This is a genomic window from Paenibacillus spiritus (assembly GCF_008710135.1).
Taxonomy (GTDB): Bacteria; Bacillota; Bacilli; order Paenibacillales; family Paenibacillaceae; genus Paenibacillus_AQ; species Paenibacillus_AQ glufosinatiresistens.
Genome location: NZ_VYKK01000016.1, coordinates 1 through 56,536, shown reverse-complemented (window position 1 = coordinate 56,536; position 56,536 = coordinate 1). Strand labels below are relative to the sequence as shown.

General features: G+C 57.9%; 61 protein-coding genes and 1 riboswitch (1 of these 62 cut by a window edge). Of the genes, 3 read left to right on the top strand and 58 right to left on the bottom strand.

The features are described 5' to 3' along the window. The 34 genes from greA to pth form a co-directional block, all read right to left on the bottom strand. Positions 1–82, bottom strand: the 5' portion of a protein-coding gene (gene greA / locus F4V43_RS12985) for a transcription elongation factor GreA (RefSeq protein WP_150458680.1). 398 nt of this gene lie to the left of the window's left edge; 82 of the gene's 480 nt are visible here — the first part of the coding sequence; its start codon is at positions 80–82; its stop codon lies beyond the left edge, outside the window. 197 nt (positions 83–279) lie between these two features. Next, entirely contained in the window at positions 280–1,278 is a 999-nt protein-coding gene (gene dusB / locus F4V43_RS12980) for a tRNA dihydrouridine synthase DusB (protein WP_150458679.1), read from the bottom strand. A gap of 16 nt (positions 1,279–1,294) precedes the next feature. Next, complete coding sequence (locus tag F4V43_RS12975) at positions 1,295–1,507, bottom strand: helix-turn-helix domain-containing protein (protein WP_150458678.1); 213 nt, start codon at positions 1,505–1,507, stop codon at positions 1,295–1,297. After that, complete coding sequence (gene folK / locus F4V43_RS12970) at positions 1,483–2,007, bottom strand: 2-amino-4-hydroxy-6-hydroxymethyldihydropteridine diphosphokinase (RefSeq protein ID WP_150458685.1); 525 nt, start codon at positions 2,005–2,007, stop codon at positions 1,483–1,485. The genes F4V43_RS12975 and folK overlap by 25 nt, the downstream gene beginning before the upstream one ends. After that, positions 2,007–2,378, bottom strand: coding sequence for a dihydroneopterin aldolase (gene folB, locus F4V43_RS12965; protein WP_150458677.1), 372 nt, complete (start codon positions 2,376–2,378; stop codon positions 2,007–2,009). Before folB ends, folK begins: the two co-directional genes overlap by 1 nt. A 37-nt stretch (positions 2,379–2,415) precedes the next feature. Continuing rightward, positions 2,416–3,270 carry a dihydropteroate synthase gene (folP, locus tag F4V43_RS12960; RefSeq protein ID WP_150458676.1) on the bottom strand — a complete coding sequence of 285 codons (855 nt, stop codon included), beginning with the start codon at positions 3,268–3,270 and terminating at the stop codon, positions 2,416–2,418. Continuing rightward, the gene (locus tag F4V43_RS12955; protein WP_150458675.1) at positions 3,267–4,133 is read right to left on the bottom strand and encodes an aminotransferase class IV; all 867 of its coding nucleotides are present in this window, start codon (positions 4,131–4,133) and stop codon (positions 3,267–3,269) included. The genes folP and F4V43_RS12955 overlap by 4 nt, the downstream gene beginning before the upstream one ends. Continuing rightward, positions 4,130–4,711: an aminodeoxychorismate/anthranilate synthase component II gene (pabA, locus tag F4V43_RS12950; protein WP_150458674.1), complete on the bottom strand. Its 582-nt coding sequence runs from the start codon at positions 4,709–4,711 to the stop codon at positions 4,130–4,132. The genes F4V43_RS12955 and pabA overlap by 4 nt, the downstream gene beginning before the upstream one ends. A gap of 286 nt (positions 4,712–4,997) precedes the next feature. Beyond that, positions 4,998–5,960, bottom strand: coding sequence for a cysteine synthase A (gene cysK / locus F4V43_RS12945; RefSeq protein ID WP_150458673.1), 963 nt, complete (start codon positions 5,958–5,960; stop codon positions 4,998–5,000). Positions 5,961–6,059: 99 nt separating this feature from the next. Beyond that, the gene (locus F4V43_RS12940; protein WP_150458672.1) at positions 6,060–6,995 is read right to left on the bottom strand and encodes a SurA N-terminal domain-containing protein; all 936 of its coding nucleotides are present in this window, start codon (positions 6,993–6,995) and stop codon (positions 6,060–6,062) included. A gap of 18 nt (positions 6,996–7,013) precedes the next feature. Then, positions 7,014–7,898 carry an Hsp33 family molecular chaperone HslO gene (gene hslO / locus F4V43_RS12935; RefSeq protein ID WP_150458671.1) on the bottom strand — a complete coding sequence of 295 codons (885 nt, stop codon included), beginning with the start codon at positions 7,896–7,898 and terminating at the stop codon, positions 7,014–7,016. Between the two features lie 43 nt (positions 7,899–7,941). Beyond that, positions 7,942–8,709, bottom strand: a complete 768-nt coding sequence (locus tag F4V43_RS12930) for a type III pantothenate kinase (protein WP_150458670.1) — start codon at positions 8,707–8,709, stop codon at positions 7,942–7,944. Continuing rightward, positions 8,706–9,581, bottom strand: coding sequence for a carboxylating nicotinate-nucleotide diphosphorylase (gene nadC / locus F4V43_RS12925; RefSeq protein WP_150458669.1), 876 nt, complete (start codon positions 9,579–9,581; stop codon positions 8,706–8,708). Before nadC ends, F4V43_RS12930 begins: the two co-directional genes overlap by 4 nt. Then, entirely contained in the window at positions 9,578–11,188 is a 1,611-nt protein-coding gene (nadB, locus tag F4V43_RS12920) for an L-aspartate oxidase (protein ID WP_150458668.1), read from the bottom strand. The genes nadC and nadB overlap by 4 nt, the downstream gene beginning before the upstream one ends. Before the next feature lie 39 nt (positions 11,189–11,227). Further along, positions 11,228–12,166 (bottom strand): quinolinate synthase NadA, encoded by a 939-nt coding sequence (gene nadA / locus F4V43_RS12915; protein ID WP_150458667.1) that lies wholly within the window; start codon positions 12,164–12,166, stop codon positions 11,228–11,230. Between the two features lie 320 nt (positions 12,167–12,486). Beyond that, positions 12,487–14,541, bottom strand: coding sequence for an ATP-dependent zinc metalloprotease FtsH (ftsH, locus tag F4V43_RS12910; protein WP_150458666.1), 2,055 nt, complete (start codon positions 14,539–14,541; stop codon positions 12,487–12,489). Positions 14,542–14,648: 107 nt separating this feature from the next. After that, positions 14,649–15,188: a hypoxanthine phosphoribosyltransferase gene (gene hpt, locus F4V43_RS12905; RefSeq protein WP_150458665.1), complete on the bottom strand. Its 540-nt coding sequence runs from the start codon at positions 15,186–15,188 to the stop codon at positions 14,649–14,651. Positions 15,189–15,227: 39 nt separating this feature from the next. Next, a complete protein-coding gene (gene tilS, locus F4V43_RS12900) occupies positions 15,228–16,682 on the bottom strand; it encodes a tRNA lysidine(34) synthetase TilS (protein WP_150458664.1) in 1,455 nt (484 codons plus the stop codon). A gap of 52 nt (positions 16,683–16,734) precedes the next feature. Next, a complete protein-coding gene (locus F4V43_RS12895) occupies positions 16,735–17,688 on the bottom strand; it encodes a serine/threonine protein kinase (RefSeq protein ID WP_150458663.1) in 954 nt (317 codons plus the stop codon). Continuing rightward, a complete protein-coding gene (locus tag F4V43_RS12890) occupies positions 17,672–18,415 on the bottom strand; it encodes a hypothetical protein (protein ID WP_150458684.1) in 744 nt (247 codons plus the stop codon). The genes F4V43_RS12895 and F4V43_RS12890 overlap by 17 nt, the downstream gene beginning before the upstream one ends. Before the next feature lie 90 nt (positions 18,416–18,505). Next, complete coding sequence (spoIIE, locus tag F4V43_RS12885; protein WP_150458662.1) at positions 18,506–21,013, bottom strand: stage II sporulation protein E; 2,508 nt, start codon at positions 21,011–21,013, stop codon at positions 18,506–18,508. A gap of 453 nt (positions 21,014–21,466) precedes the next feature. Continuing rightward, complete coding sequence (locus tag F4V43_RS12880; RefSeq protein WP_150458661.1) at positions 21,467–21,958, bottom strand: S1 domain-containing RNA-binding protein; 492 nt, start codon at positions 21,956–21,958, stop codon at positions 21,467–21,469. Positions 21,959–22,058: 100 nt separating this feature from the next. Then, entirely contained in the window at positions 22,059–22,403 is a 345-nt protein-coding gene (locus F4V43_RS12875) for an FtsB family cell division protein (RefSeq protein WP_150458660.1), read from the bottom strand. Between the two features lie 62 nt (positions 22,404–22,465). Then, positions 22,466–23,047 carry a spore cortex biosynthesis protein YabQ gene (gene yabQ / locus F4V43_RS12870; RefSeq protein ID WP_150458659.1) on the bottom strand — a complete coding sequence of 194 codons (582 nt, stop codon included), beginning with the start codon at positions 23,045–23,047 and terminating at the stop codon, positions 22,466–22,468. Beyond that, complete coding sequence (gene yabP / locus F4V43_RS12865) at positions 23,044–23,328, bottom strand: sporulation protein YabP (protein ID WP_150458658.1); 285 nt, start codon at positions 23,326–23,328, stop codon at positions 23,044–23,046. Before yabP ends, yabQ begins: the two co-directional genes overlap by 4 nt. Positions 23,329–23,720: 392 nt before the next feature. Further along, positions 23,721–23,999 (bottom strand): RNA-binding S4 domain-containing protein, encoded by a 279-nt coding sequence (locus F4V43_RS12860; RefSeq protein WP_150458657.1) that lies wholly within the window; start codon positions 23,997–23,999, stop codon positions 23,721–23,723. Further along, positions 23,999–24,271 carry an HU family DNA-binding protein gene (locus F4V43_RS12855; RefSeq protein ID WP_150458656.1) on the bottom strand — a complete coding sequence of 91 codons (273 nt, stop codon included), beginning with the start codon at positions 24,269–24,271 and terminating at the stop codon, positions 23,999–24,001. The genes F4V43_RS12860 and F4V43_RS12855 overlap by 1 nt, the downstream gene beginning before the upstream one ends. Before the next feature lie 155 nt (positions 24,272–24,426). After that, a complete protein-coding gene (gene mazG / locus F4V43_RS12850; protein WP_150458655.1) occupies positions 24,427–25,920 on the bottom strand; it encodes a nucleoside triphosphate pyrophosphohydrolase in 1,494 nt (497 codons plus the stop codon). A 67-nt stretch (positions 25,921–25,987) separates the two neighbouring features. Then, positions 25,988–27,736, bottom strand: coding sequence for a polysaccharide biosynthesis protein (locus F4V43_RS12845; RefSeq protein ID WP_150458654.1), 1,749 nt, complete (start codon positions 27,734–27,736; stop codon positions 25,988–25,990). A 140-nt stretch (positions 27,737–27,876) separates the two neighbouring features. After that, positions 27,877–28,419, bottom strand: coding sequence for a stage V sporulation protein T (gene spoVT, locus F4V43_RS12840; protein WP_150458653.1), 543 nt, complete (start codon positions 28,417–28,419; stop codon positions 27,877–27,879). A 242-nt stretch (positions 28,420–28,661) separates the two neighbouring features. Then, a complete protein-coding gene (locus F4V43_RS12835) occupies positions 28,662–29,708 on the bottom strand; it encodes a peptidylprolyl isomerase (protein WP_223879883.1) in 1,047 nt (348 codons plus the stop codon). Next, positions 29,692–33,216, bottom strand: coding sequence for a transcription-repair coupling factor (gene mfd, locus F4V43_RS12830; RefSeq protein WP_150458652.1), 3,525 nt, complete (start codon positions 33,214–33,216; stop codon positions 29,692–29,694). The genes F4V43_RS12835 and mfd overlap by 17 nt, the downstream gene beginning before the upstream one ends. Before the next feature lie 137 nt (positions 33,217–33,353). Then, positions 33,354–33,584: an anti-sigma-F factor Fin family protein gene (locus F4V43_RS12825; RefSeq protein ID WP_150458651.1), complete on the bottom strand. Its 231-nt coding sequence runs from the start codon at positions 33,582–33,584 to the stop codon at positions 33,354–33,356. Positions 33,585–33,663: 79 nt separating this feature from the next. Then, positions 33,664–34,224: an aminoacyl-tRNA hydrolase gene (pth, locus tag F4V43_RS12820; protein ID WP_150458650.1), complete on the bottom strand. Its 561-nt coding sequence runs from the start codon at positions 34,222–34,224 to the stop codon at positions 33,664–33,666. 88 nt (positions 34,225–34,312) lie between these two features. Between pth and F4V43_RS12815 the strand changes: the two genes are divergently transcribed. Next, entirely contained in the window at positions 34,313–34,510 is a 198-nt protein-coding gene (locus F4V43_RS12815) for a hypothetical protein (protein WP_150458649.1), read from the top strand. A gap of 104 nt (positions 34,511–34,614) precedes the next feature. Here the strand turns inward: F4V43_RS12815 and F4V43_RS12810 are convergent, their stop codons facing one another. The 13 genes from F4V43_RS12810 to F4V43_RS12750 form a co-directional block, all read right to left on the bottom strand. After that, positions 34,615–35,568 carry a ribose-phosphate diphosphokinase gene (locus F4V43_RS12810; RefSeq protein WP_150458648.1) on the bottom strand — a complete coding sequence of 318 codons (954 nt, stop codon included), beginning with the start codon at positions 35,566–35,568 and terminating at the stop codon, positions 34,615–34,617. 76 nt (positions 35,569–35,644) lie between these two features. After that, the gene (glmU, locus tag F4V43_RS12805) at positions 35,645–37,054 is read right to left on the bottom strand and encodes a bifunctional UDP-N-acetylglucosamine diphosphorylase/glucosamine-1-phosphate N-acetyltransferase GlmU (RefSeq protein WP_150458647.1); all 1,410 of its coding nucleotides are present in this window, start codon (positions 37,052–37,054) and stop codon (positions 35,645–35,647) included. Positions 37,055–37,166: 112 nt separating this feature from the next. Continuing rightward, positions 37,167–37,451 (bottom strand): septation regulator SpoVG, encoded by a 285-nt coding sequence (gene spoVG, locus F4V43_RS12800; protein WP_006207419.1) that lies wholly within the window; start codon positions 37,449–37,451, stop codon positions 37,167–37,169. A 180-nt stretch (positions 37,452–37,631) separates the two neighbouring features. After that, positions 37,632–38,468 (bottom strand): pur operon repressor, encoded by an 837-nt coding sequence (gene purR, locus F4V43_RS12795; protein WP_150458646.1) that lies wholly within the window; start codon positions 38,466–38,468, stop codon positions 37,632–37,634. A gap of 82 nt (positions 38,469–38,550) precedes the next feature. Then, positions 38,551–39,405, bottom strand: a complete 855-nt coding sequence (ispE, locus tag F4V43_RS12790; protein ID WP_150458645.1) for a 4-(cytidine 5'-diphospho)-2-C-methyl-D-erythritol kinase — start codon at positions 39,403–39,405, stop codon at positions 38,551–38,553. Between the two features lie 154 nt (positions 39,406–39,559). After that, positions 39,560–39,736, bottom strand: a complete 177-nt coding sequence (locus tag F4V43_RS12785) for a small, acid-soluble spore protein, alpha/beta type (RefSeq protein ID WP_150458644.1) — start codon at positions 39,734–39,736, stop codon at positions 39,560–39,562. Positions 39,737–39,861: 125 nt separating this feature from the next. Further along, positions 39,862–40,110, bottom strand: a complete 249-nt coding sequence (gene veg / locus F4V43_RS12780; RefSeq protein WP_150458682.1) for a biofilm formation stimulator Veg — start codon at positions 40,108–40,110, stop codon at positions 39,862–39,864. A 185-nt stretch (positions 40,111–40,295) separates the two neighbouring features. Next, positions 40,296–41,195: a sporulation peptidase YabG gene (gene yabG / locus F4V43_RS12775; RefSeq protein WP_150458643.1), complete on the bottom strand. Its 900-nt coding sequence runs from the start codon at positions 41,193–41,195 to the stop codon at positions 40,296–40,298. A 73-nt stretch (positions 41,196–41,268) separates the two neighbouring features. Then, positions 41,269–42,153 (bottom strand): 16S rRNA (adenine(1518)-N(6)/adenine(1519)-N(6))-dimethyltransferase RsmA, encoded by an 885-nt coding sequence (gene rsmA, locus F4V43_RS12770; RefSeq protein WP_150458642.1) that lies wholly within the window; start codon positions 42,151–42,153, stop codon positions 41,269–41,271. Further along, complete coding sequence (gene rnmV / locus F4V43_RS12765) at positions 42,150–42,716, bottom strand: ribonuclease M5 (RefSeq protein ID WP_150458681.1); 567 nt, start codon at positions 42,714–42,716, stop codon at positions 42,150–42,152. Before rnmV ends, rsmA begins: the two co-directional genes overlap by 4 nt. Positions 42,717–42,907: 191 nt before the next feature. Further along, positions 42,908–44,074: a 3D domain-containing protein gene (locus F4V43_RS12760; RefSeq protein WP_150458641.1), complete on the bottom strand. Its 1,167-nt coding sequence runs from the start codon at positions 44,072–44,074 to the stop codon at positions 42,908–42,910. A 266-nt stretch (positions 44,075–44,340) separates the two neighbouring features. Beyond that, positions 44,341–44,574, bottom strand: a riboswitch (cyclic di-AMP (ydaO/yuaA leader). A gap of 170 nt (positions 44,575–44,744) precedes the next feature. Beyond that, the gene (locus F4V43_RS12755) at positions 44,745–45,536 is read right to left on the bottom strand and encodes a TatD family hydrolase (RefSeq protein WP_150458640.1); all 792 of its coding nucleotides are present in this window, start codon (positions 45,534–45,536) and stop codon (positions 44,745–44,747) included. A gap of 24 nt (positions 45,537–45,560) precedes the next feature. Then, a complete protein-coding gene (locus F4V43_RS12750; RefSeq protein ID WP_150458639.1) occupies positions 45,561–46,847 on the bottom strand; it encodes an HD domain-containing protein in 1,287 nt (428 codons plus the stop codon). Positions 46,848–47,125: 278 nt separating this feature from the next. On the opposite strand from F4V43_RS12750, the gene F4V43_RS12745 reads away from it, so the two are divergent. Continuing rightward, positions 47,126–47,380: an AbrB/MazE/SpoVT family DNA-binding domain-containing protein gene (locus F4V43_RS12745; RefSeq protein WP_025332575.1), complete on the top strand. Its 255-nt coding sequence runs from the start codon at positions 47,126–47,128 to the stop codon at positions 47,378–47,380. A 102-nt stretch (positions 47,381–47,482) separates the two neighbouring features. Here F4V43_RS12745 and rsmI read toward each other — a convergent pair whose 3' ends face one another. From rsmI to F4V43_RS12695, 10 genes are all read right to left on the bottom strand, one after another. Next, positions 47,483–48,373 (bottom strand): 16S rRNA (cytidine(1402)-2'-O)-methyltransferase, encoded by an 891-nt coding sequence (gene rsmI / locus F4V43_RS12740; protein WP_150458638.1) that lies wholly within the window; start codon positions 48,371–48,373, stop codon positions 47,483–47,485. Then, the gene (locus tag F4V43_RS12735) at positions 48,370–49,137 is read right to left on the bottom strand and encodes a tRNA1(Val) (adenine(37)-N6)-methyltransferase (protein ID WP_150458637.1); all 768 of its coding nucleotides are present in this window, start codon (positions 49,135–49,137) and stop codon (positions 48,370–48,372) included. The genes rsmI and F4V43_RS12735 overlap by 4 nt, the downstream gene beginning before the upstream one ends. Positions 49,138–49,193: 56 nt before the next feature. Beyond that, the gene (locus tag F4V43_RS12730; RefSeq protein ID WP_150458636.1) at positions 49,194–49,571 is read right to left on the bottom strand and encodes an initiation-control protein YabA; all 378 of its coding nucleotides are present in this window, start codon (positions 49,569–49,571) and stop codon (positions 49,194–49,196) included. A 28-nt stretch (positions 49,572–49,599) separates the two neighbouring features. Further along, positions 49,600–50,400 (bottom strand): stage 0 sporulation family protein, encoded by an 801-nt coding sequence (locus F4V43_RS12725; protein WP_150458635.1) that lies wholly within the window; start codon positions 50,398–50,400, stop codon positions 49,600–49,602. A 130-nt stretch (positions 50,401–50,530) separates the two neighbouring features. Beyond that, positions 50,531–51,508, bottom strand: a complete 978-nt coding sequence (gene holB / locus F4V43_RS12720; protein WP_150458634.1) for a DNA polymerase III subunit delta' — start codon at positions 51,506–51,508, stop codon at positions 50,531–50,533. Positions 51,509–51,531: 23 nt separating this feature from the next. Further along, the gene (locus tag F4V43_RS12715; RefSeq protein ID WP_150458633.1) at positions 51,532–51,975 is read right to left on the bottom strand and encodes a YaaR family protein; all 444 of its coding nucleotides are present in this window, start codon (positions 51,973–51,975) and stop codon (positions 51,532–51,534) included. A gap of 106 nt (positions 51,976–52,081) precedes the next feature. Further along, on the bottom strand, positions 52,082–52,411 hold the full coding sequence (locus F4V43_RS12710; protein WP_150458632.1) for a cyclic-di-AMP receptor: 330 nt from the start codon (positions 52,409–52,411) through the stop codon (positions 52,082–52,084). 69 nt (positions 52,412–52,480) lie between these two features. Further along, on the bottom strand, positions 52,481–53,122 hold the full coding sequence (gene tmk / locus F4V43_RS12705; RefSeq protein WP_150458631.1) for a dTMP kinase: 642 nt from the start codon (positions 53,120–53,122) through the stop codon (positions 52,481–52,483). A gap of 9 nt (positions 53,123–53,131) precedes the next feature. Then, positions 53,132–54,712 carry an aminotransferase class I/II-fold pyridoxal phosphate-dependent enzyme gene (locus F4V43_RS12700; RefSeq protein ID WP_150458630.1) on the bottom strand — a complete coding sequence of 527 codons (1,581 nt, stop codon included), beginning with the start codon at positions 54,710–54,712 and terminating at the stop codon, positions 53,132–53,134. A gap of 143 nt (positions 54,713–54,855) precedes the next feature. After that, positions 54,856–55,041, bottom strand: a complete 186-nt coding sequence (locus F4V43_RS12695; RefSeq protein ID WP_150458629.1) for a sigma factor G inhibitor Gin — start codon at positions 55,039–55,041, stop codon at positions 54,856–54,858. A gap of 202 nt (positions 55,042–55,243) precedes the next feature. On the opposite strand from F4V43_RS12695, the gene F4V43_RS12690 reads away from it, so the two are divergent. Next, positions 55,244–55,777: a hypothetical protein gene (locus F4V43_RS12690; RefSeq protein WP_223879881.1), complete on the top strand. Its 534-nt coding sequence runs from the start codon at positions 55,244–55,246 to the stop codon at positions 55,775–55,777. A 69-nt stretch (positions 55,778–55,846) separates the two neighbouring features. On the opposite strand, the gene F4V43_RS12685 is transcribed toward F4V43_RS12690, so the two are convergent. Beyond that, positions 55,847–56,278 carry a hypothetical protein gene (locus tag F4V43_RS12685; RefSeq protein WP_150458627.1) on the bottom strand — a complete coding sequence of 144 codons (432 nt, stop codon included), beginning with the start codon at positions 56,276–56,278 and terminating at the stop codon, positions 55,847–55,849. Positions 56,279–56,536 lie beyond the last annotated feature (258 nt).

The window sequence follows — 56,536 nt, the reverse complement described above, 5'->3', positions numbered from 1 at the left end:
GCTTGACCGACTTAAGGTTCTCCAGCTCTTCTTCCAGACGCTTCAACCCGTCCGGGGTAAGAATAACTTCTTTATCGCTCATCTAACCGATTCTCCTGTCGTCTGCATAATGAAAAACACCATAACTATATGCGTATCCGGGGGGATCAGAACCCTCTTCCTGCGCTCTTGTATCGTATCTTCAAATTTATACTGTGAAATTATATGGGAACCGTTACAAAATGTCAATGACAGGGTGTAAAGCGTTCCCGCATCCACGGCAGCAGCAGATAAGGTCGGTCAGACGGCGGATAATCCGGATTCTTCATAGGTGGCGTACTCGACAAAATCACTCAAAATCCGCACCATTTCGTCGCGCTTCGTCTCTTCCATAATCAGGTCTTTGACGCGGGCAGCGCCTTTCAGACCTTTCAGGTACCAGGCCAAATGCTTGCGCATTTCTCGCACGGCGACCGCTTCTCCCTTGAGCGCGATCAGCCGGTCCATATGCAGAATGGCAACCTCGATCTTCTCCTGCGGCGACGGGTCGGGCAAAAGCTCGCCGGTGCTCAGATACTGCACCGTCCGGTACAGCATCCACGGATTGCCGAGCGCTCCCCGGCCAATCATAACGCCGTCGCAGCCGGTCTGATCCAGCATCGCCCGGGCATCCTGCGGCGTCTGCACATCACCGTTGCCGATGACCGGAATCGATACGGCCTCCTTGGCCTGGCGGATGTAGCTCCAGTCAGCATGGCCCGTGTAGAGCTGTTCCCGCGTGCGTCCGTGCACGCTGATGGCCTGGCCCCCGGCCCGTTCCACGGCGCGGGCATTCTCGACCACATAGATATGCTCGCTGTCCCAGCCGATCCGCATCTTGACGGTAACCGGCTTCTCGACGGCGTCGACAACGGCCGACACCATTTCGTAGATTTTGCCGGGGTCCAGCAGCCAGCGGGCACCGGCATCGCATTTGGTTACCTTAGGCACCGGGCATCCCATATTAATGTCAATAATGTCGGCGTTGGTCTCTTTGTCCACGACCTTGGCCGCCTCGACCAGCGACTGGCGGTCGCCGCCAAAGATTTGCAGACTGAGCGGCTTCTCCCGGTCGTCGACGAACAGCATTTCCCGGGTTCGCTTGTTGCCGTGCATGATCGCTTTGTCGCTGACCATCTCGGCGCACACCAGACCGGTGCCGAACTCCTTGGCGATCAGGCGGAACGCCGGATTGCAGACGCCCGCCATGGGAGCCAGCACCACCTGATTCTTCAATTCAATATCGCCGATTCTCAGCATTGGGGTTCCCTTCCTTCTAGTTGGACGACCTATCGGACAGTTCTTCCGCACTTATATCCAATACAGTCGCAATTTTATTTAAAATTTGTTCTTCAAGGCGCCGGTTGCCCCGCTCTACAGCGCCAAGCAGCGCCAGAGAAATACCGGCCCGATCGGCCAGCTCCTGTTGGGTATATCCCTTCAGCTTGCGGAATGAACGAACCCTCAGCCCCACACGCTTGGTGTCCACAGTTCCATTCCATCCTTTCCGTCTAGCCCTTGCAATGCTCCCTGCACCAGGGCGCGCAGGCCGGTGGAATCGTCCTCGGGTACAATGTCCGCCAGCGGTACCATAACAAAGGCCCGTTCCCACATCCGCGGGTGCGGCAGCGACAACAGCGGCGTGTTCATGCGCCGCCCTTCCATCCACAGCAGGTCCAGATCGAGTGTTCGCGGACCATTGACAATCTGACGAACCCGGCCGAGCCGGTTCTCTGTTCTCAGCAGGGTCTTCAGCAGTTCTTCCGGCCCCAGCGAGGTCCGCAGGGCGGCCGCCATATTGAGGAAGCGGGGCTGGTCCAGGTAGCCGACGGGTTCGGTCTCATAGACCCCCGATGCCCGCAGCACGGTTAGACCCTCTTCGGCATCGAGCAGAGCCAGTGCCTCGCGCAGGGTCCCCAACCGGTCGCCCAAATTGGCCCCTAAAGCAATATAAGCCTCTGACGGCTCAGAGGTGGACAATGACTTCATCATGATTCTCGCTTTCTCGTTCTCCGCAGTTCTACGGTAACGCCTTCGAAATGAATGTCGAACGGCGGATGCGGCTTGGTCACTCCGACCAGGACCGCAGCAACTTCAGTATACGTGTCCAGCAGTACGGATGCAATACGTTCGCCCAGCGCCTCGATCAGCTTAAAGGACTCGTTCTCTACGATCGACCGGACCCGCTCATGAATTTCGGCGTAATTGATCGTCAGCTCCAATTGATCGGTCCGGCCGGCCGGAGCCAAATCCAGATCGAGTTCCAGGTCTACATAGAAGCGCTGGCCCAGACGGCGCTCCTCTTCAAATACGCCGTGACGGCCGTAGTATTCCATGCGGTGCAGCTTCATTTTATCCAAGTTAAGTCGGCTCCCTTCCTGCTGTTCCCCTGTCTCTTCAGTGAATCTCCGGCCGGCCGGCATACAGCATCGCGTCGCACATGGCCACCGTCCGTTTCATCTGCCGCACATCATGAACGCGCACAATCTGGCAGCCTTGGGCAATGCCGAAGGCCACGGTGGCAGCCGTTCCCTCCACGACATCATCTGCCGGAAGGTCCAGGACGGTGCGGATGAACTTTTTGCGGGAAGTGCCCAGCAGCATCGGATAACCGAGCGCTCCCAGCGCGTCCAGCTTCATCATGGCCTGCAGATTCTCGTCATAATTCTTGGCAAAGCCGATACCGGGGTCCAGAATGATGCGGTCGGGTTGAACCCCCGCGTCCAGCGCAAGCGTTATACTCTCAGCCAGATCCGTCTTCATATCGGTCTCCAGATCGGTATAGTTCCGGTCCTTGCGGTTATGCGTCAAAATAATCGGGCAGCCCGCCTCGGCGGCCACCCGCGCCATCCCTTCGTCGGCCTTACAGCCCCATACATCGTTGATGATATGGGCCCCCGCCGCCAGCGCCTGCCGGGCGACTTCCGCTTTGTACGTATCCACCGACAGCGGAAGATGCGGAGCCGCCCGGTGAATACGCTCCACAACCGGGATAACCCGCCTTAATTCCTCTTCCAAATCCACCGGCTCATGCCCCGGACGTGTCGATTCGCCGCCGATGTCAATGATATCCGCTCCTTCTCCCGCCAGCCGAAGCGCCTGCTCCACCGCCAGATCGGGATGGTCCCACAGTCCGCCGTCCGAGAAGGAATCGGGGGTTACATTCAGTATTCCCATAATGAGGGTCCGCGTTCCCAGCTTAATCCGGGCCTGCCCCATTCTATAATCGCGTGCATATAGGTTCGGTCTCATGGCTTCTCTCCCGTCTCAAGGTTGTATCTTCGCTGCAGTTCAAGCGTGATGGGCCCGGGTGCGCCCCGGCCGATTGCCTTCCGTGTGCCGCCTGTCCATACGCCGGTAACCGGCGTAATTCCCTGCACCGACCCGGTTATGAACATCTCCTGTGCCATCAGCAAACATCCGGCATCATATAATCCGGTCTCTGCCTCGATCCCGGCCTGCCCGGCCAGCTCCAGCACCATTTCCCGGGTAATGCCCGGTAGGATGCCGGCGGATACATCCGGCGTATAGAGCTTCCCCTCCCGGACCCAGAACACATTGCTGACCACTCCCTCCGCCACATGGCCGCCTTGGGTAAGCATCAGCCCTTCGGCTCCGGAAGAGGAGGCGGGATGGAGATTCAGTTCCCTTTTGCCGAGAATGCTGTTCATATAATGAAGGCTTTTGCGTCGGACAGGGGCCTCGGGGGTATTGCGCACCGTATGAAGCAGCACGGCGTCCCGCACCGGGACCGCCGGCGGGAGCGCCTTGGCGAACAGCACCCGGTTGGGATTACGGTAATCGCCGGAAGGCAGGCCGAGCAGATCCTCACCGGCGGTCACGGTATACCGGATATAGGCCTCCTCCAAGCCGTTGGCAGCCATGAGGCTCGCGATCCATTCTGCCAGTTGCCCGGCACCTCCCTGGTACGGAATTCCCAACTCGCGGCAGCCCGCCTCCAGACGCTTCAGATGGCGCTCCAGCAGAAAAGGCTTGCCCTTATAGGTGCGGAACGTCTCGAACAAGCCCATCCCGTACAAAAAGCCGTGATCCCTGACGGACACCACGGCCTCTTCAGCGGCGCAGACCGCGCCGTTCAAGCCTATAAAATTCATGCCGGCTCTCCGGCCGTACGCTTCAGGAAATTGCGCAGCATCGTATGCCCGTGATCGGTAACAATTGACTCCGGATGGAACTGAACGCCTTCGATCGGATATTCCTTGTGGCGCAGCCCCATGATTTCGCCTTCCGCCGTCTCTGCGGTAATCTCCAGGCAATCCGGCAGGCTCTCCCGCTCGACGATCAGCGAATGATAGCGGGTAGCCGTGAACGGCGATTCCATCCCTTCAAAAACGGACTCGCCGCGGTGAAGAATCGGCGAAGTCTTGCCGTGCATCAGCCTTGGGGCCCGGATGACCTTCCCGCCAAAAGCCTGTCCGATCGCCTGGTGGCCCAAGCAGACGCCGAAGATCGGAATCCGGCCTTTGAAATGCCGGATCAGATCGAGACTGATGCCGGCCTCAGTCGGCGTACACGGTCCCGGCGAGATCAGAATATGATCCGGTGCGAGCCGCTCGATCTCCTCCAGAGTGATCTCGTCGTTGCGGAACACCTTGACCTCCTGATTCAACTCGCCCAAATACTGCACGAGATTATAGGTAAATGAATCGTAGTTGTCGATGACCAGGATCATGCGCTTATCTCTCCTTCTTGTCCGCCGCTTAAGCATTTGTCCGTATACCCCTATTAAATTCCATAACGCTGCTGCAGTCAATCCAGTCCGGCGGAATCCGGTTTGCCTGTCAGTATACGGCATGGGACATGCTTTTGGGAACCCCGCGCAGCAATTTCCTTCCCATGCCATTCCCAAGCCTTTCCCATGCCTCCCCAAGCAAAAGCCCCTGCCGCCCATTGGCGGTCAGGGGCTTGCAAGCCGTTCGGCAGCCGGAGATCCGGCCGCCACGGCGATAGCAGCAGTCTTAAGCTTCGAAGTTATACAGCGGCGTGCTGAGGTAGCGTTCGCCGTTGCTTGGAACGATGGCGACCACACGCTTGCCGGCGCCCAGTTCCTTGGCGACCTTAATCGCGGCAAAGATGGCAGCGCCGGAGGAAATACCGGACAGAATGCCCTCTTCCTTGGCGACGCGGCGAGCCGTCTCAAAGGCCTCGTCATTCTCGACATGAATAATCTCGTCGTAGACATTCTGGTTGAGAATATCCGGGATGAAGTTGGCGCCGATCCCCTGAATCTTGTGCGGGCCCGGCTTGCCGCCGGCCAGAATCGGCGAGGCTGCCGGTTCTACCGCATAGATCTTGATGTCCGGATAGTTCTCCTTCAGCACTTCACCCGCACCGGTGATGGTGCCGCCCGTTCCGATCCCGGCTACGAATGCATCCAGCTTGCCGTCCAGCGATTCAATCGCTTCTACAATTTCCGGTCCGGTGGTCTCCCGGTGAATCTTCAGGTTCGCCGGATTCTTGAACTGTTCGGCGATGAAATAGTCCGGGTTCTCCGCCAGAATCTGCTCCGCTTTCTTAACCGCACCGTTCATGCCTTCCGATCCCGGCGTCAGCACCAGCTCGGCGCCGTAAGCGCGCAGCAGGTTGCGGCGCTCAAGGCTCATCGTCTCAGGCATAACGATGATCACCTTGTAGCCCTTGGCCGCGGCTACCAGAGCGAGTCCGATTCCCGTATTCCCGGAGGTGGCTTCCACAATGGTGGCGCCCGGCTTCAGGCGGCCCGCCTTCTCTGCTTCTTCCACGATGCTGATCGCGATACGGTCCTTGACGCTGGAGCCGGGGTTCTGGTATTCCAGCTTCACATAAACTTCGGCAGCGCCTTCCGGCACCACACGGTTCAGGCGAACCAGTGGCGTGCCCCCGATCAGTTCCGTTACGCTGTTGACCACCTTGGCTGAAGACGAGCGTGTTACGTTGGACATAATCAAAAACCTCCTTGAAGGAATATGGGATCGTCTAACCGCTAACCTGCCGACGCTATTTCCGACTAAATCGGTAGGTTTTACTTTACCCTCATCTTATCAATCCTGATCGTCCTTGTCAACCGTCAGATCGGCACCGTACTTCTTCCTCAGCTCCGCTTCTGCATCGGCCAGCGCCGGCGCCTGTTCAAGCGCCAGTTCCTGACGAATCTGCCGGCGAATCTCCTCGTCCCCGAGCGTCTTCGGAACGGTGATATGATCGGTGCGGATGACCGCGAACCCGTCGTCCAGCGCCAGCGGACCCGCCATATCTCCGGGGTTCAGCGTCAGCGCTGTCTTCAGCAATTCCTTGGGCCAGAACGGGTCGTCCTCTTCAATCGTGCCCATTCGGCCGCCGTTCTGTCTGCTGTCCGGGTCGGTCGATAATTCCCGGGCCAGCGTCTCGAAATCCTCTCCCCGGTCGAGCCGGTTCAACACGTCTTCGGCGGCTGCATAATCATCCAGCTTAATCAGACTCAGCTCGATCTGCCACTTCGGCCGGAACCGGTCCGCATTCTCCTGGAGATAATCCTCAATCTCCTGATCCGACACCACGATACCGGATGTTGCAACGGCCTGAAGCAGAAGCCGATAGCGGGTATCGGACCGAACTTCCTCCCGGGTCAGGCCCAGCTCACTTTTCATCTGCTGATAATACTGCTCTTCGGAGCCATATCCGGCCGCCGTCTGCCGCAGTTCCTGATCCACCTCTGCCTCGGATACTTCTACTCCCAGACGCTGTGCCTCCTGCTCGACTGCAATCCGGTTAACCATAGACAGCAGCACCTCGCTGCCATACCTGCGCCGAAGCTCATTCTGCCACTCCGCCTGCGTGATCCCGGTCCCGGCGACCCGGGCAACCACCTGGTTCCCGCCGCCGTCCGGCTCCTTCTGTCCGCTTCGCATCCACTCCCGGCCGAGCAGCGCTCCCAGCAGCAGCGCAACGACGGACAGGGCTGCCACCGCCTTGCGGAGCGCCCGTTCCTGTCTAGTCATTTCCCCGCACTCCCGATTTTACGATTTGGCTTGGTCCAGAATGTGCTGAAGCTGGCTCTTGTCGAATGTATAGGCTTCATTGCAAAAATGACAGACGACCTCCGCCTGCTGATCCTCCTCGATCAGCCGCTCCAGCTCATGCCGGCCCAGACTGATCAGCGTCTGCTCGACGCGCTCGCGGGAACACTGGCACACGAAGGAGATGGGCATCTCATCCAGCACCTCCGCATCCGGGCAGATGCGGCGCAGCATTTCCTCCGGCTCCAGTCCGGCATCCAGCAGGGACGTGACCGACGGCATCGCGGAGATCGCCTTCTCGATGGTGCCGATTTCATCATCGCTGAGCCCCGGAAGGAGCTGGATGATGAATCCGCCCGCCACCTGAACCCGGTTGTTCGGATTGACCAGCACGCCGAGTCCGACCGCCGAAGGCGTCTGCTCCGAAGCGGCAAAATAATACGTGAAGTCTTCCCCGAGCTCTCCCGAGACAATCGGAATGCTGCCCCGGTACGGCTCTTTCAGACCCAGGTCTTTAATGACATGGATGAATCCTTCTGTTCCGACCGCTCCGGCCACATCCAGCTTGCCCTTCGCGTTGGCCGGCAGGTGAACATGCGGGTTCTGAATCATCCCGCGCACTTCGCCCCGGGCATTGGACTCGGCGGTAATCTGCCCGACCGGTCCATCCCCTTTTACCTGAATATTCAGCTCTTCCCGGCCCTTCAGCATCGCGCCCATCATGGCAGCGGCCGTGACCGTGCGTCCCAGGGCGGCGGTAGCCGTCGGATACGTATCGTGGCGGCGCTGCAGTTCGTTGACGAGGCCGGTTGTACGTACGGCAAACGCACGGACTCTGCCTTGCATGGCGGTTCCGCGCACCAGCCGGTCGCTAGTATTGTTCATGGGTGCATGCTCCTTTTGTTAATAAAATATCGTGGTTCTGCCTTTATTGATTGCGTTCATAAATAAGGCGCAAGCCTTCCAGCGTCAGCATCGGATTGATCTCGTCGATACAGTCCGTCTCGTCCGCTATCAGCGGGGCCAAGCCGCCGGTGGCAATCACCTTCAGATCAGGCGCCTTCATCTCGGTCTTGATTCGTTTGACGATCCCTTCCACCTGTCCTGCATATCCGTAAATGATACCGGCCTGCATCGCATGAACCGTGTTGCGGCCGATGACCTTCTTCGGCTTCTCGAGCTCAATGCGCGGAAGCTTGGAGGCGCGCTGGTAGAGCGCTTCCGTCGCAATCCCGATCCCGGGGACAATCGCTCCGCCCAAATAGTTGGCTGAGGCGTCAATGCAGTCGAACGTAGTGGCTGTGCCAAAATCGACCACGACCAGCGGACATTGATACCGCTCGACAGCGGCTACCGCATTCACAATCCGGTCGGCTCCGACCTCGCGCGGGTTCTCATAACGCAAATTAAGGCCGGTCTTGATGCCTGGCCCCACAACAAGCGGTTCAATTCCGATATATTTGACGCACATATCGACGAACACCTGGACAATGGGCGGCACAACCGAGGAAATAATGACGCCCTCTACTTCTTTAACGGAAAGGCCGGACATCTGAAACAAATTATGAATCCGGATGCCGTATTCATCGGCGGTGGACTGCCGATCCGTACTCAGCCGGAAGTGATGAAGCAGCTCCTGCCGGCGGTAGACGCCGAGTACAATATTCGTATTTCCGATATCGACAACCAGCATCATGCCGGAGCCCCTCCCTTCTTCGCGTTCAGATCCAGGCTGATGTCCAGACTGTTGAACGAGTAGGTCAGACGGCCGACGGAAATAATGTCCACACCCGATTCGGCGATCGAGCGCACCGTCTCCAGCGACACATTGCCGGACGCTTCCGTCTTGACCCTGGGGGCTGCGGCCTTGATCCGGGCGACCGCTTCACTCATCAGGGCGGGCGGCATATTGTCCAGCATAATAATGTCGGCTCCGGCCTCCAGCGCTTCCTGGACTTGATCCAGATTCTCGGTCTCCACCTCAATCGTCATCGTATGCGGAATATTCGCGCGGGCCCGGCTTACCGCCTGGGCAATGCCGCCCGCGCCCTTGATATGGTTATCCTTAATCATGACAGCGTCATACAGGCCGAACCGGTGATTGCCTCCGCCTCCGATACGGACCGCGTATTTCTCAAGCATCCGGTGCCCGGGAGTGGTCTTGCGGGTATCGACAAGCCGGGTCGGCAGTCCTTCGAGCGCCTGAACGAACATTTGGGTTCGCGTAGCGATACCCGAGAGCCGCTGCATGAGATTCAGCGCCAGCCGCTCTCCCGTCAGGATGGCATGGGTGCTGCCCTCCACCTCGGCGATGACCGTTCCCTTGGCAATAGACTGTCCATCTTGAACATGGGCCGTGAACGACAGGCCCGGATCGACGATCTCAAAGACCAGCTCGGCGATCGGCACGCCGCAGATTACCCCGGCCTCTTTGGCATGAATAATGCCCTTGGACTGATGGCCGACCGGTATTGTCGTCCGCGTCGTCACATCGCCGGAACCGACATCCTCCTGGAGCCAACCTCTTATGGACTGAACCAATTCTTCATTATATCCGTTAAACATCATGCTTCGTTCTCCTCCACTATACCCAGCTCCCGAATCTGGAGCAGGTGCTTCCGCCAGCACACATCGTCCCGTTGGGCAAAGTCTTCACGGTAATGAGCCCCGCGGCTCTCCTGGCGGGCCAATGCAGACTCCGTGATGAGCAGGCTGCAGGTCAGCATATTGGCGAACTCCAGATCTTCCGGCGTTGTCAGCCGGGAAGCAAAGATCGGAAGCTGCCGTTTCAGCTCTTCCAGCCCCTTCGTCAGCGTCTCTTCGCTGCGCCGCAGACCGACTTGGCGCACCATGACCTTCTGCAGCTTGAGCCGCCGTTCCACTACCGCCTGGGATGGATGCTCGCTGCGGCCTTCATCGCAGCCAGCACTCGGCAGCACTTCTCCGAGACCGGGAAGACTGCGGATGCGGTCTACAATCCGGCGGCCGTATACAATGGCTTCGGACAGCGAATTGCTGGCCAGCCGGTTCGCGCCGTGTACACCCGTCGAAGAGACCTCTCCGCAGGCGAACAGACGCGGGATGCTGCTCTCGCCGTTCAGATCGGTCTTGATCCCGCCCATCATATAATGCGCAGCCGGAGCCACCGGAATCCAGTCTGTCGTAATATCGAGTCCATAGCCGATGCAGGTCCCGTATATGGTCGGGAACCGGTGCTTCACTTTCTCGGCCGATTCGTGGGTAATATCCAAATACACAAACGTCGATTTGGTCGCTTCCATCTCGTCAATAATCGCCCGGGCCACAATGTCGCGCGGAGCCAGCTCCAGCAGCTCATGATAGCGTTCCATGAACCGCTCGCCGTGGATGTTGCGCAGAACGGCGCCCTCCCCCCGAACCGCCTCAGAGATCAGAAAGCGGGGAGCGCCCGGATAACTCAGCGCCGTCGGGTGGAATTGGATAAATTCCATATCGCGGATATGCGCGCCGGCGCGGTAGGCAATCGCTACCCCGTCTCCGGTCGCCACCTCCGGATTGGTCGTATACCGGTAGAGCTGGCCGGCCCCGCCGGAACACAGAATCGTCGCATCGCCTTGAAGAAACAGCCGGCTTCCGTTCGGCCGCTGAACCAGTGCGCCGCGGCATTCGCCGTCTTCGGTAATCAGGTCGATGACATAGTGATCGTCCCAGACTTCAATCCGGTCATGGTTCGCAATCTGCTCCGACAACGCGCGCACAATCTCGTAGCCGGTGGCGTCGCCGTTAGCATGCAGAATCCGGCGGTGACTGTGCGCCCCCTCCTGAGTCAACGCCAGTACGCCGTCTTCCTTATCGAACTTGGTCCCGAGCCGAATCAGCTCCTGCACGCCCTCGGGCCCTTCGTTTACCAGTACCTCGACCGCTTCCCGCGAACACAGCCCGGCACCGGCCATCAAGGTATCCTGCAAATGAAACTCCGGCGAGTCATCCTCGGCGATTACGGCGGCGATGCCGCCCTGGGCATACCGCGTATTGCTCTCCATCAGCGATTTCTTGGTCAGCATCACGACCTTGCGGTCCTCGGCGGCACGGATGGCCGTGAACAGGCCGGCAATGCCCGATCCGATAATGATGCAGTCCGTGCGGACCACCGGCAGTTCCCGAAGATCAAAATCAACCAAATATTGTGGAATCATGAGACCGTTTCACCTGTTTCAACGAAAGAGTAGCGCATGCTACTTGACTTGTAGCATGCGCTCTAAGGAGATTCTGGCCTTGTCGGCGATGGCCTGAGGCACATAAATCTGCGGCTTCATGGTCTCCAGACATTTGACCAGCTTTTTGAGATTGTTGACCTTCATGTTCGGGCAGACCAGGAATTTGCTTGCAAAATGGAAGCTCTTGTCCGGACTGTCCTTGCGGAGCTGATAACCGGTCCCGTCCTCGGTTCCGACGATGAATTCCTTCCGGTCCGACCGGCGGCAGTAATCAATGATTGCGGTTGTGCTTCCGACAAAATCGCCCAGGGCGACCACTTCCGGCCGGCATTCCGGATGAACGACAAATTCCGCTTCCGGGTACTTGGCCTTCATCTCATAGACATCCTTGACCGTCAGCATATCATGCGTGTTGCAATAGCCTTCCCAAATAATCATCTTCTTGCCGGTCTTCTCCTGAACGTAGCGGCCCAGATTCTTGTCCGGTACCCAGATGATCTCTTCGGCATCCAGGGATTCGATTACCCGAACGGCATTGGCCGAGGTGCAGCAAATATCGGTCTCCGCCTTAATCTCTGCCGACGAGTTGATGTACGTAACCACCTTGGCGTTCGGATGCTGCGCCTTCAGCTTGCGCAATCCGTCCACATTGACCATATCGGCCATCGGGCAGCCGGCACGTTCGTCCGGGATCAGGACGGTCTTGTTCGGCGCCAGAATCTTGGCGCTCTCTCCCATAAAATGAACCCCGCAAAAGACGATGGTCTCGGCGTCCGTCTCGGCCGCCTTCTGAGCCAGCAGGAACGAGTCGCCCCGGAAATCGGCAACCTCCTGAATCTCATCGCGCTGATAATAATGCGCCAGAATAATGGCATTGCGTTCCTTCTTCAGCTGTTCGAGCCGCTCGCGCAGTTCCCGGTTCTGCTCCTGCTTGTGCTCCAGCGCCAGAGCTTCCAATTCTCGTATCCCCCTTATGTCTCACGGCCGACAGCCATGCTCTATGCCGCACACCCATGATCGTGAAATGAGTAACATAATCGCGCGCTGCATAGTCTCCGGCAATCACCGACGATTCCGCTTCCCGGAATCTTCATATTCAGTCATTGTTAATCACTAATGTACACAACGGATTCTGCTGTGTCAATGAAAGCGGACGGGGAGTTACAGCAAATTTTAAGTATCAGAAGAAGAAGTCCGAGGCTGCCAAAATAAAAGAGACGGCCCCGCCGCAAGTAGCCTTGCGGTCGTAACCGTCTCTTGAATAATGAGCAGCGCCCTTAGCTCAACGGGCCGCCGCTGCCATTGCCGTTGCCGTCATTGCTTCCGCCATCCTGCGGGCGGGTCGGAATGTCCTTCGTCACATCGCCGCCCGGCGTTGACAGCGGTTCTTCCGATTTGCCCTGGATGCGCACGCGCACATCGCCGACGTTGTCGATGACGGGTTCACCTGTCTCCGGAGCCGTCTCGGCGGAGGCCTCATCCGGCTTGCCGTCTTCGGACAAGTAGCCCTGCTCGATCAGTTCACGGATCTGGTCGAGTTCGAGCGTCTCCTTCTCGAGCAGCGTGTTGGCAATCAGGTGCATCTCATTGGCATGCTCTTCGAGCAGCTTGCGGCAGCGTTCATAGCAATCATTGATGAAACGCTGCATTTCCTGATCAATCTCGTAGGCGATCGAATCGCTGTAGTTCTGCTCGTGGCCGATATCGCGGCCCAGGAATACCTGGCCCTGGCTGGTGCCGAACTGCATTGGTCCGAGCTTCTCGCTCATTCCGTACTCCATAATCATGGAGCGGACAATCCGCGTCGCCTGCTGGAAGTCGCTGTAAGCGCCGGTGCCGATCTCGCCGATGAACATTTCTTCGGCGACCCGGCCGCCGAGGAGGCCTGTCACTTTATCCAGCAATTCCTGCTTCGTTACCAGCATGCGGTCTTCCTTCGGCAGCATGATCACATATCCGCCGGCACGGCCGCGCGGGATGATCGTTACCTTGTGGACCATATCGGCATTCTCCAGGTAATAACCTGCGATCGTATGACCCGCTTCGTGGTAAGCCACGATGCGTTTCTCCCGGTCGCTGATTACCCGGCTCCGCTTCTCGGTGCCGACGATCACACGGTCGATGGCCTCGTCGACTTCACGCATGGTAATATCCTTGCGGTTCCGTCTGGCGGCCAAGAGAGCCGCTTCATTCAGGAGGTTCTCCAGATCCGCGCCGGTGAAGCCGGTTGTGCGCTTGGCGATGACGTCAAGCTTCACATCCTTGGTCAGCGGCTTGTTGCGGGAGTGAACCTTCAGCACCGCTTCGCGTCCCTTGACGTCCGGACGGTCTACCGTAATCTGACGGTCGAAGCGTCCCGGACGGAGCAGGGCGGGGTCGAGAATATCGGCACGGTTCGTCGCCGCTACGATAATAATGCCTTCGTTGCCACCGAAGCCGTCCATCTCAACGAGGAGCTGGTTCAGCGTTTGTTCGCGTTCATCGTGACCGCCGCCAAGTCCGGCGCCGCGCTGGCGGCCGACGGCGTCGATCTCGTCGATAAAGATAATGCAAGGCGCGTTCTTCTTGGCGTTCTCGAAGAGGTCGCGGACGCGGGATGCGCCGACCCCGACGAACATTTCCACGAAGTCCGAACCGGAAATGCTGAAGAAGGGAACGCCTGCCTCGCCGGCAACAGCGCGGGCAAGCAAGGTTTTACCGGTACCCGGAGGGCCTACGAGCAGAACGCCCTTCGGAATGCGCGCGCCCACGGCAGCAAATTTGCGGGGGTCTTTGAGGAACTCAACCACTTCCACAAGCTCCTGCTTCTCTTCGTCGGCCCCGGCAACATCCTCGAACGTGACCCGCTTCTTCTCTTCATTGTAGAGGCGGGCTTTGCTCTTGCCGAAATTCATGACCTTGCCGCCGCCGCCCTGCGCCTGGTTGAACAGGAAGAAGAACAGAATGAACATGATTACGAGCGGAATAATGGAGGAGAGGAACGTCAACCAGATGCTGTCGCCTTCCATCTTCTTCTGGGAATATTCCACGCCGTTCGCCTCGCTGGCGTCAACCAGCTCATTGAGAGCCGTATCAGTAGGAGGAATGTAGGTAGAGAAGTTCTCGGATTTGGCCCCTTCGGGCTTCTCCTTGTATTTGCCGGTTACCTGGAAGGCACCGTTCTCCGCCTGTACGGTCAAGGTCTTAACGTTGTTGTTCTTGATCTCCTGGCGAAGTTGGTCGTATCTAGGGAAATCGGCGGCTTCATTTCCGTTGCTGACAAACTGGACGATGCCCACCACGACTAAAAATAAAATCAAATAAAAACCAGAATTTCGGATGAACCGATTCATCCCCTACCTCCTCTCACAACACTTAAGTTATTGTACCATAGCCTGTCGGAGCACCTCAAATAGAGGAACTTCGGGAAAATGAGCCGGACATCCGGTCTGTCAATAGGCTATTTGGAGTAAATTTCCGGCTTCAGCACCCCGATGTAAGGGAGGTTCCGGTATTTCTCGGCGTAGTCCAAGCCATAGCCGACGATGAACTCGTCGGGAATGACGAAGCCGGTATAATCGGCTTCCAGCTTAACGGTGCGTCCCGCCGGCTTGTCGAACAGGGTAACAACTTCAATTGAAGCCGTTCCGCGGGCTTGCAGCAGCTCGATCAGATAACTCAGCGTCAGTCCGCTGTCGATGATGTCCTCGACGATCAGAACATCCCGGCCGCTGACCGGCACGTCGAGATCCTTGATGATCTTCACTACGCCGGACGACTTGGTCTCGGCTCCGTAGCTGGAGACGGCCATGAAATCCATCTCTACCGGTACTGTAATGACTTTAACCAGATCGGCCATAAAAATAAACGCGCCTTTCAGCACGCAAATGACAAGGGGAGTCCGCCCCTCGTATTTGGCACTGAGCTCGGCGCCCAGTTGCTTGATCCGTTCCTGGATCTCCTCTTCGCTGATCAGCACTTCCTGAATGTCATTCTGCAACTTGCGTACCTCCTAAGGTAATCTTATGCTTGCAATCCGTCACTCCTGTCGGAGCGCGTCCGGCGCATCATTCCCTTCCTCCAGAGACAGAAAAAGGACCGCTGCCGTGTGCCGGCCAACGGCGGCGTGAGCCGATCGCCGGACGCCGGGAATCCAGAGAATCTGGCCCAGTGCGTCGCAGACAATCGGAATGCGATGGCGTTCGGAAGAAGGTATTTTATCATCAATGTAAATATCTTTAACCTTTTTGCTTCCGTTTAATCCCATGATTCGCATGGTATCTCCAGGCAGGCGTGACCGAACGGTCAGGGGAAATGCCAGACCCTCCAGATCAAACCCCGCCGTCAGGCGGTTGCCTTCAACCTTCCGAGATGCCCAATCTTCCCTCTGCAGCACCGCAGCTGCGAGACTTCGGCCGATCTCCGGAATTTCCAGCCGGGACACAGGCATCTCCATCTCGTATGTATAGCTGGTCTGCTTCCCGGAGGGAGCAGATGTGAAGACGATCGTATCGTACTGCCGCTTACAGGTTACCCCGCCGCCCAGATCCAGATTCCAGACTGTCGGACGGGCCTGCAGCGCCCCTCGTCGGACCGCTTCAATCTTGGGAAAATCCACCGCCGACGTGTCCGCCGACAGATAATTTAATATTAGTTTAATCAAACGCCGTTGTAAAGCGGACGCCTCGCCGGCAAATGCATGCCGGTCGAACGATATCCGTTCTCCTTCCCTGCGCGCGATCTTCAAGTACAGCTTCTCGGCGCTTGCTTCCATATAATCGTCTTCGGCTGCTGCGATCTCGGCCAGCTGGTTAAGCGACTGTCCAAGCCTCGGGCTGTACTTCTCCAGGAAGGGCAGAATCTCCAGCCGTACCGCATTGCGGACATACAGGCTCTGAAGATTGCTGGCATCCTCGGCAAAAGGAAACCCCTGCTCGCGGCAGACTCCGACCAGCTCCGCCTTCTGTATACGGAGAAGAGGCCGCAGCAGTTCCACTTTTTTGTACGGACGTCTCCACCGCATTCCCGCGAGACCGGTCGGACCGCTTCCCCGCAAAAGCCGCAGCAGCACCGTCTCCGCCTGGTCGTCGGCATGATGGCCAAGCGCGATGCCCGTGGCCCCGTGCCGTGCGGCCGCTTCCGCCAGAAAGGCATACCGCAGCTCCCGGGCGGTCCCCTCCGGTCCAAGACCGCTCTCTGCCAGATGGGCCGGCACATGAAGCTCTGCCGTCTCCAGCGGAAGTCCCAGCTCGTCCGCCATCTTGCGGACCAGCTCGGCTTCCGCTCTGGATTCTTCCCGAAATCCGTGATCGGCATGCGCGCAAATCAGGCTCAGAGGGAGCGAATGCAGGGAAATATGGCGAAGGACATGCAAAAGAGCCACAGAATCCGGCCCTCCGGATACTGCGACCACAATCCGGTCGTTCGCCTTCCACAGCCCATGCTCGCCCGCCGCTTCCTCTACGGCCCGCACCAGCCGGTTCCACTGCTCCATATCGGCCCATCCTCTCCGCCTGCACCCATAGCTTAAGATCTATCATACCGCGTCAGAACCCGGCCATCCAGTACAGAGTGGCAGCCAGCACCAGAAGCGACAGCACAAAGGCGCCGACCAGCCAGCCCGGCGTTGCAACCCGGTCGTGGCGCATCGCCTCTCTCCCGGCGCGATACACCCGGGTCTTCCAAGCTTCTCTGGCCTCGCGGGAACTCGGAAATCCGCCCTTCAGCGCAAGCTTGAGCCATGAGGACAGACCGCGGTCCGGTAGCCGGACGGCCAGCTTCAGCAAATCATCGACGCTCCTGGTCTGGGGAAGTCCGGCCGCCGCCGTCTTCAATCCCTGCTCATCAAGCAGCCGCAGACACAGCACCGCAAAGGCAAACAGATCATAGCCCTCGTCGGCGCTGCGGCTTCCGGCGTTCCAGAAGCCGCGGTCATGCCATTCCGTGAACTGTTTCACGCTCCGCCCCTTGGGGCCCGCCCCGCCGTAATCGATCAGCTCGGCTTCGCCATAGTCGGAGACAACGATATTCTCCGGCTTCAGATCCCCGAAGACAAATCCGCATTCGTGCAGCGTGCACAGCCGGTCGAGCAGCTTCAGTCCGATCAGCCCCAGCCAGCTTCGCCCTTTGCGTCTCAAAAAAACATGCGGCGGCGAACCCTGTACATACCGCATGACATAGAAAGGAAACCCGCCCTCCTGGTCATCGTCGGCTTCCAGCAAATAAGCCGGGCGGGAAGGCTTCTTCGCCCGGCCTCCGCGATGTTCGCGCGACTTCTCCCGCGACTGAAGCGACGTCAGGACATTGATCTCGGATTGCAGATCCAGCGTATCGTATCCGATCTTCAGCGCATACTTCTCCCGCCGGCCCTCGCGGTGCACCAAATATACGATTCCGTTGGCCCCCTTGCCGAGCAGCCGGTCCACGATATAGCGATTGCCGCGCCACTTGCCGACAATCGCCGTTCCCGGCGCCCAGGAGGGGCTAGACGAGATAGCCACCCGATCTTCGTTCCCCTTCCTCGTAATCCCCTGCAGCCCTTCGATCCATTGGTGCATCCAGTGTACCATAACCGAAATGCCGAAGCACCCGGAAGATCGCCGGACCGGTCGGCGTTGCCCCCCTCATCCGCAGCCGGCCGAACAGGGAGCGAAGCTCCGACTTATCCGAGGTAAAGTCCTTATCGAGCGCTGCTTCTTCCCCGGCCGAACCGGGAAAATGAAAGACCGCAATCTCGCTAAGGCCGCCCCGCGCCTCCAGACTGAGCGCCAGATCGCGGATCGCCTCCTCGACGGCGGCCAGCTTCGGCTTCATGCTGGCGCTGGCGTCGATCAGCAGCGCGATACGGAGGGGAGCCGTCTCGCTCAGGTCGTCGACGACCTGAACCATCTCGGCGCGTTTTCCCGGGGGAAGCTCCTCGATCGAGGAATCTCCCAGCACCCTCCGCACCTCCCGGTTGACGGCCTGATGAATCGTCTCCACCACCGTCTTGCGAGTCATCATCTGCATCGTTCCCGCCAGTTGGGGCGTGCCGACGATCCGGCTCAGACCGCCGCCCGCCCTGGCGATGTCTTCAATCTCCCGGCTGCCCAGCTCGCCGATGGTCCCGTAATCAATCACCCCGATCACATTGACTGTAACGCCTTCCTGAAGCGCATGCGCCGCCGCCATCACCGGACTTTCCCCTACATTGGAGCATCCGTCGGTAATCAGCAAAATTTGATTCAGCATCCTCTTCCCCGCCTTTCCATTCTCTCTTCCTAGCATTTCCGCTGCCGAGAGATTTCAAACGCGGTGAAAGACCAAACAGAGAAAAGGTCAGCTGACCGTCCGCGGCCGTTCCATCCGCGACAGGCCAGGCATATGCAGCGTCGACCATTCCGGTTGATAATGGTCAAGCCGGCTGACCAGAATCGTCATATCATCATGGATCTCGCCGCCCGAATAGCGGATGACTTTCTCCAGCAGGCAATCGGCGATCTCTTGCGGATCGCTGCTGTCTATCTCCTGAATCAGCCGCTTCATCCAGATTTCCTTGTTGACGGCATACCCCGGCGCATCGTAGATGCCGTCGGTCATCAGGATGAGCAGATCGCCCGGATGAAGCTGCAGCGTAATCAGCTCGATTTCGATTTCCTGAATAATGCCGATGGGCAGATTGCTCCCGCTGACCGGGATCACCTCGCTCCCCCGCTTGATGAAGCTCGGAGCGGATGCAATCTTCATGAATGTGGTCTGAGCCGAGTATTGATCAATCAACGCCATGTCCACCGTGGCATAGAATTCATCCGGGGAGCGGAGCAGCAGAATCGAGTTGACCGACTTCACCGCCAGCTTCTCGTCCATTCCCGATTGCAGCAGCTTCTCCAGCATGCCCAGCGCAGCGCTGCTCTCCATGCGCGCCCGCTCTCCGTTCCCCATGCCGTCGCTGACCGAGATGGCAAACGTTCCGTTGCCCAGCTCGACGGTGCTGAAGCTGTCGCCAGAAAGAATATCCCCGTCTTTGGCCGCGCCGGCGATTCCGGTGGTGACTTCGTACGCTTTGGCCGACCCGAATACGACGGTGGACAGGCCCTGACGGCTATGAACGGCCGTCTCGCTCACCACTGCGATATTCTCGCCCAGGATGTCGGAGAGCAGCGGGGCAATCATTTTCCGGCATTCATCGAATCCCCGGTTGTAGGCATGGACCACCTCGATCTCGACCCGCCCCGGGTCCAGGCTAAGAATGTCTATCCCGTGAATCGACAGGCCGAGCCGCTCCAGCGCCTCGCGGATCTGCGCCTCCTGCCGGTACATCGCCTGCCCTTCGCGCTTGATCTCCCGGGCCAGATCCTCCATTACCTGCGACACGCCCGACAGCTGCTCGGCCACGAATTGGCGGCTGTCGTATATTTGCCGCTTCCAGCGCATATCATGCTGATAGAGGCTGTACTGGTTCTTCATCACCTCCAGCACCTCGCCCGTCCTGCCGCAGTGGCGGCTCCATTCGCCGGGCAGCTCGGACGCCGAAATCTCCGGCTTCTCTTCGACCTTGGTCATCATATCCGTCATATATTTATAAGTCTGATAAAATTTATGGTCCCAGCATTGGCCCCGCCGGCTGCATCCCGAGCAGAGCCCCTCGGTGACCGCGTTCATAAAATGCTCCATCTCCCGTTCGGTCGCTCCGGCTCCGGCCGCGTTCGGAATCTGTCCGAAGCTGCTGGAGAGCTGGCGGAAGACCTGGGAGAACTGCGTTACCCGCTCGGCGGTCAGATCGCGGACTCTTCGCGCATACTCATGCTGGGAACGGCTGTGATCGGCCGTACCCGGTACATACCGGGCAATCAGCCGGGTGATCGCCTTCGGCGTAGCCAGGAACAGCGCAATCGCCGCGCAGGTCTCCCAGGTGGAAGCCAGCATATCGCCCGGACCGGTAAAATAAACCGAGAGAATGCTCGAGCCGAGCAGCATCCCGAAGGCGACCGCCGCCTTCTTCCCGCTCTGGAGCATCCCGGCCAGCATCCCCGAGAAGGCAAGCAGGCTCATCTGGTAGATGGCTCCGATATCCGCCAGACTGAGAATCAGCCCGGTCACGACGCCGACCGAAGCTCCCAGAGGCGCACCGCCGGCCATGGCGAACAGCAGAATCAAATAACGGGACATGATATGCTCCAGCGACAAGCCGGCCACCGACCAGCCGACCAGCCCCGTCATCACGGAGGCCAGCATAATAATCAGGCAGAGAATCTCCTCGCTCTGAAGAGCGCGGCTCTTCTGGCGGTAGATCAGCACCGGGATAGCCTGAAGGAAGACGAGGGTCAGCACAAACGACAGCAGGGAGTTCAGCGCCGTCATCATCAGCGGATACCAGGAGATGGAGGGCCCGATTACCGCCTGGAACAGTCCGACCATGAACGAGGCGACGAATACCATGAGGGGCGTATACGACAGTTCCACCCGCTGAAACGCCTCCAGTCCCCGGTGAAGAAGAACGAGCAGGGCGAGTTCGGCGGCGATGGACAGAACGCCCGGGAACGGCGTGAAGGCGCTGCCGATAAGAATGGCGGCGGCTACCGGCACGGCGGAGTCGCGCCGCATGAACAGGACAACGGCGAAGAAAGCGGCGGCGAAGGGCGACAGCTCGTCCAGAATCATCGCGCGGCCCAGCAGCAGGCCCATCACCGTCAGCAGAAGTGTCCATTTCCGCGTAATCAGCAGATTGTACATTCGGCTGTTCCGTATCCGGCCGGACATCCCCGGCTGTACCGGCTCCGATTGCTCCTCGCTCTGCTCCGCTCTTGTCCATTCCGGAAATTGGATCACATTGCTCTTTCCCATCATTTTCCCAAGCACCACCCGTCTAAAGATTTGTGTTGCCATTATAAGACGGGCTTCGGTGGAAAGTTTGTCAGAACAAGAGGGCCGCTCCCATGAAATTTCCGACAAAAACGCCCGGGCACGGAGTAGGGCGTGCGCCGGGGGCGATCCCTTGGCGGGCGGCCCGTTGAGCCTTGCCGGCCTGTGCCTGTTCCCCGGCTGTTCGCTCCCTCCAGGCCCAAGCATTCGCCAGCGGATGCCCCCGGCTTAGCGGGGATCGGACGGGATGCTGTCGCAAATTTTAAGAAGTCCGACAAAAAGGGACGACTCGGGAGAGCGGTGAGTCTTTCGAACGGGACCGGTCGATGCGCAGATGCCCGCTGCCCGAAGACAGGCAGGGGAAGGGGAGCGCGGGCCGGGAAATAAGGACATAAAAAAACCGCGGGAGCTGGCGCTCCTGCGGTTATGTTATGGATTTCAGACGCGCTTGGCCCCTCGGCCTCCGCGTTTGCCTTCAGTGTTCTTCTTGAGCGAAGACATGCGCTCTTCGCTGTCCTTGAGAAAACGGGACATTTTATCCTCGAATGAGGGCTTTCCGGCAGCCGGTTTGAAAGGACGTCCTCCCCGTTCACGGTTGTAGCCGCCGCCTCCTCCGCCGCCACCGCCGAAACGGTCGCCGCCTCCGGGACGATCGAATCTTGGCGCTCTAGGCGGGCGAGCCTCGGACGCGGGCTTATCGACAGCCTGCTTGATGGAAAGTCCGATCTTGCCGTCTTTGTCCACATTGATCACCTTAACGGTCACTACATCATTGATCTTCAGATGATCGTTGACATCCTTGACGTAATTATCGGCGATTTCCGAGATATGAACAAGACCTGTGACACCTCCTGACAGATCCACAAATGCTCCGAAATGCGTGATGCCTGTCACCTTGCCTTCTAACTTGGTGCCCACTTCAATTGCCATAGAATAAAATGATCCTCCCTTAAAAATATGCCTGCGGTGATTTGATTATACAGGAAAGAGCAGGGCAAGGCAACAGAGTCAACTGCCCGTTTTGACCGTATTATTGCCCGTTATCTTCCACGCGAATCGGCACTTCGCCGGGCTTGTACATATTGTAGCGCTTGCGGGCAAGTTCGCCGATATACTCATTGTCGCCCAGGCGCGATACCTCGTACTTCAACTGATTCAGGGATTGGTCGGCCCCGGCCTTGGCTTCCTGCTTGCGGGCAAGCGCTCCGCTCTTGTCCGAGATGGCGGCGCTCTGCGCCACAAAGATATAGCCGGCCCAGGCAAAGAACAGCACGACTGTCGTCATCCACATGATCTTGCGTCTTCTCACTCCGGCCGTCTTGGCCGGAGGACGACTTGAGCTGACGGTTTCTTCGGTTGTGGCAAATCGGTTCATGCCGCTTCCACCCTCACTTTCAAGTTGCTTCGTCTATGTACCCTTAAGCGGCGCCCGGAGCCTCATTCCTTCGGCTCCGGCGGGTCCTTCGGCTTCCTGGAGAATCGGTTCCGGACGGAAGCAATCCAGGGAAGCGCTGCCAACCGCTCAGCGGCCGGCTTCAGATACCGCACCGGCAGTACCCACAGCGGCCGGGTCAGCCGCAGAAGGAATCGAAGCATGCCGCGAAGCACCCGCAGGACAAGCTTCAGCGTCCCGTACAGCACCCGCCACAATCCGAGCAGGGGCGTTCCGATCAGCACGGCCAACAGCTTGGCCAACATGCGGCCGCATCGCTGCACGGCCTGAATTAACATTACCACAAATCGCCGAATCGTAACACTGAAGATTAGAAAATAGAGCCAGGCGCCCAGAAATAATCCCAGGAGCGCATAGAAGCGAAGCTGCCCCTGATTGCCGGCATAGAGAAGCCGGAAGACCAGAAGCGCTGCTCCCGCCCAGTATACGAGATCCAGCACGGCGTTCATCCAGGCGGGAAAGCGCAGCTTCCACGACAGTACCCGGTAACTGTCGTAGGCCAGTCCCAGCAGAATGCCGGCGAGGGCCATCAGGAGAAGCGTCGTCCATTGGACGGACAGATTCATTTGAACAGCTTGCCCAGAAGGCCCTTGGACTTGGTCTGGCTGCCGGGATCAAAATAGACGAGCGACTGCACGTTGCCTTCCAACGAGAGCTGCCCGTTCTCCAGACTGAGATGCTTGATATGCAGATGAGTTCCCCGTATCGTCAGTCCCCCGAGCTCCGTCCGGAGCAGAAATTCCTCGCTGTCAAAGCTCTCCACGTTCTGTATCCCCGTCAGGTCAAGCTGCTTGCGGCTGCGCAGCTGCAGATCATGCTGCTTGGCCGGTCTGCCGGAATCCATCATGAATCATGCCCCCCTTTCTTCTCGTTCTAATCTATGGCGGGCTTGTCGAGGTTAGAACAGAACGGGAACGGCGAATCCGCGTCGGCGAGCTTGAAGGCTGACGGAGCTGAGGCGAGCGACTTATCCAAAGCTGAGGAGAACGACTCATCCAAGCCTGTGCAAGGAGAGGCGGCCGACGGGGAAGCGGCTCTTCAGCGGATTGCCACAGCTCGTGGCAGCCCGTGTCAGTCTCAAGGCAGCGCCTTCCGCCGTGCTGAAGTTCTGAATGACAACAACCCCGCCGTCTGCTCTCCCGAGCGGACAACGGGGTTGTTCCGTGTAAGAACGCTATGCGGTTTCACCCGGCTAGGCTTCTCTGTACCGGCCGGTTCCGGCAAGCCGCGTGCGGCTGCTTACCAGTCCAGACCGGTGCTCTTGGGCAGCGGTTCTTCCCGAAGCAGTGTGTACATACCGGCCGCTTCATCCTTGCGGGTCGTCTCGACCAGCTTCTCTACACGGACGGTCACCAGCTTCTGGCCGAACTGCACCGTAATCTCGTCGCCGATCTTCACGGTGCTGCTGGGCTTCGATTCCTTGCCGTTGATCAGCACCCGGCCCTGCTCGGACACGTCTTTGGCCACGGTGCGGCGCTTGATCAGGCGGCTGACCTTCAGAAATTTATCCAGCCGCATTAGTTCACGGCTTCTTTAAGCTTGTTGCCGGCTTTGAATGCCGGAACCGTGGATTCCGGAATTTCAATGGTATCGCCGGTCTGCGGATTGCGTCCTGTCCGTCCGGAACGCTTGCGGGTCTCGAAGGTGCCGAACCCGATGAGCTGCACTTTGTCGCCTTGGGCGAGCGCGCCGCTGATTTCGTCGAGGAAACCGTTCAGCACAACCTCTACGTCCTTCTTGGACAGACTGTGCTTCTCGGAAATGCTGTTGATCAAATCGGTCTTGTTCATCGTTACACGTTCCTCCCGGTATTCGTGAAATTCAGAAACGGTGCGGATAGCCTGGGAGCCGGCACGCGCTTCATGCTTGTTGATATTCTGGATGGGCTTTCAAATTCCTGCCGCCTGCTGTCGATTTATTCAAAAAGGAGGCGAAAGGCCCCCCTCTAGCCTTCCTCCCGCTTCGCCTCCTGCCAGAGGGTCTCCATCTCCTCCAGGTTGCTGTCCTGCGGCGTCTTCCCCTGCTGGAGAAGACGCTTCTCGATATGGGCGAACCGCTGCAGAAATTTGCGGTTCGTCCGGCTGAGCGCCTCTTCCGGATCGGCGCCGATGAAGCGCGCGGCATTGACCGCCGCGAACAGAAGATCGCCGAGCTCCAGCGCCTGCTCCTCGGCAGGCATTCCCTCCGCTATGGCTTCCCGCAGCTCGTCCAGCTCTTCGGCGATCTTGTCCAGCACTTCGCCGACCGCTCCCCAGTCAAAGCCGACCTTGGCGGCCTTCTTCTGCAGCTTGTAGGCCTTCATCAGCGCCGGAAGATCGCGCGGCACGCCGCTTAGAGCGGACTGCTTCTCCGGCTCCAGGCCCTTGAGCCGTTTCTCCTCCGCCTTCATGCCTTCCCAGTTGCGCAGCGCCGCCTCGGCATCGGGCGCGTTCTCGCCGCCGAACACATGCGGATGGCGGAAGATCAGCTTGTCGTTCAAGCCCTGGATGACATCGTAGACATTGAAGATCCCGGTCTCTTCTTCCATTTGGGAATGAAGCAGAATCTGCAGCAGCAGATCGCCCAGCTCCTCCTTCATGTGCTCGGGATCGTCCTCATCAATCGTCTCCAGCACCTCATAGGTCTCTTCAATGAGATTCTTGCGCAGCGATTCATGCGTCTGCTCCCGGTCCCAGGGGCAACCCTCGGGGCTTCGCAGAATCCCGACAATCTCGTGCAGACGCTCGAAGGTACGGCGGCGCAGCTGTTCCGAAGAATCGGCGGGAATATATATCAGCGACAGATTGCCGTATCCCTCCAACCGGTCCAGCTCAAAGAGCGGGACCTTGACGATGGTTTCTTCCCCTTCTACGCCGAGCGCATGGCCGACCGTCACTTCATACTCGGCCGGGTACCGCTCCAGCAGACAGAGCTTCGCTTCCGAAGCCGTGAAGGAATCGTAGACCTGGCCGATCAGCGTGTGCAGCTCCGGCCGCACATGCGACGGCTGCATGCCCGTGGCGTCCAGAAGCTGAAAGCCCTCGATCGGATCGAAGCCAAGCCGGACAAAAGCTTCATCCAGGAAGCTCTCGCCGCCCAGAATCTCCAGTTCGATGCCTTCTTCCGGACAGCGCCGGAGCAGCTGCGATACGGCCGATTCCGCCACCATGGGATGGCCGGGAACCGCATACAGGATACGGTCGCCTTCAGCTCCCGCCTTGGCTGCCGCGATCAGGGCATCGGTAATGGCGGCGTATACCTCCGGAAAGGTCGGCAGCGACTCGTACAGCCCGTCGAAGGAGCGGCTCTCAACGCCCAGCTCCTCCAGCGCGGCCATAACCGGATGCTCCCGGGTACGGACATAGACAGCCGATGCGGACTGAAGCCGCTTGACGATACCGAGCGTCAGCCGGTCCGGATTTCCGGAGCCGAGACCGACGATGGTCAGACTTGCACTCATCCTTTATCTCTCCTCTGGCCCGTGCGGGCCTGTCAAATTTCCAAGCTGCTCCCCGCTCCTGCACCGGTCAGCGCATCAGCCGGCCGAACCGGTCGGCCAGCTTCGGCCCGAAGCCCGGGAGTCGGCGCAGCTCGCTCTCGGAGATCAGGCGCAGGCGGACAGCCAGCACGGCGAAGGCGGCCACGCCGGCCGCTACGCCAAGCAGCGTCTCCGCCAGCGCGCCCAGGCGGCCGCCGACGCCGGCCGCAGCCAGCGCCGCGCCGCCCCCGTAAGCGGCGGCGGCAGCGGCCAGGCCGAGGCCCGCGGCAAGTCCGGCGGGCTGAAGCAGCACGTCTGCGGGGCGAAGCCGCAGACCGGCGGCCTTGCGCAGCAGCAGCACGTTCAGCGCTGCGGCCAGCACCTGGGCGGCCACGCCGGCGACGGCCGCGCCGACAATGCCCTGCTGCGGAACCAGCAGCAGGTTGAGCGCCGCCTTCAGCGCGGCGGAGGCGAGCAGGTGCAGCGCGGGAGCGCGCACCTGGCCGAGCCCTTGCAGCAGCGCGGCGGCGATAATGCTCACCGTGCCGGCGGCGGCGGTGAGCCCGAGCAGCGCGATGACGGCCGTGCCGGAGCCGTCGCCGTAGAGCGCGCGGTTGATCGGCGCGGCCAGCACGGCCAGACCCGCAGCGGCGGCCAGGCCGAGCAGCCAGAACCAGCGCAGGGACAGCCGCGTCCGCGTCCGGATCTCCTCCAGGTCGCCCCGGTACTTGGATTCCGCCATGAACGGAATGAACAGCACCGACAGCGAGGTAGCCAGCATCGTCACCAGCTGGACGAGCGGCAGGCCGCGGTTATAGATGCCGAACTGGGCCATCGCCTCCGCTTCGCTCCGCCCTTCGGCGAGCAGCCGCGGCATGGTGAACACATCCACCAGATTGACGAGCGGCACGGCCAGACTGCCGAGCATGACGGGAATGCTGTAGAGCAGCATGGCCCGAAGCAGCCCGGAGGCTCCCGCCCGCGGCAGACGCTCCGCCCCCGCGGCCGCTTCGGCCAGCGCGGCTTCCGCTTCCCTTCTCTGCCGATCCGACAGGCCCGGCACGGCCGCAGCCGTGCCTCCGTCTGCCGGTCCGGCCGGCTCTCCGTTCCCCGCCGTCTTCGGTTCCACCGGCCGCAGCTCCTCTGCGCTCTTCCGGTGCCGGCGCCAGAAGACCAGCATGACGCCCAGGCCGGCCAGTCCGCCGCCCGCCGAGCCCAGCATGGCTCCGGCTGCGATCTTGCCGCCGCCGGCACCCGCCCCGGTCAGATACAGCAGCAGGCCGACCATGACAGCCACCCGGGCGCTCTGTTCGATAATCTGGGAGAGGGCGGTCGGCGCCATGTTCTGGAGGCCCTGAAAATACCCCCGGAGCGCGCTCATGGCCGGAACGACGGCCATCGCCAGAGAAGCCGCCCGAATCGCCGGCACAATAGGAGAGCTTCCGACCCAGAGGGCGATCAGGGGCGCTCCGGCATAGGCGGCCGCACCCAGCACAAGTCCGGCCGCGCCCGACAGCAGCGCTCCCAGCCGGAGCACCGTCCGGGCTGTCGCAGAATCCCCCGCCGCAGCCGACTCGGCCACAAATTTCGAGATTCCGGTCGGCAGTCCGAGCATCGCGACGGTCAGGAGCAGCGAATAAATCGGGTTCACCGTATTATAAATGCCGAAGACGGCATCTCCGCCCAAATTCTGCAGCGGAATCTTCTGAAGAGTGCCGATCAGCTTCGAGAGCAGCGCCGCGGCGCTCAGCATGAACGCCCCTTCCAGCAGCTTCGAGCTTGTCGTGGATGATTTCATGTGCGCTTCCGCCCTGCTTTCTCCTTGCTTATACCGTTCTTCATTATACCGTAGATTCCGCCGCGGCCAAAATAAAACCCGCTTTTCTCTTCCCGGCTTCTTGCCGCCGGGAAGAGAAAAGCGGGAGAACGTAAGACCTTTTACTGCTCCATCTGCTTGCCCAGAAAGGCGGCGGCCGTCTCGGCCATCTTGACTTCCATCTGCCCCATGTTGACCGATTCGTCCTTGCTCATCATCACGACGGAACCAATCGGGTCCCCGCCGGAGATGATCGGTGCGATCACGTAGGAAGACAGCTCCTCCGGGTGATCCTTGCCGATCTCATAGCTGCCGCTTCCCGTTTCCAGCACGGTTTTGCGGCTGTCCATGCATTTCTCCAGCAGCGGCCCGACCGGCTTCTCCAGATAATCCTTCTTGGAGCCGCCTGACAGAGCGACGAAGGTGTCACGATCGGTAATGAGGGTAATATGTCCGGTGCTTTCAAACAAGGACTCCGCGTACTCCTTGGCGAAATCGCCGAGCTCGCCGATCGGGGAGTATTTCTTGAGAATGACCTCGCCGTCGCGGTCTACAAAAATTTCGAGCGGATCGCCTTCGCGGATGCGCAGCGTCCGTCTGATTTCTTTGGGAATGACCACCCGACCGAGGTCGTCGATGCGTCTAACGATACCAGTTGCCTTCATTTCACCTGTTGCCCCGCTTTCTAAGGAAGTATAGTGCCTATTGCTGCGCGGTGGGCTCAGAAGGCCTCCCACCCGGGTCGCTTTGAGTACTGACCATAGTATTCATCTGTTCCCAATTCCTTATACATCCCGGTACGCCCGGACGACAGGCATCCTGCCTGCGGGAACGCCAAAAAAACCCGGCGAAGACGGCAGAGCCGTTCCGCCGGGCCTGAATGGCCGCGGGATCAGAGAAGAAGGTTTTATTGCGCCGCCGGGCTTGCAGCCGGCGCTGCCGCAGGGGCCGATGCCGCCGGTGCGGCGGACGCTCCGGTCGCTGCCGAAGCGGAAGCCTTCGGCAGATTGATTTTCGTAATAATGCCATCCAGATCCTTCTCCAGGAAGCTCTGCACCTTCTCGGAGGACAGCGTGTCCTTGATCTGCGTCTTCTCGTCGTCGGTCAGCTTGTCGAACGTCTTCTCGGTGCGCGATTCCACCTTCATGATGTGGTAGCCATAGGTCGTCTTGACCGGATCGCTGATCGTATTGAGCGGCAGCGTCAGCGCCGCCTGCTTGAATTCCTCGACATACGTGCCGAGCGCCTTGTTCTCATACAGCCCGCCGGTCTCCTTGGAGCCGGTATCGTCGGAGTATTCCTTCGCCACGGCAGCGAAGTCGGCGCCGCCGTCCAGCTTCGCCTTCACTTCCTGCGCCCGCTTCAGCGCATCGGCGTCCGTACGCTCCTTATTGTTGCTGTCGGTGAAGCCGACCAGCACGTGGCGGACCGAAGCGACGGTGAAATCGCCCTTGTGTTCGTCAAAATACTTCTTCACATCGTCGTCGGTCACCTTGAGCCGCATATCCTGATAGACGGTCAGCACGCGGACCATATAATCGCGGACCTGCGATTCCGTCAGATTCTGTTCCTTCAGCGAGCTCTCATAGCTCTCGCCCATCCCGCTCTTGTAGGTCTTGATCTGGGTATCCGCCTGGGACTCCGCTTCCTTCTTCGCCTCATCCTTGGCTTGTCCCTGCAAATATTCAAAAGCAGCAAGCTGCTTAAGCAGTGTCTCTTTGAACACATCCATATCCAGGTACTGGGACTGATCCGGAGACAGAAACTTCATCACATGAATGCTGGTGTCGAATTCCTTCTGGGTCACTTCCCCGCCCTTGTAAGTCGCCAGCGCCGTGCTGTTGTCCTTCTCTTCCTTGTTGTCGCTGCAGCCGGCCAGCATGGAGAAAGAAAGCGCCGCGGCCATCGAGACCAGCAGAACCTTCCAGGATTTACGGTTACTTAAACGCATCATGTAGTTCTCCCTTCGGTTTGAAAGACGACTTGACCTCTTCGAGGAACCGCTCCAGCAGCTCCAGAAGACCGCGGTCGTCCAATCCTTTCGTTTTTACACGGATGATCGCCTTGTCACCCTTCTCAAATTGTACACGTCTTTCAAAAGAATTGCCAACCTTGGCCAGCCCGGCGGTGTCGAACGCCGCGATCCGGCCTTCGAAGAAGCTCAGCGACACCTCGTCTCCCCGGCGGCTGATCGTCTCCAGTCCGTAGACTCTTCCGTAAATCTTCAGCCGTGCTACCGACAAGAGGTTGACGACCGCCTCCGGCAGCTCTCCGAACCGGTCCAGGAGCTCGTCTTCCAGCTCCGCCGCTTCCTCGAACGTCGAGACGGCAGCCACCTTTTTGTAGATCTCGATCTTCTGCACGCTGTCATAGATATACTCGGACGGCAGATAGGCGTCGATCGACAGGTCGATGACGGTGCTGACCTCCTTGGCCGAGGTATCCTCCTCGCCGAGCATCGTGACCTTGCGCTTGCGGATTTCCTCCGCCAGCATCTGGGAGTACAGATCGAAGCCGACCGACGCGATGAAGCCGTGCTGCTCGGCTCCGAGCAGGTTGCCGGCTCCGCGGATCGAGAGGTCGCGCATCGCGATTTTGAAGCCGGAACCGAGCTCGGTGAACTCCTTGATCGACTGCAGGCGCTTCTCGGCCACTTCGGTCAGCACCTTGTCGCGCTGATAGGTGAAATAGGCGTAGGCAATCCGGTTCGAGCGTCCGACCCGGCCCCGAAGCTGGTAGAGCTGGGACAGCCCCATCTTGTCGGCGTCGTGGACGATGAGCGTATTGACGTTCGGAATGTCCACCCCGGTCTCGATAATGCTGGTGCTGACCAGCACATCGTACTCGCCGTCAAGAAAATCAAGAATTGTCTTCTCCAGCTCCGACTCCGACATCTGGCCGTGGCCCACGCCGACGCGCGCTTCCGGCACCAGCATGGAAATCTGCGCCGCCATCTCGTGGATACCCTGCACGCGATTGTAGAGATAGTAGACCTGTCCGCCCCGCGCCAGCTCCCGTTCAACGGCTTCCCGGACCAGGGTCTGGCTGTACTCGACCACATACGTCTGCACCGGGAACCGGTTCTCCGGCGGCGTCTCGATGACGGACAGATCGCGGACGCCCAGCATGGACATATGCAGCGTGCGCGGAATCGGCGTCGCCGTCAGGGTCAGCACATCGACATTCGTCTTCAGCTTCTTGAGCTTCTCCTTATGGGTCACACCAAAGCGCTGCTCCTCATCGACAATCAGCAGGCCGAGATCCTTGAACACCAGATCCTGCGACAGCAGGCGGTGCGTGCCGATCACGATATCGACCGTCCCCTGCTTGACGCCCTTGATGGTCTCGTTCTGCTCCTTGCGGCTGCGGAACCGGCTCAGCACCTGAATGTTGATCGGGTAGGAGCTGAAACGCTCGCGGAACGTCTCGTAATGCTGCTGGGCCAGAATGGTCGTCGGAACGAGCACCGCCACCTGTTTGCCCTCGATCGCCGCCTTGAAGGCCGCACGGATCGCCACCTCGGTCTTGCCGTATCCGACATCGCCGCACAGCAGCCGGTCCATTGGCCGGTTCTGCTCCATGTCCTTCTTGATCTCTTCGATGGCCCGGACCTGGTCGCGCGTCTCCTCGTACGGGAACATCTCCTCGAATTCCTGCTGCTCCGGCGTATCCCGGTCAAAAGCGAAGCCCGGCGCGCTCTGGCGCTCGGCGTACAGCTTGATGAGATCGTCTGCAATATCCTGCACGGACGAACGGACTTTATTCGTGACACGGGTCCACTCGTTCCCGCCCAGCTTGTAGACCTTCGGCTCCTTATCCTCGGAGCCTACGTATTTCTGGATCAGATCAATCTGCTCGATCGGAACCGACAGCTTGTCTCCGCCCGCATACATGATATGCATGTAGTCGCGGTGAATGCCGCTGACCTCCAGCGTGCCGATGCCCATATACTTCCCGATGCCGTGGTTCTGGTGAACGACGTAATCGCCGATCTTCAGTTCGGTATAGCTCTTGATCCGTTCGGCATTGTCCACGTTCTTGGACAGCTTGCGCGCTTTGCGCTGCTTCTGGGAGAACAGCTCGTTCTCGGTGACAACCGCCAGATGAATCGACGGCAGCTCAAATCCGGAGCCGAGATTTCCCTGAAGAATCGTCGGCTCTTCAATGTCGTAATCGTCGAGCACCCGGCGGATGCGCTGAATCCGGTCTTCGCCGCCGGCCAGCATGATGACCTTCACGCCGGACTTGTGCCAGCGCTCCATCTCCGCCTTCAGCACGTTCATTTGGCCGTGGAAATCCTGCATGCCCCGGCTGATGAACCCCAGAATGTTCTGCGGCTGCACATGCGGAACCTGGCGGAGGAAGATCGACATGAAGAGGCTCTGGAACGGTCGCTTGTACATGACCGTATCGCTGTCGACCGACAGATGGAAGTCCGGCAGCGTCTTGCCGTTCTGAAGCAGATGCAGATTCCACTCGGATTCGTCGCGTTCCAGCTGTTTGGCCGTCTCCAGAAGCCGGGCCGGCTCGTCCAGAATGAGCAGCGTATCCTTCTGCATGTAGTCGTACATATGGAACCGCTCGGGGTAGAGCAGCGCGATATACTTGTATATCTCCTGAAAATGGGTTCCTTCCCGGAGGAACTCCATCTCACGCCCGATCTCTTCGCGAAGCCGCTGCTTGGCCTGGCGGTCGGCTGTCTTCTCCAGCTGCTTCTCCAGCAGCGCGGAGGCCCGGTCGGCCGCCTCGGCCAGCCGCTCCCGGCTGGCAATAATCTCCTGGACCGGCTCGATAACGATGCTGCGCACCTTGTCGATGGAACGCTGATCGGCCGGATCGAACGTGCGGATGGAATCAATCTCGTCGTCGAACAGCTCCACCCGGTAGGCGAGCTCCGACGTCATCGGGTAGAAGTCGATGATGCCGCCGCGCAGACTCATCTCGCCGCGGTTCTCGACCCGTTCCACCCGCTCGTAGCCCATCCCGATCATGGACCGGAGGAACTCCTCCAAATTCAGCGTGCCCTCCTGGTCAATCGTGAGCCGGGCCTGCTCGAACACCTGCGGCGCCGGAAGGAGCCGCCGCACACCCGAATACGGAGCCACGACAATACCCCGGAAGCCTCTGGCGCACCGGTTCAGCACTTCAATCCGCTGGGCCAGCGTCTCCGGTCCGGATACGGCGGCTTCCGCCGCCACCAGCTCATTGGCCGGATAGAGCAGCACGCGGTCGGGGGATAGGATCTCTTGCAGATCATCCGCCATCTTCTGGGCGGAGAACATATTATGCGTAACCACCAGCAGCGGCCGTCCGGTCTCTTCATGCAGCGCAGCCAGCATAATCTGGCGGGCCGAGCCGGAGAGGCCAGAGACGAGCTGCTCCTTCATGCCCGCGGCCACACCCCGGGTCACCGACTGGAAATCGGAATCTTTGGAAAAAGCCTCAATAAGACCTTGTAGCAACAGGCGCACCTCTCTAACGGATCGCTGCCGAAGGGGCAGCGCATATATAAGAATGGATTAAACTGAAAAGAAGCCTCAGCTCACGACGCCAAGGCTTTGTCATTACGAATGGGATACAGGCGTACCGCTCTCATGCTTCACTGAAGCGGGCTGGACAGCAGGCTGAGCTCCGGATGATGCTCCAGAGCCTCCTTGCAATAATCGCAAGTAACCCTGACGGTAACCTCGCCCTCTGAATCATACGCTATTATATCCCTGCGCTCCGCGGGGGTCAAGGAATGAAGACCGAGCCTTGCCTCGCTGATTCTGCCGCCGTCGATGCTGCCCAGATAGGTCCGGCAGTGTCTGCACACATAATGTATAGCCATTGTTATGCCTCCTGAAGGAACAATATGCCTTCAGTATGCCCGGGGCGTCCCCGGCTTAGCCCTACTGCCGTCCCCGCTTCTACCCGTTGAATCTGGCCATCGTCTGTTCGAACGTATGATCCAGGCTGTACTCCAGCGCGTCGCAGGCCGATCCGATCATGGACGCCAGCGCCTCCGACTCTTTCTTCGGGAACGCGGCCAGCACATAATCGACAATCGCGTAACCCGGATCTGGACGGGAGATACCCATCCGCACGCGGTTAAAGGTCTGCGTGCCGGTATGCTGGATTATCGACTTAATGCCGTTATGCCCGCCTGCGCTGCCCTGATAGCGCAGGCGGATTCGGCCGATCTCGGTGTCCAGATCATCGTACACGACAATCAGGTCGTCCAGCGATACCTTATAGTAATCCATATAGGCCCGGACCGATTCCCCCGACAAATTCATAAAGGTCATCGGCTTAATGAGCACCGTCTTGACGCCGCCGATGACGCCTTCGCCGATCGATGCCTTGCATTTGTTCTGGTTAAAGGCAATGCCGTGTCTGGCCGCCAGCTCGTCCAGCGCCATGAACCCGACGTTATGCCGGGTTCTGGCATACTGGGTGCCGGGATTGCCGAGTCCCACAATCCATTTCATTTTGGTCGATTCCCTCTCTTTTTGGTACAATACTATACACAGACCGCGTGATCTTTAAACGCGATTCCACCAAAAGACGGGTGATCCCATGCAGCAAGGCGAGAAACTGAGTCACCACCGCCAATTTCAGTATCATCTGCAGCATGCCATACCGGTCGAGGTGACCTGCAACGGCGTTCATGTCGACATCGGCGTTCTCACCGCCGTCGATGCCCATTTTGCCGAACTGCAGGGTACGCTGTACAGCCGCACCCGCTTCACCTTCATCTCCCGGCCCGGGTATTAGAGAAGCCCGGGCAGGAGAGACCGGCAAGGCCCCATACGCCGACAAGGGTTACATCTCCCCCACGGGAGGTGTAACCCTTTTGGGTTGCGCCGGCAGCAGCCGGTTTATTCAATCTCGAACAACTTGCTGATCGAGAGTTCTTCGTGAACGCGGATAATGGCTTCGCCCAGCAGAGGCGCCACGGACAGCACCTTCAGCTTCGATGTCGGATTCTCATTGCGAATCGGAATCGTATCCGTCACGACGACTTCCTTGATCGGAGAATTCTCCAGCCGCTCATGCGCCGGTCCGGACAGAACCGCATGCGTACAGCAGGCGTATACTTCCTTCACTCCGCCTTCCATCAGCGCATTCGCTCCGAGAACAATCGTGCCGGCCGTGTCGATGATGTCATCGATCAGAATGGCCGTCTTGCCTTCAATATGACCGATGATGTTCATGACCTCGCTGACGTTCGGTTCCGGGCGGCGCTTGTCGATAATCGCCAGCGGCGCATTCAGGAAGTCGGCCAGCTTGCGGGCGCGAACCACGCCGCCGTGGTCCGGCGATACGATAACCGGATTCTGGATCTGCTTCGAGCGGAAATACTGCGCCAGAATCGGCACGCCCAGCATATGATCGACCGGAATATTGAAGAAGCCCTGGATCTGCATGGCATGCAGGTCCATGGTAATGACACGGTGCGCGCCGGCTCTCTCGATCAAATCCGCGACCAGCTTGGCCGTAATCGGATCGCGCGAACGGGCCTTGCGGTCCTGGCGGGCATAGCCGTAATACGGAATCACCACATTGATGCTCTTCGCGGAAGCCCGCTTCAGGGCATCGATCATCACCAGCATTTCCATCAGATTGTCATTGACCGGGGCACAGGTCGACTGAACAATGTAGACATGGCAGCCGCGCACGCTCTCCGACAGCTTGACCTGAATCTCCCCGTCGCTGAAGCTGGTGGTGTGCGACTCGCCCATCGGAATGCCGATATAATCGGCGATTTGATGGGCAAGCTTCGGATTGGAGTTGCAGGTGAAGATCTTCAATTTGGAATCAAGATAAGCCATAAAAGTTAAACCCTCCGTGACGGTTCATAAATTTATTACACCCTGTGCGCCATGATCCTGTTCGCTCAAATGATCCTTAGGACGGATGGGACTGCCGGGACTGTTCCTTCTTTGCCTTCGCGCGGGAGCGGATCTTGTCCGCATAACCCGGCTTGTTCTCCTGCCGCTGTCTGGCGATGGCCAGATCGTTCTCCGATACGGAGCGGGTAATGGTCGATCCGGCTACCACATAAGCGCCCTTGCCGACCTTGACCGGCGCGATCAGGTTGACGTTGCTGCCGATGAAAGCTTCGTCCTCAATCTCGGTGAGCGCCTTGTTGAATCCGTCGTAATTGACGGTTATGGCTCCACAGCCGACATTGACGTTCTTGCCGACAGAAGCGTCGCCGATGTAGCTCAGATGCGACACCTTGGAGCCGTCTCCGATCGTCGCCTTCTTGATCTCGACGAAGTCTCCGATCTTCACATCCTCGCCGAGCACGCTGCCCGGCCGCAAATAGGCAAAAGGCCCAACGGTTGTCCGTGCGCCGACTTCCGCCTGATTCAGCACGGAATGCTTGATCTGCGCCCCGTCTGCAATCACGCTGTCTTCAATTTCCGCGGAAGGACCGATGATGCAGTCTTCCCCGATTACGGTTCTGCCCTTCAGCAGAGTGCCGGGATAAAGTACCGTGTCCGAGCCGATGACGACGTCGGCGCCGATATAGGTGGATTCCGGATCAATAATGCTGACGCCGCCAAGCATATGGCGTTTTACAATGCGCTGACGCATCACCGCCTCGGCCTCGGACAGCGCTACCCGGTCATTGACGCCGATGGACTCGGCTGCGTCCGTCGTCTGATAGGCCAGCACCCGGTCTCCCTGGTTGCGCAAAATGCCGATCACATCGGTCAGGTAGTATTCCTGCTGGGCATTCTCGTTGGTCACCTGATCCAAAGCGGCGAATAACTTCTTATTATCGAAGCAATAAATGCCTGTATTGATCTCCTGGATGGCGGCTTCCTCCGGCGTGGCGTCCTTCTGCTCGACAATGCCCAGCAGTTCCCCGCTCTCTCCCCGAATAATGCGTCCCAGTCCCGACGGATCTTCCATCACGGCGGTCAGAATCGTAGCGGACGCTCCTTCCCGCTCATGCAGCGCCATCAGCGCTACCAGCGTTTCCGGCGTAATCAGCGGCGTATCGCCGTAAGCTACAATGGTCGTGCCCTCTTCCGCAGCAATCCGTTCGGCCGCCTGCTTCACCGCATGGCCCGTACCGAGCTGCCGATCCTGCAGCACATACTCGGCGGAATTGCCCAAATAAGCCTGAACGGCTTCTGCTCCGTGCCCGACCACGACGATGCTGCGCTCGCAGCCGGTCGCCTTGACCGTATCCAACACGTGTCCTACCATCGGCTTACCGCATACGGGATGCAGCACTTTGTACAACTTGGATTTCATGCGCTTGCCCTGTCCCGCAGCAAGAACAACAGCCATTCTCTTCAAGAATGCCAACCTCCTACTTCTTGAACTCCATACTGAATATACTTCATTCCAGGCAAAAAGAAAAGGGAACCATAAGCTGGTTCCCTTTTCTTCGAACCCCAATAGCGAAGAGTTATGCCCCCTCTTCAATGACTTCCTCTTCCGTTGCAGCGCGTTCATATTCGGCCAGAACAGCCGACTGGATCTTCTCCCGCGTTCCCGAGGAAATCGGATGCGCGATGTCGCGGAATTCGCCGTCCGGCGTACGCTTGCTGGGCATAGCAACAAACATACCGTTGTTACCGTCGATGACGCGAATGTCATGAACAACAAACTCGTTGTCGATGGTAATGGATGCGATCGCCTTCATTCTCCCTTCGGAGTTGACGCGGCGGAGTCTTACATCCGTAATTTGCATGTGTGTGTTCACCACCTTTTTCCATCAGAGACTTGGGTGTAATATTCCACACTGCTGGGCGAATTCCTTCTTTTTGGTTCCATAAAATGCCTGTAAAAGCAGATTATTTTGGGCTATCCAACGTTTCCGACACCGTTCTCCACGACTCCCCATCTTTCCCCAAGCTTTCGCCACAACCCGCTACTGGGCGCGTCCGGCAAAGTAATTCCCGGGATGGGCCGAAATGATGCGCTCTCTCGCGTCCACCTCGCCGAGAGATACCAGCGACACATAATCATGCAGCAGCCGGTCCTTGACATCGGCAACTTCCGATTCCACCAGTACGCCGACTCCGGCCACCTGGGCCCCGAACTCGCCGAGCAGATCGACCATCCCGCGAATCGTACCGCCCATCTTCATGAAGTCATCCACAATCAGCACCTTCGATTTCTCGCGCAGGGCGCGGCGGGACAGCGACATGGTATGGATACTCTTATGGGAGCCCGATACATAATTGATGCTGACCGCAGACCCTTCCGTTACCTTATGGTCCCGGCGCACCAGAATGACCGGCAGCCCAAGCTGGCCTGCGGTAGCGTAGGCGAGCGGAATTCCCTTCGTCTCCACCGTCATCACGGCATCAATCTCCACTCCGTAAAAAGCGGTGGCGATCAGCTTGCCGGCCTTCTCCATTATGGCGGGCTGTCCGAGCAGATCGGACATATAGAGATAGCCTCCGGGCAGAATCCGGTCACTCTGCTCCAGCATCTGGCACAGCTCCGCAATAAAGGACGACGCTTCGTCGGCAGGCATCCGGGGAATGAACTTGACGCCTCCGGCGGCGCCGGCCAGCGTCTGCAGCTCGCCCATGCCCTCGCCTTCAAAGACTTCCTTGATGATCGCCAGATCCTCGCTGATCGACGATTTGGCCGACCCGTACCGGTCGGCGAACAGAGAGAGCGGCAGCAGCTCGTGCGGCTTCTCCAGCAGAAAATGAGTCATGTCCACCAAGCGTTGGCTTCGTTTTAATTTCTTCAACGGAAAGCTCCTTGTCAAAACCGAATATTATAGAGAGAATATACCACTTTTGTACGGCTTTGCACAAGGCAGGCGCTTTCGGTCAAGAGAGCGACCGTACCGCGTATACTTCCTTGCAGAAGCCGCGCAGTCCGTTATAGATGCGCGCCACCTTGGACGGACGCGACACCAGGCCGAACACGGTCGGTCCGCTGCCCGACATCAGCACTCCTTCCGCGCCGAGGCGGATCATCGCTTCCTTGATGCGCCGCACCTCCGGATGCCAGGGCAATGTGACATCCTCCAGCACATTTCCGAGCCCGCTGCAGACGGCGCGGAAATCGCCCGCTTCAATCGCAGCCTGCATCGCCGCCGCGGAAGGGTGATGCTCGATGGCGCCCGCCCGCAGACGGCCGTAGACATCCGCCGTCGAGACATTGATCGGCGGCTTGGCCAACACCACCCAGCAGGGCGGCGGATTCGGGATCGGCGTCAGCTGCTCGCCCCGCCCTGTCGCCAGGGCGGTCCCTCCGCTGACGCAGAACGGCACATCGGAGCCGAGCTCGGCTCCGAGCCGCTGCAGTTCCGCCTCGGCGATTCCGAGGTTCCAGAGGCGGTTCAGCCCGCGCAGCGTAGCCGCGGCGTCGCTGCTGCCCCCGGCCAGCCCTGCGGCGACCGGAATTTTTTTATCCAGATGAATATGTACGCCGGCCTTGACGCCGTAACGGTCCTTCACCAGTCTTGCCGCCTGGAACGCCAGATTCTTCTCGTCCAGCGGAATGTACCCGGCCTGGCTTGAGATAATGATCGTTCCCTGTCTCAGCTCCGACAGCTCCAGCCGGTCCGCGAGATCGACCATCGTCATGATCATCTCGACTTCATGGAAGCCGTCCGGGCGCTTGCGCAGCACATCGAGCATCAGGTTGATTTTGGCCGGTGCTTTTTCATAGATTCTCAAGGCGTTCACCTTCTCTTCGTAGTTCCCACTCCAAACAGCTTAACATATTATAGGGGAATCCGGTGGCCAAGTCCATTCCATGAGATCCGTCCGGGAAGAGACGCGCGAACAGGGCCGTCCCTTTAAGGAACCGCCCTGCCCTCCTGTAGAACGTCTACGACCGGCGCGCCGCCTGTTCGGCAAGCTCAATCGCCCGCTTCACCATGTTGCCGGCATCGGCGGCTCGAATTCCGCCCCAGCCTTCGCGCTGGACCGTGTCATAGAACCCCAGTTCCTTCGCCAGCTCCGTCTTCAGCTCTTCCGACATTACACCGCGTCTTCTTCGGCTCATGTTCTGCCCTCCTGCTGTAGATCTGGGATGAAGTATTGCACTCTTAGTGTGCCTGAACCGGCTCCCGATTATCCGGCAATCAAAAGCGGCCCCTCTGCCAGCGCAGCGGGACCGCTTGTGGAAAGCTAAATCACTTCTTCCCCGCAGACCGTGATTTCCACGGATTCCGTCAGGACGTCGGTATAGCTGTAAGATACACGCTTGAACGACTGCTGCTCGTCCAGCTTGACAATAAATACAGAAGGGTACGTTTCTTCCAGGACACCCGTGCGTTCCACGGTTTTACGGCGACCACCATTTGCTCTCAGCGTAATCTTGGATCCGACATGAGCTTCGAGATTCCGTTTGATTTCCAATAGCGTGTTATTAGCCATTGCCTGACGACCACCTCTTTCCTTGTCCATTATACCTCATCTTCAAGATAAATGTCAAGGTAAACCCATAATTATAGGGGATGCTTATTGGTGTTGTCAACGGGTTTTTTTGCTAAAAAAGAGAAGAATTAGCGACAGTCGCTGCCTCTTCTCTCTCCTTCTGCCAGCTGCCGAAGACCGCCTCTTCAGACTGCCGACGGCGTTACTTTCAGCGTTGCCAGATTGCTGAGTCTCGGCATTCCGATCCGGAAGCTTCCGCGAGTCTCAATACCGCCCACGCCCTGGCTGCCGCTGATGGTATGATGCAGCACATCGTTCAGGTTCACCGTCTCGCGTATGGACGTCACCGCCGCCTTGGCCGCAATATAGACGGGGTCGAGTGCATGGATGAGGACGCGTGCCGGGGAGGAAGCAAAATTCGCGCCTGCTCCCAGCAGGGCTTCAAAATGCGATTGGCAGGCGCCCGCCACTACCGTCAGCGCATCGTAATGCCGCTCATACTCCCGGGCTACCCGGATCGCGGCTACGAAATTCTGCGAGTTCTTGTAGCTGCCAAGACTGTACAGGTCGTACGTGTGCGGCGGCTTCAGCACGCCGTCATGCCCGGTAATCACCACAATGTCCGGACGCACGCGCGGCAGCAGCCGGTACAGCGTATCGGCCATCGCCGCTTCCGGCACATGGTGCCCCTCCGCCGGGATGCGAAGCTGTTCGTAGAGACTCAGGCTTTTGCTTAAGTAAGCCCGGTCTCCGTCCAGATGAAGCACCTTGCCCGGAACTTCAAAATAGCCATGATCCGCAGCTCCCGGAATCCAAGAGCCCGAACTGCCGGGGCCTGACGGCCGAATCCCATCCTGCCGTTCCTTCTGCAGAAGCGACAGCGACTCGACCGCCTTGATGCGGGCCCGATGCCCCAGCTCCGTCTCCTCGGCCTCGCGGGCGGGCAGCAGATCGTCGACCGGCGCGTCCGCCAGAAGCCGGAACTCGGTCCCCTTGATGATGGCCTGATTCCGCTGAATCTGCTCCACGCGGAATGTGATGTCGGCCCCATACGATTTGCGGACGACCAGATCTCCCAAATTCATCAGAACATCACCTCTACCCCATCGTATGGGCAAGTGCGGGGGATGGTTCTGCCTATCTTCAAAATTATCGCCTCTAGGCTACGCCCGCGGCCAGCAGCACATCGCTCAGGCGGGCGAACTCCTCCAGGCTGAGCGTCTCCCCCCGGCGGGAAGGCTCGATCCCGGCCTCCGCCAGAAGCTCCTCCAGCCGCTCCCGCCCTTCCTTCGCAAAATAGCGGGCCTTGAGGTTGTTCGCAATCGTCTTGCGCCGCTGGGTGAACGACGCCTGCACGACGCCGAAGAAATGCTGCTCGTCCTGCACTTCCACCGGCGGCGTCTCTCTGACCTTCAGCCGGATTACGGCCGATTCCACATTCGGCTGGGGAATGAAGACAGTATGGGGAACCGTACAGATGAGCTCCGGCTCGCTGTAATACTGAACGGCAATGCTCAGACTTCCGTAGTCCTTGCCGCCGGGCGAAGCCGCCATGCGCTCTGCCACTTCCTTCTGGATCATGACAACAATATTCTTGAGCGGCAGCTTCTCCTCCAGCAGCTTCATCAGAATGGGTGTCGTCACATAATAGGGCAGGTTAGCCACGACGCTCACTCCCTGGACGGAAGCAAAGTCTTCCTCGAACAGCGCCTTCAGGTCTACCTTCAGCACGTCGTCATTTCGCACCTTTACGTGCGGGTGCGGCGCCAGCACCTCCTCCAGAATCGGAATGAGCCGGCGGTCGATTTCGACCGCCGTTACCGCTCCGGCCTGGTCCGCCAGACGCTCCGTCAGAGCGCCGATGCCGGGGCCGATCTCAAGGGCGCCGTCCTCCTTGGTCAGTTCGGCGGCGCCGACGATTTTGTCCAGAATGTTCCGGTCAATCAGAAAGTTCTGGCCGAGGCTCTTCTTGAAGGAGAAACCGTGCCGCGCAATAATCTCTTTCGTCCGCTTGGGGGACGAAACCTCTTCTCTGCCGTTCATGCCCTGTTGTCCTCCCTGCTTGTCTCCATCCGTTCCACCTGCTCCAGCGCCCCGGCGAATTCCGCCGGCGTGATGCCGAACATCGCCAGCCGCTTGTAGAGCTGCTTGCCGTTGCAGTATCCGATGCCCAGCGCATTGCCGAGAGCCATCCGGCGCTCCGCCGCTCTGGGGTGCACGATCAGGCCGGCATCCAGAAGGTCATCCATCCCGATCTGGGGCGGCGCGCCCTCAAAGGACGTATGCACCCGCGACAGCGCGTGGCGAATGGCTTCGGGCGAGGCGTTCTCCACTCCGATGTCGCCGCGCCGCGTCGCTTCGGCTTCCGGAATAAAGGCGTGCTTGCAGCCCGGAACCTTGGACGACACGATCTTGCGGATGCGTTCACCGGCATGGTCAGGGTCGGTCAGAATAATCACGCCGCGCCGCTCCATCGCCAGCCGAATCCGGGAAATGACCGCCGGCCCAACCGCAGAGCCTCCGGTCTCAATTGTGTCCGCCTCGACGGCCCGCTTGACCGCCACCGTGTCGCTTCGGCCTTCCACCACTATGACTTCTTTGATCATCATCTATCAGGCATCCCTTATTGATAAAAAGTTATAGCCTCCCGCAACTTCCCGCGGAATAAATCCGTCGGATATAACAAAAAGAAGGGTTCGCTCCCCTTCTTTTTGGCTAAAGAATTGTATAGGCGAGAGCTTAACTCACTATAGCGTAAGTCCCGCTTTTTTGCAAAAACCGTCCCACCTCACTGCCGTCAGTTCAGCTCGGGTTTGACCGGTCCGATCACATACACCGTACGTGACTTGCGTCCGAAATTCCGTGCATGGCTCAATGAATCGTAGTAGACGTCGATCTTGTTGCCTTTGATGGCACCGCCCGTATCCTCTGCGCGGCGGAATCCCAGACCTTCAATGTACACCCACCAGCCAATCGGAATGATATTCGGATCGACCGCAATGGTCCGTCCCTCGGTTACCCGCGTCCCCGAAGCCGTCCGTGTGCCAATGCCCGGCTCTTCGGAAGAGTAGGCCGTCATGGAGACATTCTTGATTACCCGTTTATAATCGAAATTTACGCCGGATTTCTTGGCCGTTCCTCTGCTTGAGGTAGTTTTGGCCTTGGTTGTGGTGGCTTTGGCTTTGGTTGTGGCAGCGACAGCAACTGCTGGCTTGGGAATCGGCTTCGCCTTGGTGCCGACGGCAATAACTTTGTCTTTCGTTACCGTCTGAACCTCTTTGCCGACCATGACCATCGAAGCGAGCTGACCATCCTGATAGGTCTTCTCGATATGCTGGATCATGACTCCCGGTTTGCCTGCCTGTGCCACACGCACGTCACCCACATAGAGGGAAGGGTCCGCCGTCTTGATGACCCGGAACGGCAAGTTCTGCGTCCGCTGCACGACTTGCTTCGTGATACGAACGACCTTGACATCCAGACGATTGGCGGAAATTGCGGTGTCGGTCGAAGGAAATACTTTGTCATGCTCGCCCAAGTTTACCCCGAGCTTGGTTAATGCGGTGCCGAGGTGATCCTCGGTCGTATATACGGTCTTCGTCTTGCCGCCTTCGGTCAGGCTGATCTGATGCGCCCGGTCGATGGCGATACGGTCACCGTTCTTCAATTCGTCGCTTACCGAGGCCGACAATTGGTCATGCGGCGATACCGTAATTCCGGCTTCCGCCAGAATGTCGCCAAGAAGCGTCTTGCGCGTCTCCAGCGTCCGGATGTCTCCGTCGACAACAACTGTAATTTGCTTAATGCTGCTGCCGCCGGTCAAGAACACGATCAACAGCACCACCGCGGCAGATGCGGCTCCTGCGAGCAGCAGGATGCGAATATGGCTCTGAATCCATTGTACTGCGTTCGGCCTGCTGGATGTCTGCGAATCATGGGTCATCTCTGGTTGAATTGCGCCCATACTCTCCATCCTCCTTGCATAGCTTCCGGCCGCGAACTTCTCTCTTTGATGACTGTCACGGCGTTCGCGTGAAGCTACATGAGATTGTCACAGGATACGCGGTAGATCAGAAGCATGCGTCTCCCGTTCACCGATCGGCTGCCCGGCACTCGTATTTATCCGGCGGATACTGTAAAAATTCAAACAAAAAAAGCCTGGAAAGAGACTCTAACAGAGGACTCTTCCGTGGCTTTTCCAAGGCCGGATCAGGGACTTGTGCACGAGGTTTCCTCTCTTACTTGCGCTTACGGGGTTAGCTGTCGGGTTCGGACGAAAGAGAGACGCCCTATCTCAGGTCATCCGCTCATGGCGAATGCCCTCAAATTCACCCCAAAGACCACGAAAAGAAATCAAATACTGTTCTGCAGACGCGTCCGACGATGGCTTATGTACGACCGGGATACGGCAGATCAATATCGGTTCCCCCGTTCTCCGTGACGGAGACTCAGCGAGACGATCGGTGAATCAACGGCTGACCAGCAGCTCGTTGTACTGAAAAGATGATATCCTGTTTTAATGCAGATTGTAAAGCGCACTTCAACCACGTTTACAAACATAAAAGGTTAAATATTTGTAATAAACAGCGGTTTCTTCGTTAAAAAAGTTTAATCCTTCGAGAATGCTCCCTTTTTCACCCCTTTTCCTCCGGATTTCGCTGGATACCAAATCGTTCCAGCGCGTTCGCATACGTTTTTTTAGATAATTCTTCCAAATGTAAGCCCTTTATTTCAGCCGCCGCTTCTGCCACCAACCTGACATGAGCACTCTCATTCCGCTTACCGCGGAAGGGGTGAGGCGTCAGATAGGGGGAGTCCGTTTCGATCAGCAGCCGGTCCATCGGCGTCTCCTTCAAGACCTCTTTCGGAACCCTTGCATTCTTGAATGTAACCGGTCCCCCAAAAGACAAATGGAAGCCCATGTGAAGGCATTGTTTGGCCGTCTCCCAGCTCCCCGAGAAGGAGTGCATGACGCCGCCAACCTCCGATGCTTTTTCCTCGCGGAGAATTTTAACAATATCCTCATGGGCATCGCGATTATGGATGACAATCGGCATGTTCAATTCCCGGGCCAGTCCGATCTGACGGCGTAAAAGCGCCTGCTGCACATCCTTCGGCGATGTATCCCAATAATAATCCAGCCCGATTTCGCCGATAGCGACGACTTTGGGATGGGCGCATAGGGAAGCGATCCATTCCAGGTCGCCTTCGCGGAAATCAATGGCATCCACAGGATGCCAGCCTATGGCGGCATAAATGCTGTCATACTTCTCGGTCAGGCTCATCGTGGTCGGGATGGTCTCACGGTTGAAGCCGATATTGATCATTCGGGTGACCCCGGATTCGAAGGCCCGGGCTATAGTCTCCTCCCGGTCGCCGTCGAACTGCGGCGCATCCAGATGGGTATGCGTGTCGAATAATTCCATGGGTTCAGGCTCCTCTCCTTCTGTCTACAATCGTTCAAATATGGCGCGCACATTCCCGGGAAGATGCGGGAGCAGTGGCATGAGCTTATCTTGCGGGACATATAAATGATAGCGGCCCCGGTGAATGCCGCTGATCGAGCGGACAATGTCCGATACTTCCGAAATTTCACGCAGCCGTTCCTGGCGGTCCAGCAGCAAAATCTGCTTCCCGTGAAAGCCCTCTCCGGGACGGAATACATCATAGGGCAGATCGGTAGGGAAATCAATTTCCAGGTCATATTCCGGGTGAAGTCCCGCTTCCCGGAAGCAGCGGCGAATCTCGTCGATTGTCTCCATATCCAGACTTTCCATTTCTACATACTTATACAATCTACGGTGGATGAACCGGTTACAGAGATCGCTGAGCAGCTCATCCTTCTCCCGGGTCCACTGCATAAAGGCCGTCTGTACCAGCGCTTCATCCAGCAGCAAATACTGCCGGACACTGATTTCATCCTCGAATAAATCGGACAACGGTTCAATCATGAAGCGAAACGGGTAACCATTCGTATACAGTTCTTTCGCCCGGCGAAAAATTTGGCGCAGAATAATCTCCGAGCTTCGGGTGACCGGATGAAAGTACACCTGCCAGTACATCTGATAGCGGGACATTAAATAATCCTCGATCGCATGCATCCCGGACTCCTTCACTACAACGCGGCCGTTGTAAGGCCGCAGCACCCGGAGAATCCGGTCGATGTCAATCGTACCGTAATTAACCCCTGTATAGTAGGCGTCCCGAAGCAAATAATCCATCCGGTCTGCATCCAGAGGACTGGAGACCAGATTGACCACAATGTCATGTTCATAGGTTTTGCAGATGACGGACGCGACCTTTTGTGGAAAATCGGGGCTTACCTCCCGCAGAATCTCTGTAATGGCTGTATCCTCCTGAATAATCCGGCAGGTCCAATCTTCGTGGTTCATTTCAAAAGCTTCTTCTATAGAATGAGAGAACGGCCCATGCCCGAGATCATGGAGCAGCGCCGCGCAGAGCGTGACCAGACGTTCCTCGGGAATCCAGTCGCCGTAACCGGCGCGCTCGAACTGCGAGATAATGCGGCGGGTAATTTCATAGACACCCAGCGAGTGGGAGAAGCGGCTATGTTCCGCGCCATGAAAAGTCAGATAAGTCGTTCCAAGCTGACGAATGCGGCGCAGACGCTGGAACTCCGGAGTATTGATCAATCGCCAGATCACCGTATCCTGGACATGGATATAATTGTGAACCGGATCTTTAAATACCTTTTCTTCCGTAAGCGGTCGTGTCATACGCGATCCCTCCCTAAAAATAACAAATATAATGTCGTAAAATGTCGAATAATAGCATGTTTAATCATTTCCAATTCGACAATTCAATATCCCAGTCCTTCTTGCTCTCAACCCCTCCAGTACCGCCATTTCAAAAAGAACAACCTTCCAAAAAAATTCGCCCGCTGAACTCGGGTTGACTGTTCTGGGAATGCTTGGTATTATAAGGTACACAAAACAGAGAAGATTGTCGAACGCTGACACTTTTTGATGACTATTTGAGAGGAGCAAGATTGGATATGATGAAATCAACTGGGATTGTTAGAAAAGTAGATGAATTGGGACGGGTCGTTATTCCGATTGAACTGCGCCGCACCCTGGGCATCGGCGAGAAGGACGCCCTTGAAATTTATGTAGACGGCGAACGGATCATGCTGAAGAAATATGAGCCGGCCTGCATCTTCTGCGGCAACGCCGAGAACGTTACGTATTTTAAAGGAAAAATTGTTTGTCATGAATGTATTTCTGCCATTCCTGCCCCTGTGACAAATTAAACGAAATCCGTTATAATAGAATCCATACTACTGTTAATTCTAACCTTTTTAATATCTCCTTGACCCTCCGCCCCAAGCGGAGGGTATTTTTTGTTCCTCTTCTTACTGTTCCTTCAGCAGTTCATTGTAGATCTCCCGCTTGGCAACCCCTCGATCGGAAGCGGTCTTCTTCATCGCCTCTTTGCGTTCCATGCCTTGCGCTTCATAATGGGCGACATGTTCGGCCGTCGTCAAGCTCTGCCACCATGCTGCCTCTGCCTCCGCAGCGGCCTCGGCGCTCTCCCCCTCAATTACAAGCACATATTCCCCCAGAGGAGGATGCTCGCTCAGCCATTCCAGACAGTCTTCAAGCGTCCCGCGGACAAACTCCTCGTAACGTTTGGTCAGCTCCCGCGCCAGCGCTGCCCGCCGATTGCCGAAGGCTTCCAGCATGAGTGCCAGCGTCTTGCCGACCCGGTGTGGAGATTCGTAGAACAGCAGGGTTCCTTGGGCGGACCTCAATCCGGATAAGATCTTCAGAATATCCTTGCGTTCGCGCGGAAGAAAGCCGATAAAGGTGAAGCTGTCTGTCGGAAGACCGGATGCAATCAGCGCCGACAAGGCGGCGTTCGCTCCGGGTACGGGAACCACCGGAATTCCGGCTTCGACGGCAAGCTGCACCAAGTCTGCCCCAGGATCGGAAATCGCCGGCAGACCGGCATCGCTGACGAGTGCCAAATTTTTACCTTCTATTATATATCGAATCAGTTCAGGTCCGCTTGCCGCTTTATTGTGCTCATGGTAGCTGAACAGCAGCGACGGTGTAATCTCAAAATGGCTGAGCAGCTTCCGCGTCTGCCGGGTATCCTCGGCGGCGATAATGTCGCATTCCTTCAGCATCCGAACGGCCCGGTAGGTCATATCCTCCAGGTTGCCGATCGGCGTAGCGACAAGATACAGCGTACCGGTCCCCTGCACGCTCTGCTGGAAGCTGCTCTGAATCTGTATCGTCATGACAGTCCCTCTTTTGTCCCGAAATAAATATCCTGAATCTCCGGTGTATACCGGTTGTCTTCATTATAAACAATGAGCGGGGGCTTCAATCGCACCTCCGGCTTGCCGTCCCGAATGGCCTCGATCAGGACCATATTGGCTTCCAGCGACGCACGCGGGTGTACAAACCGGACAATCTTGGGTTCCAGCCGGTACTGCCGCATCAGACTGAAGATATCCGCCAGCCGCTGCGGCTTATGAACCATCGCCACCTTGCCGCCGGTGCGGACCAGCCGGACACAAGCCTGGATCACTTCCTCCAGCGTACAGCCCAGCTCATGCCTTGCCATCGCCTGATGCCGGTTCAGCTTCAGATCGCTGCCGTTCAGCGGCATATAGGGAGGATTGACCGTTATGGCGTCGTAGACGCCGTAACCGGCAATCTGGTGGAATTCCCTAAGATCGCCTTCATGAATCATAACCCGATCTTCCAGCCCGTTCAATTCTACACTCCGGCGGGCCATTCCAGTCAATCGGGGCTGGATTTCAACGCCTTCAATGGAGGCGTTCGTCCGCGTGGTGAGCAGGATCGGAATAACCCCGTTCCCCGTACACAGATCCAACACCCGCCCCCTCGGCGGAAGAGAAGCGAACCGGGCCAGCAGCACCGCGTCCATCGAGAAGCTGAACACCTCGTCGCTCTGAATGATTCTCAGGTTATGGCTGAGCAGATCGTCGATGCGCTCCGTCTCCAGCAGCGGAACTTCCGGTTGTATGGAATCCATAGTCTCTCTCCTTCAAAAAAAACCGTAGGCGGCAATCCCCTACGGTTCAAATGTTCTTATTTATTGAGAAAAGCCAAACAGAACAGGCAGTCTCCTTCGGTACGCAGATGGCCGAAATAGACGTTGCAGATATGGAACCCTTCATTATAGAGTCTGGCCAGATTGTCATAGCCTTCTCCAACCACCTCATCGGCCTTCTCTCCGGCACCCGCCGGATGGCTCTTCGGCTCGATTCCCCCGTCGGCATGATCCGGCGGAGCTTCACGCAGCAGAATCTTGCGAAGCTGCTCGTTCTCGAGGCTAAGAAGCTGGTTGCTCTCCATCAGTTCCTTGACGGATTGCCGCCACTCCCCAAGGCTGGTCCGCATACGGTCCATTTGATCTTCCATTTCCTGAATGTGTGCAAAAATATCGAATATATTGTGTTTATCCAAGTCTCCACCCCGAAGGTATCTTTATGGTTTACTTGACAACAACATCATCCATGGAAAGTTCCTTGACTTTGCCGATCTCGAACAGCTGAACATGAAGCGTCCGTTTGCCGGCATTGATACCGACAACCTTCCCTTCGCCCAGCGGACTGACGACCAGTTTGCCCACGGCAGGCATTTCTTCCTTAACGCTCTCGTAGTTATCATGCTCAAATTTCAGGCAGCACATCAGCCTTCCGCAGAGTCCGGAAATCTTCGTCGGGTTCAGCGACAGATTCTGATCTTTCGCCATCTTGATGGATACGGGTTCAAAATCCCCCAGCCAGGACGAGCAGCACAGCACACGCCCGCACGGTCCGAGTCCGCCCAGCATCTTCGACTCGTCGCGGACGCCAATCTGGCGAAGCTCAATCCGGGTACGGAAGATGCTGGCCAGATCCTTGACCAGTTCCCGGAAGTCCACACGCCCTTCGGCGGTGAAATAGAAAATAATCTTGTTGCGGTCAAACGTAAATTCGACATCCACCAGCTTCATCTTCAGCCCGTGGTCGCGAATCTTGTTCAGGCAGGTGGCAAATGCGTCCTTTGCAGCCTGTTTGTTCTCTTCCACAACGCGCGCATCGGCATCGCCGGCGATCCGCATGACCTTCTTCAACGGAAGAACGACATCCGTCTCCTGCACTTCTTTCTTCCCAATAACAACCTTGCCGTACTCGACTCCCCGCGCTGTCTCAACGATGACGCAGTGATCGCGCTCCACCGGCAGATCCATGGGGTCAAAATAATATATTTTACCCGCTTTTTTGAAGCGGACACCTACTACGCTGTACACAAAAAAACTAACCTCCCTTGTATGCCGGCAGGGCCGGCAAGTCCGCTCCCTGATGATTCGTGACTGTATTTCTTGCCCGCAAACCGTTGGCATCCGGGGAAGACCTTATACCGGAGGATAAATCCGCTGCCTAATGACGCTCCAGTTGAATCAGGAATTGTTCCAGAGTCAGTTGGGAATTGGCGTTAAAACGCAGTTTTTTCTTGCTCTCAGCGGCGTATTCCATATAGGATGCCCACTCGCCGGGGGTTCGCAATCGGGCCTGAGACGAAATCACGTCCAATTGATCGATAAATACGATAGCCTCGTGTTTCCGGTACAGGAAATACAGCATATCCTTGAACCATAGGTGGAACATGCTGAACAATACATCCAGATGTTCTCCAAGCCCTGTCTTCTGCAGTCTCGAGCCGGCGGTCGCCACCGCCGAAGTTCCTCTGCCAAAAGACTCCTTTGCTAATTGTAACACTAGATTTCTCATTTCTGCAAACCAATTCTGCTCTAGCAGAGCCTTACAGCCATCGACTCCCGAGCTTAGAGAAACGGCGCAGCGGGCCAAGGGACCCGTCCACCCCTCCTCTGCCAGAATCTGCAACATGATCTCCGGCGCAAGCGGCGAGAACGGAACCGTCTGCGCCCGCGACAGGATGGTCGGCAGCAGCGCCCGGCTGTTGTCCGACAACAGAATCGCCACAGCGGGAGCCGGCGGCTCTTCCAGGAACTTCAGCAGACTGTTGGCCGCCTGAACCGTCATCGTATCCGCCTGGTCAATGATATAGACCTTCGGATGATCGCCCTCCGACCGATAAGAAAAAATCCGCTGAAGATCGCGGATCTGTTCAATCTTGATATGGCTGCCGTCCGGTACCACCATCTTTAAATCCGGATGATTGCCATGCTCGACTTTGCGGCACTCCAGGCAGGCTCCGCAGGCATCATCGGTCTTCTCTGTACAAAAAAGCGCCTGGGCAAACGTCAACGCCGTCTTCATCTGCCCGCTGCCGCCCGGTCCCGTGAACAAGTACGCATGGCTGACCGTGTTCCGGCGCAGGGCATTCTGAAGCATCGTCTTCGCCCGCTCCTGGCCCCGTATATCTCCAAAAGCCATGATGTCCTCCTCCACAATCTATACTAAAACGTCAGATTAATCAGCATACCGCGGATTTCGCCAACTTTGCCCAGAAGCTCAATACGCCCCTGCTCGCTCTCCAGCAGCTCATCGGCCATGGCCAGCAGCGCCTCATCAATCTCTTCCAGCAGCTTATACTGCTTGCCCCGGCCTCTGCGGTCCCAGCCTTTCTTGTCCCTCAAGGCAACGCCGCGCCGTGCGGTCTCCTCCAGAAACCGCTTGACCATTGCCCGGTAAATCGCCAGCTCCCGGACGGTCATCGACTTGGAGAGACGGTCCCCCTGGGTCCGGATCTCCTGCAGCTGACGGGTCAGTTCATCGCGCGAAGCCTGTTGTCCCTGCTGTTGAAAGACATCGGAGAAATTCTTCTGTTGAACCGGCTTCCCCGCCGATTCACCGACCGACAGCTCCCCTTTGATGGGGCGGAAATTCGGGTTGATCTTCACGGTTGATTCACCGCCTCTATATAAAATGAAGAATATGAATTCCCTGCTCATCTACCGCTTAACCGCCGCTGCCGAAGGTCTTCCGGCAGCGGCTCTTTTGCAGCTTCTAGTAATGCTCGAACCGGTCTACCGGCATCACGAATACCGTCGCGCCTCCGACCTGAACCTCAACCGGAAGCGGCAAGTAGGAATCTGTCGTGCCGCTCATCGGCGTCACCGGAGTCACGAGCTGCTCGCGAACCTTGCAGCTGTTGCGGATTACGTTCAGCACGGCCTCCACCTGTCCGTCATCGACCCCGATCATGAATGTCGTATTCCCTGCGCGAAGGAAGCCGCCGGTACTGGCCAGCTTCGTTGCCCGAAAATTCGCCTTGACCAGTTCGCTCGACAGCCGGTTGCTGTCCTTATCCTGAATAATGGCAATAATCAGTTTCATCGAACGTTCCTCCTTGTGATTTGACCTTTAACCGGTTAGCTTACTCTTATTTTTATTCGTCGTCCCGGTCTATAAATCCTTTAGAATCCGATCTTCCAGCGTCCGGATCAATTCCTGCTCGACCACGGCCACCGGGCGGTTCGCATCCAGCGTCACGATCCGTTCCGGATGCTTCTTGGCCAGCAGAAGGTACCCTTCTCTTACCCGCTTATGGAAGGCCAGACTCTCGAGATCCAGCCGGTTCACCTCTCGCTGTCCGCTGGCATTGATACGGGCAAGTCCATCTTCAGGGGGAATATCGAGATATACCGTCAGATCCGGCGTACGTCCGCCTGTAGCGAACTGATTGATTGCCTCGACCTCATCCATTCCAAGCCCTCTGGCATGTCCCTGATAGACCAGACTGCTGTCGACAAAACGGTCGCATAGTACCACCAGTCCGTCCTTCAGCGCCGGTTCTACCCGCTCTGCCAGGTGCTGCGCGCGCGAGGCGGCATACAGGAGCGCTTCCGTTCTTGCATCCATGGCGGTGTGCTCCGGGTTCAGAATAATACTGCGGATCTTCTCCGCGATCTCAATTCCGCCCGGCTCTCTCGTAATCAGATAAGGCAGCGAACGGCCCTGTAAATAGGCAGCCATTCTTCCGATTACAGTGGTTTTGCCCGCCCCGTCTCCGCCCTCAATCGTAATAAAAAGTCCCTGATGTCTCAATGTTCTGACTCACGCCTCTCTTCGGTATACCTGTATCGTTCCGGTCTTCGTGGATTCCGCTCCTTGGAACCTGGCCCCTGCCGTCTGCAACGCCTTCAGCCGCTCCGCCGTCTCCCTGCGAATGACCTCTCCGGGATAGAGCAGCGGTATGCCGGGCGGATAGGGGATGATCATCTCCGCGGCTCTTCTTCCCGCACACTCTTCAAACGATACATGCTCTGTATCCTGCGGGCGCACCGGCGCCAGAGAGAAATGAACCGGCTCTGAGAAGCCGGAAGCAGAAATGTTCCACGTGGAAAAATCCCCTTGAGGGCTGCCTAAGCCCTCTCTCTCTTTATCCTCTCCGCTCTTCCATGCGTCTGAGCCAGCAGGAGCCTCGCGGTCAATTTCCCGCAGCGCATCCAGCAGATTCGCCATCTCCTCGGCCCGCGATCCCAGGCTTAGCGCCAGGACGACATAGCGGTCATCGCACATCTCCGGCACGAAGCCTTTGGCTTCAAGCCGCGCCTGCAGCTCGAACCCGCCCAGTACGCCGCAGCCGTCATGAATGACGGCCTTGAACGGGTCCTGGGCTGTATATCCTGCCCCGGCTCCGCACGGGGCGGTCGCTTCCCCCGGGGAATCGCTGTCCCCGGGGCTGCGGTCCTCCTGCTGCGCCGGCAGCAGGAGCGGAAAGCGCGGCAGCTCCGCCAGGCCGCGCCGGAGCCTATCCACGGCGGCCAGCCCCGCCGTGAAGGCTTCCTCGCGCCGGACATGCAGCTCCCGGCGCGCCAGATCGAGCGAAGCCATCAGCGGATACGATGGGCTGGAGCTCTGAATCATGGCGAGCCGCTGCCGCAGCAGCGCGCGGTCGAGCCTTGGCCCCTGAACATGGAGCATTGCTCCCATGGTCATCGCGGCCAGCATCTTGTGCGTGGACTGGACGACACCGTCCGCGCCGGCCTGCAGCGCACCCCGCGGCAGCGCCGGGTGCAGCCCGTAATGCGCCCCGTGGGCTTCATCCACCAGCAGCGGCACACCGTGCTCGTGGCAGACTTCCGCCAGGGACGCGAGATCCCCTCCCATGCCATAGTAATTCGGCATGGTCACCAGGACGGCGGCGGCCTCCGGGTAGGCCGCCAGAGCCCTGCGCACCGTTTCAGCCCCCGGTGCAACCGCCAGCCCGCTGGCCGGATCAAGCTGCGGGTCCAGAAAGACGCCCCGCGCCCCGGCCAGCATCAGCCCGTGGAGGACTGACTTGTGAACGTTTCGCTGGAGCAGCAGCAGCTTGCCAGGCTGATCGCATACCGTCAGAATCAGCCCGAGATTGCCGGCCGTGCTTCCTCCTACCAGCAGGAAGCTCTCTTCCGCCCCGAAGCAATCCGCTGCCAGCTCCTGCGCCTCGCGGATGACCCCTTCCGGATGATGCAGATCATCGCTGCCTGTAATCTCCGTCAAATCGACTTTCATGATATCCCTCAAGAATCCTGCTGCTTCAGAGGAATAGACAGCCCCGTCTTTATGTCCGGGAACATGCAGAGATACATCTTTCCTTCGCGCGTACGCTTCCATCATTTCATAGATCGGTGCCCGTTCATGCCTGCGACTCATCCTTGCCTTCTTCCCTCCAGCTCTCATAGCTTCATTTTAACGCATAACAGGCAGATTTGTCGCTTTTTCCGTCTTCCATTGTAAAAAGGCTCCGCTCCCCTATGGAAACGAAGCCCTTTCTATTCCCCTGGATCCGCTGCGCCTCATGCATTCTTTTGCAATCCAATCTTCTTCATCCGTCCGATAAAAAAGCGGTACTTGGCATCCTCTGTCTCCGTCCGCACCATTTCCGCCTCACAATCCTCACATATAAAATGGGAGACGATGCGAATTCCTTGCTCCTTCTCCTGTCCGCAAATAATGCAGGTACAGTCCTTCTCCATTTCCATAGCCATCCCACCTTGACTCTTTTAGAATCAGTATGATACACTCCCTAGTATTTTAAACCCGGTTGCTAGTCTTTTTACGCCTTTTTTTATTCTACGCCCATTTTATGCCGGGCCGCTTGCCCCCGTGAACCTCTCATTTAAGATTTTATCCATTCTGGCCGATAGAAGGGTTATGAGAACTGCGACAGGGAGGTTCAAATGCTTGGTTAGAACGAAGGATACCGACAAATCCGCCGCTACCTACTACCACTACAAACTGATTAAGAAAATGACGGTGCCCCGCCCCGTTCTGCTTATCTTTCAGTGGGCTCCACTCCTTTTTGCAGTGGCAGAGACTTTCACACTATCCGTGTTCAGCGTTGTCTATTGCATGATCGCCCTGCCGGTTGTGCTCTGGATCCATTATGTAATTGCCCGGTCCGTTCTGCTGATTGCCGGATATCCCGTCCGAAAGCGATGGAGATTCACCCTGAATCTTCCCTGGGTCGGTTATATGCCCGAACAGTATGCGCCTTATCGACTGTTTCGTGCCGCCCAGCTCCACACCTTCTGGATTGGCTTCGCGGTAACCGCCATGTTCATCGTATGGACGCCTCCAGCCTTCACCGTATCCCTGGCATTAATTCATTTATGGATTCTCGGTCCGCGCTTCTATATCCTGCTGCGCTTTGGGTGGAGACGTCAGGATGATATGCTGAAATTTGGGCCAGCCGAAGCGGCATGCTATTCACCGTAACCCATGAGATTCTAAAACAGACAGGGCGGTTCACCAGCCAATGAATGGCTATGAACCGCCCTAATGTGATTAAGGAGCTCCGATCTCCAGGACTGCCTCCTTCTTTTCTTTGGGAACCATCACGATAAAATAACCATTATGCAGCGTTAAGTGAATGATTCGCCCTTCCTTCATAAAGGTATAGGAAGATTCTGATCCGCTCTGCTCCTTCTGATCATTCTGCTCCTCCTCTTGCCATCCCCACGCCTCTATCTCCTTGTAATAAGGGTCCGGTATCGGCTTCTCGCCTTTAAGTCCCGGCAGCGAATAACGTACATAATCCATCGCGGCATTTGTCGTGGTACGGTCGGATGAATTGGCTTCTTTGGGAACGGGAAAAGATTTCTCATTCTGCGCGCCCTCATAAGTTTTCCAAGAAGGCTGGTTGGAACCGCATGCGCTCAACCAGATAACGGACAGGCATAGAATCAGGAGCATTCTTACCCTGACAAGTGCTCTCATTTCCGGCTTCCCTCCTTGCTTCACCATGTATCCAAGGATACATGCGGATCTGGATTGTCTGCTCTTTGAGTAGTCCATGAGTCGCTGCTCATTGTGCATATAGATTGCATACTTTCATTATACTTGTAACTTAAGACCTGTCGGTGACAAAAATGTCACTCAAAACACAGGCCGTTAGCCTCGGTTTCATAACAAAAAACCACCGCCGAAAGATGGTCAAGACCCCATTTAGTGGACATTGAAAAAAACACCTAGGTT

Excerpts from the sequence above, each read along its gene's own strand:
- F4V43_RS12760 (WP_150458641.1), bottom strand. The coding sequence starts at position 44,074 with ATGGGCGCAATTCAACCAGAGATGACCCATGATTCGCAGACATCCAGC.
- F4V43_RS12815 (WP_150458649.1), top strand. The coding sequence starts at position 34,313 with ATGCAGCAAGGCGAGAAACTGAGTCACCACCGCCAATTTCAGTATCAT.
- folP (WP_150458676.1), bottom strand. The coding sequence starts at position 3,270 with ATGAGACCGAACCTATATGCACGCGATTATAGAATGGGGCAGGCCCGG.
- F4V43_RS12930 (WP_150458670.1), bottom strand. The coding sequence starts at position 8,709 with ATGATGCTGGTTGTCGATATCGGAAATACGAATATTGTACTCGGCGTC.
- pth (WP_150458650.1), bottom strand. The coding sequence starts at position 34,224 with ATGAAATGGATTGTGGGACTCGGCAATCCCGGCACCCAGTATGCCAGA.
- F4V43_RS12745 (WP_025332575.1), top strand. The coding sequence starts at position 47,126 with ATGATGAAATCAACTGGGATTGTTAGAAAAGTAGATGAATTGGGACGG.
- holB (WP_150458634.1), bottom strand. The coding sequence starts at position 51,508 with ATGGCTTTTGGAGATATACGGGGCCAGGAGCGGGCGAAGACGATGCTT.
- F4V43_RS12785 (WP_150458644.1), bottom strand. The coding sequence starts at position 39,736 with ATGAGCCGAAGAAGACGCGGTGTAATGTCGGAAGAGCTGAAGACGGAG.
- dusB (WP_150458679.1), bottom strand. The coding sequence starts at position 1,278 with ATGCTGAGAATCGGCGATATTGAATTGAAGAATCAGGTGGTGCTGGCT.
- spoVG (WP_006207419.1), bottom strand. The coding sequence starts at position 37,451 with ATGCAAATTACGGATGTAAGACTCCGCCGCGTCAACTCCGAAGGGAGA.
- F4V43_RS12845 (WP_150458654.1), bottom strand. The coding sequence starts at position 27,736 with ATGAAATCATCCACGACAAGCTCGAAGCTGCTGGAAGGGGCGTTCATG.
- ftsH (WP_150458666.1), bottom strand. The coding sequence starts at position 14,541 with ATGAATCGGTTCATCCGAAATTCTGGTTTTTATTTGATTTTATTTTTA.
- spoIIE (WP_150458662.1), bottom strand. The coding sequence starts at position 21,013 with ATGATGGGAAAGAGCAATGTGATCCAATTTCCGGAATGGACAAGAGCG.
- F4V43_RS12860 (WP_150458657.1), bottom strand. The coding sequence starts at position 23,999 with ATGCGGCTGGATAAATTTCTGAAGGTCAGCCGCCTGATCAAGCGCCGC.
- hslO (WP_150458671.1), bottom strand. The coding sequence starts at position 7,898 with ATGAACAATACTAGCGACCGGCTGGTGCGCGGAACCGCCATGCAAGGC.
- cysK (WP_150458673.1), bottom strand. The coding sequence starts at position 5,960 with ATGTCCAACGTAACACGCTCGTCTTCAGCCAAGGTGGTCAACAGCGTA.
- F4V43_RS12875 (WP_150458660.1), bottom strand. The coding sequence starts at position 22,403 with ATGAACCGATTTGCCACAACCGAAGAAACCGTCAGCTCAAGTCGTCCT.
- rsmI (WP_150458638.1), bottom strand. The coding sequence starts at position 48,373 with ATGACGATACAGATTCAGAGCAGCTTCCAGCAGAGCGTGCAGGGGACC.
- F4V43_RS12710 (WP_150458632.1), bottom strand. The coding sequence starts at position 52,411 with ATGAAACTGATTATTGCCATTATTCAGGATAAGGACAGCAACCGGCTG.
- yabQ (WP_150458659.1), bottom strand. The coding sequence starts at position 23,047 with ATGAATCTGTCCGTCCAATGGACGACGCTTCTCCTGATGGCCCTCGCC.
- tilS (WP_150458664.1), bottom strand. The coding sequence starts at position 16,682 with ATGGAGCAGTGGAACCGGCTGGTGCGGGCCGTAGAGGAAGCGGCGGGC.
- F4V43_RS12825 (WP_150458651.1), bottom strand. The coding sequence starts at position 33,584 with ATGGCTATACATTATGTGTGCAGACACTGCCGGACCTATCTGGGCAGC.
- mazG (WP_150458655.1), bottom strand. The coding sequence starts at position 25,920 with ATGAGTGCAAGTCTGACCATCGTCGGTCTCGGCTCCGGAAATCCGGAC.
- folK (WP_150458685.1), bottom strand. The coding sequence starts at position 2,007 with ATGAAGTCATTGTCCACCTCTGAGCCGTCAGAGGCTTATATTGCTTTA.
- nadC (WP_150458669.1), bottom strand. The coding sequence starts at position 9,581 with ATGATGTTTAACGGATATAATGAAGAATTGGTTCAGTCCATAAGAGGT.
- F4V43_RS12855 (WP_150458656.1), bottom strand. The coding sequence starts at position 24,271 with ATGAACAAGACCGATTTGATCAACAGCATTTCCGAGAAGCACAGTCTG.
- yabG (WP_150458643.1), bottom strand. The coding sequence starts at position 41,195 with ATGAATTTGGGAGATCTGGTCGTCCGCAAATCGTATGGGGCCGACATC.
- yabP (WP_150458658.1), bottom strand. The coding sequence starts at position 23,328 with ATGATGGATTCCGGCAGACCGGCCAAGCAGCATGATCTGCAGCTGCGC.
- F4V43_RS12685 (WP_150458627.1), bottom strand. The coding sequence starts at position 56,278 with ATGAGAGCACTTGTCAGGGTAAGAATGCTCCTGATTCTATGCCTGTCC.
- F4V43_RS12750 (WP_150458639.1), bottom strand. The coding sequence starts at position 46,847 with ATGACACGACCGCTTACGGAAGAAAAGGTATTTAAAGATCCGGTTCAC.
- F4V43_RS12755 (WP_150458640.1), bottom strand. The coding sequence starts at position 45,536 with ATGGAATTATTCGACACGCATACCCATCTGGATGCGCCGCAGTTCGAC.
- F4V43_RS12695 (WP_150458629.1), bottom strand. The coding sequence starts at position 55,041 with ATGGAAATGGAGAAGGACTGTACCTGCATTATTTGCGGACAGGAGAAG.
- F4V43_RS12835 (WP_223879883.1), bottom strand. The coding sequence starts at position 29,708 with ATGATGCGTTTAAGTAACCGTAAATCCTGGAAGGTTCTGCTGGTCTCG.
- spoVT (WP_150458653.1), bottom strand. The coding sequence starts at position 28,419 with ATGAAGGCAACTGGTATCGTTAGACGCATCGACGACCTCGGTCGGGTG.
- veg (WP_150458682.1), bottom strand. The coding sequence starts at position 40,110 with ATGGCTAATAACACGCTATTGGAAATCAAACGGAATCTCGAAGCTCAT.
- F4V43_RS12735 (WP_150458637.1), bottom strand. The coding sequence starts at position 49,137 with ATGGATTCCATACAACCGGAAGTTCCGCTGCTGGAGACGGAGCGCATC.
- F4V43_RS12880 (WP_150458661.1), bottom strand. The coding sequence starts at position 21,958 with ATGGCAATTGAAGTGGGCACCAAGTTAGAAGGCAAGGTGACAGGCATC.
- rnmV (WP_150458681.1), bottom strand. The coding sequence starts at position 42,716 with ATGATCAAAGAAGTCATAGTGGTGGAAGGCCGAAGCGACACGGTGGCG.
- F4V43_RS12810 (WP_150458648.1), bottom strand. The coding sequence starts at position 35,568 with ATGGCTTATCTTGATTCCAAATTGAAGATCTTCACCTGCAACTCCAAT.
- F4V43_RS12955 (WP_150458675.1), bottom strand. The coding sequence starts at position 4,133 with ATGAATTTTATAGGCTTGAACGGCGCGGTCTGCGCCGCTGAAGAGGCC.
- nadB (WP_150458668.1), bottom strand. The coding sequence starts at position 11,188 with ATGATTCCACAATATTTGGTTGATTTTGATCTTCGGGAACTGCCGGTG.
- F4V43_RS12940 (WP_150458672.1), bottom strand. The coding sequence starts at position 6,995 with ATGACTAGACAGGAACGGGCGCTCCGCAAGGCGGTGGCAGCCCTGTCC.
- rsmA (WP_150458642.1), bottom strand. The coding sequence starts at position 42,153 with ATGAACGGCAGAGAAGAGGTTTCGTCCCCCAAGCGGACGAAAGAGATT.
- F4V43_RS12700 (WP_150458630.1), bottom strand. The coding sequence starts at position 54,712 with ATGAGTCGCAGGCATGAACGGGCACCGATCTATGAAATGATGGAAGCG.
- pabA (WP_150458674.1), bottom strand. The coding sequence starts at position 4,711 with ATGATCCTGGTCATCGACAACTACGATTCATTTACCTATAATCTCGTG.